Origin of the sequence: Cupriavidus sp. KB_39, assembly GCF_052114485.1 — a bacterium.
Classification (GTDB): Bacteria; Pseudomonadota; Gammaproteobacteria; order Burkholderiales; family Burkholderiaceae; genus Cupriavidus.
Genome location: NZ_JBFREV010000029.1, coordinates 57672 through 103095 on the forward strand (window position 1 = coordinate 57672; position 45424 = coordinate 103095).

General features: G+C 68.1%; 41 protein-coding genes and 1 pseudogene (1 of these 42 running past the window's edge). 15 read left to right on the plus strand and 27 right to left on the minus strand.

The genetic code is table 11. The features are described 5' to 3' along the window. Positions 1–815, minus strand: the 5' portion of a protein-coding gene (locus tag AB4Z27_RS20450; protein ID WP_441592547.1) for a LysR family transcriptional regulator. The gene continues 70 nt to the left of window position 1, outside the view; only the first 815 of its 885 coding nucleotides appear in the window; it begins with the start codon at positions 813–815; its stop codon lies off the left edge, out of view. A gap of 129 nt (positions 816–944) precedes the next feature. Between AB4Z27_RS20450 and argC the strand changes: the two genes are divergently transcribed. Continuing rightward, positions 945–1868 (plus strand): N-acetyl-gamma-glutamyl-phosphate reductase, encoded by a 924-nt coding sequence (argC, locus tag AB4Z27_RS20455; RefSeq protein WP_441645115.1) that lies wholly within the window; start codon positions 945–947, stop codon positions 1866–1868. A 100-nt stretch (positions 1869–1968) separates the two neighbouring features. On the opposite strand, the gene AB4Z27_RS20460 is transcribed toward argC, so the two are convergent. After that, the gene (locus tag AB4Z27_RS20460) at positions 1969–2901 is read right to left on the minus strand and encodes an MBL fold metallo-hydrolase (RefSeq protein WP_441645116.1); all 933 of its coding nucleotides are present in this window, start codon (positions 2899–2901) and stop codon (positions 1969–1971) included. 236 nt (positions 2902–3137) lie between these two features. Between AB4Z27_RS20460 and AB4Z27_RS20465 the strand changes: the two genes are divergently transcribed. Next, positions 3138–4829 (plus strand): ABC-F family ATP-binding cassette domain-containing protein, encoded by a 1692-nt coding sequence (locus AB4Z27_RS20465; RefSeq protein WP_092301446.1) that lies wholly within the window; start codon positions 3138–3140, stop codon positions 4827–4829. Positions 4830–4917: 88 nt separating this feature from the next. On the opposite strand, the gene AB4Z27_RS20470 is transcribed toward AB4Z27_RS20465, so the two are convergent. From AB4Z27_RS20470 to pcaH, 7 genes are all read right to left on the minus strand, one after another. Beyond that, the gene (locus AB4Z27_RS20470; protein WP_441645117.1) at positions 4918–7605 is read right to left on the minus strand and encodes a tannase/feruloyl esterase family alpha/beta hydrolase; all 2688 of its coding nucleotides are present in this window, start codon (positions 7603–7605) and stop codon (positions 4918–4920) included. A 131-nt stretch (positions 7606–7736) separates the two neighbouring features. After that, complete coding sequence (locus AB4Z27_RS20475) at positions 7737–8291, minus strand: lipocalin family protein (RefSeq protein WP_441645118.1); 555 nt, start codon at positions 8289–8291, stop codon at positions 7737–7739. Between the two features lie 93 nt (positions 8292–8384). Then, positions 8385–9581, minus strand: a complete 1197-nt coding sequence (gene pobA / locus AB4Z27_RS20480) for a 4-hydroxybenzoate 3-monooxygenase (protein WP_441645119.1) — start codon at positions 9579–9581, stop codon at positions 8385–8387. Between the two features lie 47 nt (positions 9582–9628). After that, positions 9629–10798, minus strand: a complete 1170-nt coding sequence (gene pcaDC, locus AB4Z27_RS20485; RefSeq protein WP_441645120.1) for a bifunctional 3-oxoadipate enol-lactonase/4-carboxymuconolactone decarboxylase PcaDC — start codon at positions 10796–10798, stop codon at positions 9629–9631. Positions 10799–10822: 24 nt separating this feature from the next. Continuing rightward, on the minus strand, positions 10823–12199 hold the full coding sequence (locus AB4Z27_RS20490; protein WP_441645121.1) for a 3-carboxy-cis,cis-muconate cycloisomerase: 1377 nt from the start codon (positions 12197–12199) through the stop codon (positions 10823–10825). Between the two features lie 76 nt (positions 12200–12275). After that, on the minus strand, positions 12276–12845 hold the full coding sequence (pcaG, locus tag AB4Z27_RS20495; RefSeq protein ID WP_441645122.1) for a protocatechuate 3,4-dioxygenase subunit alpha: 570 nt from the start codon (positions 12843–12845) through the stop codon (positions 12276–12278). A gap of 4 nt (positions 12846–12849) precedes the next feature. Continuing rightward, positions 12850–13554, minus strand: coding sequence for a protocatechuate 3,4-dioxygenase subunit beta (gene pcaH / locus AB4Z27_RS20500; protein ID WP_092301461.1), 705 nt, complete (start codon positions 13552–13554; stop codon positions 12850–12852). Positions 13555–13655: 101 nt separating this feature from the next. On the opposite strand from pcaH, the gene AB4Z27_RS20505 reads away from it, so the two are divergent. The 5 genes from AB4Z27_RS20505 to AB4Z27_RS20525 all read left to right on the plus strand — a co-directional run bounded on the left by AB4Z27_RS20505 (position 13656) and on the right by AB4Z27_RS20525 (position 18404). Further along, entirely contained in the window at positions 13656–14597 is a 942-nt protein-coding gene (locus AB4Z27_RS20505; RefSeq protein WP_092301464.1) for a LysR substrate-binding domain-containing protein, read from the plus strand. A gap of 83 nt (positions 14598–14680) precedes the next feature. Continuing rightward, the gene (locus AB4Z27_RS20510; protein ID WP_255370996.1) at positions 14681–14986 is read left to right on the plus strand and encodes a HigA family addiction module antitoxin; all 306 of its coding nucleotides are present in this window, start codon (positions 14681–14683) and stop codon (positions 14984–14986) included. 56 nt (positions 14987–15042) lie between these two features. After that, positions 15043–16890, plus strand: a complete 1848-nt coding sequence (gene treF, locus AB4Z27_RS20515) for an alpha,alpha-trehalase TreF (protein WP_441645123.1) — start codon at positions 15043–15045, stop codon at positions 16888–16890. Between the two features lie 486 nt (positions 16891–17376). After that, entirely contained in the window at positions 17377–17769 is a 393-nt protein-coding gene (locus tag AB4Z27_RS20520) for a cupin domain-containing protein (RefSeq protein WP_255370997.1), read from the plus strand. Positions 17770–17792: 23 nt separating this feature from the next. After that, positions 17793–18404 carry an MliC family protein gene (locus AB4Z27_RS20525; RefSeq protein WP_441645124.1) on the plus strand — a complete coding sequence of 204 codons (612 nt, stop codon included), beginning with the start codon at positions 17793–17795 and terminating at the stop codon, positions 18402–18404. Here AB4Z27_RS20525 and AB4Z27_RS20530 read toward each other — a convergent pair. Further along, positions 18385–18672, minus strand: a pseudogene (locus tag AB4Z27_RS20530) (hypothetical protein); the annotation flags it as partial. The gene AB4Z27_RS20525 and the pseudogene AB4Z27_RS20530 sit on opposite strands and share 20 nt — an antisense overlap. Positions 18673–18964: 292 nt before the next feature. On the opposite strand from AB4Z27_RS20530, the gene AB4Z27_RS20535 reads away from it, so the two are divergent. Further along, on the plus strand, positions 18965–19303 hold the full coding sequence (locus AB4Z27_RS20535) for a 2TM domain-containing protein (protein ID WP_092301475.1): 339 nt from the start codon (positions 18965–18967) through the stop codon (positions 19301–19303). A 15-nt stretch (positions 19304–19318) separates the two neighbouring features. Here AB4Z27_RS20535 and AB4Z27_RS20540 read toward each other — a convergent pair whose 3' ends face one another. The 4 genes from AB4Z27_RS20540 to AB4Z27_RS20555 all read right to left on the minus strand — a co-directional run bounded on the left by AB4Z27_RS20540 (position 19319) and on the right by AB4Z27_RS20555 (position 23629). Then, a complete protein-coding gene (locus AB4Z27_RS20540; protein ID WP_092301572.1) occupies positions 19319–20092 on the minus strand; it encodes a LytR/AlgR family response regulator transcription factor in 774 nt (257 codons plus the stop codon). A 5-nt stretch (positions 20093–20097) separates the two neighbouring features. Continuing rightward, positions 20098–21009: a sensor histidine kinase gene (locus tag AB4Z27_RS20545; RefSeq protein WP_092301478.1), complete on the minus strand. Its 912-nt coding sequence runs from the start codon at positions 21007–21009 to the stop codon at positions 20098–20100. A 298-nt stretch (positions 21010–21307) separates the two neighbouring features. Further along, complete coding sequence (locus tag AB4Z27_RS20550) at positions 21308–22579, minus strand: NAD(P)/FAD-dependent oxidoreductase (RefSeq protein ID WP_441645125.1); 1272 nt, start codon at positions 22577–22579, stop codon at positions 21308–21310. A gap of 123 nt (positions 22580–22702) precedes the next feature. Then, positions 22703–23629 (minus strand): LysR substrate-binding domain-containing protein, encoded by a 927-nt coding sequence (locus AB4Z27_RS20555; RefSeq protein ID WP_092301484.1) that lies wholly within the window; start codon positions 23627–23629, stop codon positions 22703–22705. Positions 23630–23863: 234 nt separating this feature from the next. Here AB4Z27_RS20555 and AB4Z27_RS20560 point away from each other — a divergent pair, with 234 nt between their 5' ends. Further along, on the plus strand, positions 23864–24823 hold the full coding sequence (locus AB4Z27_RS20560; RefSeq protein ID WP_092301487.1) for a Bug family tripartite tricarboxylate transporter substrate binding protein: 960 nt from the start codon (positions 23864–23866) through the stop codon (positions 24821–24823). Positions 24824–24854: 31 nt separating this feature from the next. Further along, positions 24855–26378 carry an amidase gene (locus AB4Z27_RS20565; protein WP_092301490.1) on the plus strand — a complete coding sequence of 508 codons (1524 nt, stop codon included), beginning with the start codon at positions 24855–24857 and terminating at the stop codon, positions 26376–26378. Here AB4Z27_RS20565 and AB4Z27_RS20570 read toward each other — a convergent pair. Continuing rightward, the gene (locus tag AB4Z27_RS20570) at positions 26320–27330 is read right to left on the minus strand and encodes a LysR substrate-binding domain-containing protein (RefSeq protein WP_441592534.1); all 1011 of its coding nucleotides are present in this window, start codon (positions 27328–27330) and stop codon (positions 26320–26322) included. The genes AB4Z27_RS20565 and AB4Z27_RS20570 overlap by 59 nt on opposite strands. A gap of 142 nt (positions 27331–27472) precedes the next feature. Here AB4Z27_RS20570 and AB4Z27_RS20575 point away from each other — a divergent pair, with 142 nt between their 5' ends. The 5 genes from AB4Z27_RS20575 to AB4Z27_RS20595 are packed head-to-tail and all read left to right on the plus strand — an operon-like array spanning position 27473 to position 33927. Continuing rightward, positions 27473–28534, plus strand: a complete 1062-nt coding sequence (locus tag AB4Z27_RS20575; protein WP_441592533.1) for a tripartite tricarboxylate transporter substrate binding protein — start codon at positions 27473–27475, stop codon at positions 28532–28534. A 42-nt stretch (positions 28535–28576) separates the two neighbouring features. Then, on the plus strand, positions 28577–30100 hold the full coding sequence (locus tag AB4Z27_RS20580) for a UxaA family hydrolase (protein ID WP_441592532.1): 1524 nt from the start codon (positions 28577–28579) through the stop codon (positions 30098–30100). Between the two features lie 25 nt (positions 30101–30125). After that, entirely contained in the window at positions 30126–31601 is a 1476-nt protein-coding gene (locus AB4Z27_RS20585) for an NAD-dependent succinate-semialdehyde dehydrogenase (RefSeq protein ID WP_441645126.1), read from the plus strand. Positions 31602–31638: 37 nt separating this feature from the next. Continuing rightward, a complete protein-coding gene (gene hpaI, locus AB4Z27_RS20590; protein ID WP_441645127.1) occupies positions 31639–32445 on the plus strand; it encodes a 4-hydroxy-2-oxoheptanedioate aldolase in 807 nt (268 codons plus the stop codon). A gap of 33 nt (positions 32446–32478) precedes the next feature. Then, positions 32479–33927 (plus strand): FAD-binding oxidoreductase, encoded by a 1449-nt coding sequence (locus AB4Z27_RS20595; protein WP_441645128.1) that lies wholly within the window; start codon positions 32479–32481, stop codon positions 33925–33927. 92 nt (positions 33928–34019) lie between these two features. On the opposite strand, the gene AB4Z27_RS20600 is transcribed toward AB4Z27_RS20595, so the two are convergent. The 12 genes from AB4Z27_RS20600 to AB4Z27_RS20655 all read right to left on the minus strand — a co-directional run. Continuing rightward, positions 34020–34205, minus strand: coding sequence for a CsbD family protein (locus tag AB4Z27_RS20600; protein ID WP_092301512.1), 186 nt, complete (start codon positions 34203–34205; stop codon positions 34020–34022). 144 nt (positions 34206–34349) lie between these two features. Then, positions 34350–35168, minus strand: a complete 819-nt coding sequence (locus AB4Z27_RS20605) for a GntR family transcriptional regulator (RefSeq protein ID WP_441645129.1) — start codon at positions 35166–35168, stop codon at positions 34350–34352. 86 nt (positions 35169–35254) lie between these two features. Continuing rightward, entirely contained in the window at positions 35255–36109 is an 855-nt protein-coding gene (locus tag AB4Z27_RS20610; protein WP_441645130.1) for an isocitrate lyase/PEP mutase family protein, read from the minus strand. Further along, positions 36106–36645 (minus strand): LeuD/DmdB family oxidoreductase small subunit, encoded by a 540-nt coding sequence (locus tag AB4Z27_RS20615; protein WP_441645131.1) that lies wholly within the window; start codon positions 36643–36645, stop codon positions 36106–36108. Before AB4Z27_RS20615 ends, AB4Z27_RS20610 begins: the two co-directional genes overlap by 4 nt. Continuing rightward, positions 36642–37940, minus strand: a complete 1299-nt coding sequence (locus tag AB4Z27_RS20620; protein ID WP_441645132.1) for a 3-isopropylmalate dehydratase large subunit — start codon at positions 37938–37940, stop codon at positions 36642–36644. Before AB4Z27_RS20620 ends, AB4Z27_RS20615 begins: the two co-directional genes overlap by 4 nt. 6 nt (positions 37941–37946) lie before the next feature. Next, positions 37947–38861, minus strand: a complete 915-nt coding sequence (locus AB4Z27_RS20625) for a tripartite tricarboxylate transporter substrate binding protein (RefSeq protein WP_092301578.1) — start codon at positions 38859–38861, stop codon at positions 37947–37949. A 432-nt stretch (positions 38862–39293) separates the two neighbouring features. Beyond that, positions 39294–40049, minus strand: coding sequence for a PIG-L deacetylase family protein (locus AB4Z27_RS20630; RefSeq protein WP_441645133.1), 756 nt, complete (start codon positions 40047–40049; stop codon positions 39294–39296). Between the two features lie 10 nt (positions 40050–40059). Next, positions 40060–41025, minus strand: coding sequence for a lysylphosphatidylglycerol synthase domain-containing protein (locus AB4Z27_RS20635; protein WP_441645134.1), 966 nt, complete (start codon positions 41023–41025; stop codon positions 40060–40062). Next, positions 41022–42272 (minus strand): cardiolipin synthase ClsB, encoded by a 1251-nt coding sequence (clsB, locus tag AB4Z27_RS20640; protein ID WP_441645135.1) that lies wholly within the window; start codon positions 42270–42272, stop codon positions 41022–41024. Before clsB ends, AB4Z27_RS20635 begins: the two co-directional genes overlap by 4 nt. A gap of 177 nt (positions 42273–42449) precedes the next feature. After that, positions 42450–43517, minus strand: coding sequence for a T6SS immunity protein Tli4 family protein (locus tag AB4Z27_RS20645; RefSeq protein WP_441645136.1), 1068 nt, complete (start codon positions 43515–43517; stop codon positions 42450–42452). A 13-nt stretch (positions 43518–43530) separates the two neighbouring features. Next, positions 43531–44625, minus strand: a complete 1095-nt coding sequence (locus AB4Z27_RS20650) for a T6SS immunity protein Tli4 family protein (protein ID WP_441645137.1) — start codon at positions 44623–44625, stop codon at positions 43531–43533. After that, positions 44615–45424: T6SS immunity protein Tli4 family protein (locus AB4Z27_RS20655; RefSeq protein WP_441645138.1), on the minus strand; the 810-nt coding region annotated here is incomplete at its 5' end. The genes AB4Z27_RS20655 and AB4Z27_RS20650, both read right to left, overlap by 11 nt.

A 45424-nucleotide genomic window follows, 5' to 3' on the forward strand; every position in this document is an offset into this window, starting at 1 on the left:
TGTGCAATGCCGAGCCGACGCCACAGCGCCGGGCGCAACGGACGCATGACAATGCGCGTGTCGGGCAATGGCGACGTCGCCTCATGAGGCAACAGCGCGGCGCCGTAACCTGCCGCTACCAGACTCTTGATCGCGTCGTTGTAGTTGAGCTGAATGCGAGGCGCAGGATGACACCCCCCGGCCGCGAACCACTCCGCAGTCAGACGTGAAAGACGCGTGGTCGCGTCATTGAGAATGAGAGGTTGGGCAGCGAGCCAATCAGGCGTGACGCGGGCCGGACACTGCCAATGCGCCGGCACAAAGGCCATCACGGGGTCGCGCCGCCAAGGCTTGATCACGAGTCCAGCCACCGGGGGCTGAGGGAGTGCGACCAGCCCAACGTCCAGCGTCCCATCCGCCAGTCGGGACAAGGTTTCATGTGAAGTCAGCACCGCAACCTGAATGTCGATGGCGGGATGGTGCTGGCGCAGCACTTCAAGCGCTTGCGGCAACAGATGCGCGATCGCGCCAGTCGACGCACCGAGCCGCACGCGCCCTTCGAGCCCTTGCACCTGGCGTTGAATATCATCCAACGCCTGCTCCGCATCGGCCAGCAGTCGACGCGCGCGCTCCACCAGCACCTCCCCTATCGCCGACGGCCTGACATGTCCGCGCTTCCGCGACAGGAGTGGCGCCCCAATGCGGTCTTCCAGTTCAGCGATATGAAGGCTGACCGTTGGCGGCGCCAGGTGCAATGCACGCGCCGCTTCGGCAAATGAGCCGCGGTCTGCAATGGCGACCAGCGTGCGCAGGCGGTCCAGGCTGATCTCTCGCATGTCGGCGTCCAGGTTCAGGAAAACTGAATGTTCAGGTTATGAAATTCAACTTTCTCTATTGTAGTGGTCSACGCAATATGAGGCTTCTCTCTATTTCTTACAACCCAAAGTCAGCGGAGTCTTTCACGTATGAGCTCTCCCGTTGTTTTCATCGATGGCGACCAGGGCACAACCGGCTTGCTCATCCACGAACGGCTCCGTAACCGGACCGACATCAGGCTGATTACGCTTGCTGCTGCGGAGCGCAAGGATTTGCGGCGTCGCGCAGAAGCCATCAACGCCTGCGACATCGCCATCCTCTGTTTGCCGGATGCCGCCGCGCGCGAGGCAGTGGCCACCATCGTCAATCCTGCGGTTCGCGTCATCGACGCAAGCTCCGCCCACCGTACACAGCCGGACTGGACTTACGGATTTCCGGAGATGGCGCCGGGGCAGGCCGAGCGCATTGCCAACGCACGTCGGGTCACCAACCCTGGGTGCTATCCGACCGGTGCGATTGGCCTGCTGCGTCCGTTGGTGCAAGCGGGGCTGATACCGGGCGATTACCCCAYCAGCATTCATGCGGTATCGGGCTACTCCGGACGCGGACGCGCCGGCGTGGAGGAATATGAGGGGCCGGGAGCCGCTAACGCGCCTTCATATCAGGTCTATGGCCTGGAACTCGCGCACAAGCACACGCCGGAGATCCAGCAGCACGCCGGGCTCGCGCAGCCGCCCATTTTCGTCCCTGCATACGGAGCGTTCCGCCAGGGCATCGTGCTGACGGTGCCGCTAACGTTGCGGCTGCTGGCACCCGGCGCAAATGGCGCCACGTTGCACGCCTGCCTCGCGCGCCACTATGCCAAGACGGACCACGTACATGTCTTGCCGCTGCAAGAATCGAGCGCCGTAAAGCAGCTGGATCCGCAAATGCTGAACGGCACAAACGACATGCGCTTGAGCGTATTTCCCGGCATGGCGCACGGGCACGTYCTCCTGTCTGCGGTCTTCGATAATCTCGGCAAGGGCGCATCCGGCGCCGCAATTCAAAACCTGGACCTGATGCTCGCGTAGAAGACGCGTCGCGCATTCGTCCAGCATGCGATGAAAAAAAACCGCCGCGAGTCTTGTGAACTCGCGGCGGCTTCTTTGACAGTCGTCAGTGCAACCGATATCAGTAATCCCACTGCACCGGCACGAAGCGGTAGACATCACCGTTCTTCGCAATATGACCGATGGACGGGAACGCGATGTGCGCGGCGGCCAGCATGGAGCCGGTTTCGGCGGCTTCATCGAGCAGCGCGATGCGGACTTCCGTCGCCACTTCAGGCTCGTGCTCGAAGCCGTTTTGCCATGCGGGATGCTCGAAGCCGACCTCGAAGATCGCGTCGCCGACGAACGTCAGCTTCTCGCCCTTCGATGCGACGTCCACCACGCAGTGTCCCGGCGTGTGGCCACCGGTCACGCGCGCCGACACGCCCGCCGCCACTTGCACGGTCTGGCCGAACTGCACGATGTTCTTGCTGTAGAGTTCCACGAACGTTGCGGCGGCCTTGCGGAGCGCGGGCGGCACCGCTTCCGGCATCACGGTCTTGCTAAAGTCCGGGTTCTTCCAGAACTCCACTTCCGCGGCCGCCACGTGAATGCGCACGTCCGGGCGCAGCTTGGCCTTGACGCCATCCACATTCAGCCCGCCGACGTGGTCCATATGCATATGGGTAATCACGATGTCGGTGATGGCTGCGAGGTCGATGCCAGCCGTTTCCAGGCGCAGCACCGAGCGACCGGCGCGCGAGAAGTATTCGAAACCGTCGCCCACACCGGAGTCGACCAGGATCAGACGGTCGCCGCTGCGCACGAGGGCGATATTCAGCGCCCAGTCGAACATGTCGCGCTGCAGGAAGCGATCGTCGAACCATTCGTTGCGGTCGGCTTCCTTCACGTTGGTGGACATGGTGGAGGTCGGCAGCGGCAGAACCCCATCGCTGATCAGCAGGACGTCGACGTCACCCACGCGCACGGCGTAGCGGGAAGACACGAGTTCGCCAAAACCTTCTTTGCCAACGTTGGCGATAACCGGCTGCACATTGTGGATTGTTTCGCTCATTTTCAGTAGTCCTGTTGGTTTGCGTGGGGTGAGCCGCGTGAGGCGGCGCGGTGGACGAGAACGACCGCGAAATTCGCGCGCTTCGTTGTGCTCGCGATTCGACCTACCGTGTGACGCAGTGTAGTCAGGCGGAGCCGGCGCCAGTAGTATCGTGAAGGCCCTCAGCATGTTGTCCTGGCGGCAACAATCGCCGGCCTTCGTGAGACACTCGGCTGTATCAACATTTGAATTCGACTATGGCGGATATCGAACGCGAAGCCCTTGGGGTATTAACGCTTGCGCCTCCCGTTGCTTCCGATGGCCTCCCACCGGACGCCACGGGTTTCTCCATCTCCGTGCGGCATGTCACGGTGACGTTGCCGGACGGCAGGACGCTCCTACACGATCTGAATGACACCTTCCAGCGCGAGCGTACCGGCTTGCTCGGCCGGAATGGCGCGGGCAAGAGTGTGCTGGCGAGGGTGTTGGTCGGTTTGTTCCAGCCGGAGACCGGGCAGGTCACGCGCCATGGCACGGTCGCCTACGTGCCGCAGGAAATCGTCCCCGCAAAAGGCGCGACGGTTGCCGATGTCGCCGGATTGACACCAATWCTCGATGCGCTGGCGCGAATGGAAGGCGGTACGCCGCATCCCACCGACTTCGATTTACTCGATGGACGGTGGCATATCCGCGCCAGTCTGGAGCAGGCGCTGACGGACAGCGGACTGCCGCACCTGCACCCAAAAGGGCTGGCGGGATCGCTGAGCGGTGGCGAACTCACCCGCGTGGCGTTGATAGGGGCCTTCCTTTCCGACGCCGAGGGCCTGGTCCTCGACGAACCCACGAACCACCTGGATCACACCGCGCGCGAATGGCTGCGTGACAAGTTGCAGCGATGGACCGGCGGCCTGATTCTCGTCAGTCACGACCGGGAATTGCTGGACCTGATGGACCGCATCGTCGAACTGACACCGGGCGGGATGCGCAGTTACGGCGGCAATTACACGCTCTATCAGGCTCAGCGCAGCACCGAAGCGGCGGCGGCGCAGGCTTCGCTCAACCGCGCAAGGACGGATCGCGACGCCGCCGAGCGTGCGGCGCAGCGTCAACATGACGCCCAACAGCGCCGCACCGCACGTCAGACGAAAGGCGCAAAGGACGCGAATCTTCCGGGGATCGCCATGGGCCGCCGCAAGGATGGCGCAGAGGTATTTGCAGGCCGGCAGCGACTTCGCCAGCAGGACGTGCAGTTCAAGCTCGACGAGGCGGTTCAATTGGCAGCACGTCGAATCGAGCCCGACAAAGCTGTCGCACTTATCCTGCCAGCAACTGCCATTGCGGCTGGCAAACGCGTGATCCATCTGGAAGACGCCGTCGCGCCGTTTCCGGAAGACAGTGCGCCCCTTACGCTGACGCTGGCGGGACCCGTGCGCGTCGCCGTGACCGGTCCGAATGGCAGCGGCAAGACAACGTTGCTGAAGATGTTGGCGGGCACCATTGCCCCGGTCTCTGGCATTTGCCAGACCGGCGTGCGCAGCGCATGGCTCGATCAGCGAGCGACCAGCGTGTTGCCACCCCACCTGTCGGTTCTCGAACGCCTGCATGAACTGGAAACGCCGCTGCCGGACGGGGTATTGCGCAGCCATCTTTCGCTGCTGGGCTTGAACGCCGACCTTGTGAACCTGCCGTCCGGTGCGTTGAGCGGCGGTGAGCGACTCAAGGGTGCGCTGGCGTGCGTGCTGTGGAGCACCGAGCCCGCGCAACTGCTATTGCTGGACGAGCCGACCAATCACGTCGATCTGGAATCCATCCAGGCGGTAGAGCAGGCATTGGACGATTATCCCGGCGCCCTGGTCGTGGCCTCTCACGACACACGTTTCCTGCAGTCGCTTCGATTGACGCACCGGCTGGAGTCAGACGGAAGACATTGGAAGTTGATAGCGGAATGAATCGCGGGCGGGGGCCGGCGCTACCGCCCAAAAAGGAGCGCTAAAAGCGGGCCATCAAGGCCCGCCTTTTCGTCATCACCGCATCACATCAATTCAGTAACCCCAGCTCGAACCGTCCCGCCGACGTACCGATCAGCAGGCCACCGTTCGACAGGTACGACGCCACCACCCCGCCCGAGGCGTCGAGCACGCCCGCCACCGGCTGGTTGTAGGTCAGCACGCCCGAGGCGCCGTCGCGCACGATGGCCGTAGCGTTGAGGTCGGCGCTGACCTGGCTGCCATCGGTGCCCATCAAGCGATACCGGCCATCGGCCGCGCCCGCCGTCAGCGGTGCCGTGGGCTGCGAGGCGTACACGTTCATCCCGTAGGCCGTGGCCGAGCGCGTGAGGACCAGCGGCACCGGCTTGCCGTTGACGATGCCGCTGATCAGCGACCCGCTCAGCACGCCGTCGCCGGCGGCGATGGTGCCGCCCACGAAGTAGTCGAACGCGTTGCGCGCCGGGTTCCAGACAATGTAGCCCTTGCTGGTGTTGGCGCAGGCCGCGTCATAGACCATGAAACCGCCCGCCGCCGTTGCCGAGCAGGTCTGCCACGTGGCTGCCGACGAGCGCAGCCGTGCCGAGCCGGTACGCAGTGTCACCGCGCCACCCGCCACCGCCGTCTGCACGCCATTGACGTTGTAGATGTCGGCCACCGCCTTGAAGTCCGACGACACGGTCTGGAAGGCCACCAGCGGCAGGAAGCCAGCGCCCGAGAGCGGCCTCACCCCGCCCGCCAGCACCCCGCCGCCGGTGAAGGTGAAGTTGGCGCCGTTCTCGTCGCTGGCATAAGTGCACCCGCCCTGCGAGACAAGCTGGCCGGTGCGCGTCACGCCGGCGGTCCGTTGCAGGCTGGCATCGATCGTCACGGTGTACTGGAGGGTGGCCGGGTCCACACGCACCGACAGTTCCTCGCCGTTGGTATTGCCGCCCTTCCACGTGGTGGCCACGGCCGGCAGGTTCAGGCAGGACTGCACGATGCCCGACGCGCCCTCGCAGGTGAAGTTGATGGACGCGTCCTGGCTGCCCGAGCCCTTGTACTTCGGCCACGCCGGGTACTGGCACAGCGGCCGCGTGCGGCCATAGGTGCCGGCGTTGGTGTCCATCACCGTMCGCTGGCCCGGCGCCACGCCCATCTCCACCCAGTTCTCGAGTGCGGTCAGGGAGTTCCACGCCGGCAGGAAGCTGCCCGTGCCATGGCCCATGCCCGGCACCGTGTAGAACGTGATGCCCTGGTCCACCGCCGCCTGCCCCACCCGCGCGATCACGGCCTTGTACCAGGCGATGGTCGAGTTGGGGCTGATGACCTCGTCGGCCAGCCCGTGCAGCAGKATCAGCCGGCCGCCCTTCGCCAGGAACGCGGACAGGTCCGGGTTGGTGGCATCGGTCAGCGCCGAGACGGTCTGCACGCGCGAGGTCCAGCTACCCGGGCTGGCGGGGTCGAAGGTCAGCGCGTCGAACGTGGCGGCGCGGGTGACGAAGTACTTCACCCACTGGTCGCCGGTCAGGTACATGTTCGAATCCGCCGTGGTGGCCGGATTGCCGGGCACCGGCCGCGTGCCGAGGTCACGTGTGGTGAACGGCCCCGCCACCAGCGCGCCTTCCAGGATGTTGTAGCCGCCGGCCACGGTCACGCCGTTGGCCAGCGGGTAGGTCAGCTGGAGCGGCTGCTCGATGGTCTTGACGGTGGCAATCTGCGCATCCGAGAGACAGGTGTCGCCCGTGTCCGTACCGCCGGGGCAGCGCAAATTGGCCAGCACCTGCATCGCGCCCAGACGGCAGCCCTCGACATTGCTGACCACCTTGTCGGCCACGCCGTCCAGCGTGTCGCAGGCGGCCATGGCAGCGGCCTGCACCATCAGCGTCTTGTTGATGTTGAGCCAGCCGGCGCCGCCGTTCAGGTAGAGCGCGCGGCCCACGGCCACGTTGGAGAGGCGCGTGCCGGTGTAGTTGAGCGCCGGCTCGTTGGCGATGACGCCGTCGTAGTCGGCCGGCCAGCGCTGGATGTAGCTCAGCGCATCCCGCCCGCCCGTGGAGGTGCCGAGGAAGTACGCCCGCGTGGGCGCACGGCCATAGCGCTGGCGGATCATCGCCAGGGCCACGTCATGGGTTTTCTTGAGCGTGTCGCCACCATAGTTGGCGAGTTGCTCGTCGTTGGTGGCGAAGCGGCCATCGGTGATGCTGGTGCTCTGGTGGCCGGAATCATCGCCCCAGGTGGCGTAGCCGCGCGCCAGCGGCGCCGGGTCGTCCGGCAGCGCGAAGCGTACGGTCTCGGTGCCGTCGATCAGCGTGCCGTCGAACCCGCCGCCGCCGAACTGGATGCCCTTGCCGTTCCACTGCGTGGGCAGGTTCACCGCGAAGTTGATGTTGGACGCGGCAGCGTCCACGGGAGCGATGGTGCCGCGCACCTGGCAGTACTCGCCGAGCGTGTTGCCGGTGGCATCGGCGRCAACCAGCGTAGCCGCCTTGACCGTGGCGCCGCCCGAGGCCAGCGTCAGCGCCGAGGCCGGCAGGCTGGCGCCGTTCAGCGCGTTGCAGGCCTCCAGCGCGCTTAACGTCGGCTGGGTCGGCTGGGTCGGGATGTCGGGGTTGTCAGTGCCGGGGGCGCCGGTGCTGGGCGCCCCGCCCGACGCCGTCGGGGCGTCGTCGCCACCGCCGCACGCGGCCATCAATGCAGTGGCCGCACAGGCAGCCGCCAGCAGCGCCAGGCGCCGCCGGACGTTCGATCCGGATGTCATGTTGTGGTCTCCTCCAAGCGCATGCGGTGCTTGTGCCGCATGTTGGAGCGAGACGGTATCACCGGCTTGGTGCTACGTAAAATATATGTCGGATGGCGCATCCATACTTCATGAATATGGATGGATGGACGTCAGTCCTGCGGCGTAGCCTGGAGCCGGGTGATGTCGAAGCCCTTCGCCTCCAGCCGGCGCAGCAGCGCCTGATAGGCGCCGGAATCCACGGTGGGCGTGCGGGAAAGAATCCAGAGGTAGTCGCGGCCCGGCTCGCTGACGGCAGCMAGCGTGTAGCCGGGGTCGAGGTCGATCACCCAGTAGTCGCCCCAGACCCACGGCAGGAAGGACAGCCACGCCGGGGCGAATCGCACCTCCAGCTTCGGCGTGCCGGCCTCCCCCACCGGCCGRGCCACGCCGGTGGCGTCATCGCTCGTCCCATCCGCCTTGCGGCAGCGGTTCACCACATCGACGCGTCCATCGGAMCGCGCCGCGTACTGCGCCGTGGTGTGGCCGGCGCACTGGCGCTGGAAGCGGTTCGGGTATTTGGCGATTTCGTACCACGTGCCCATGTAGCGGGCCACGTCGAGCGAGGCGATGGGCGCCAGCGGCGCGGCCGGCTCGGCGCGCGCCGGGACCAGCGCGGCRGTGGTGAGGGCARCGAGGGCAGCAAGCCCGAGCACGACACGCTTCATGGYGGACCTCCGGGGGGGCGATAGCGCCATTGTCGCGTGCCATCGCCGCCCCCTGCTGTCCGCCGGCAGACGACTTGCGCCTCGGCAAGCGTCCTACGCCGGCAGCCCCACGTAGTTCTCGGCCAGCGCCCGGCAGGCAGCCTCGGAGCCGACCAGATAGTCGAGTTCGGCCTGCTGGATGCGATGCGCGAACGCATCGGCATCGGGGAAGCGGTGCAGCAGCGCGGTCATCCACCACGAGAACCGCTCCGCCTTCCACACGCGCCGCAGGCATTTCGCKGAATAGSCGTCGAGTTCGGCCGGATCGCCGTGCTGGTACTGGGCGATCAGCCCGTCGGCGAGGTACAGCACGTCGCTGGCGGCCAGGTTCAGCCCCTTGGCGCCGGTGGGCGGCACGATATGCGCGGCATCGCCCGCCAGGAACAGGCGCCCGAAGCGCATCGGCTCGCAGACGAAGCTGCGCAGCGGTGCGATGCTTTTCTCGATGCTCGGGCCGGTGACCAGCGCCTGCGCGGCGGCGGGGTCGAGCCGGGCGCGCAGTTCGTTCCAGAAGCGCGCATCGGACCAGTTCTCCGCGCGCTCCGTGGCCGGCACCTGCACGTAGTAGCGGCTGCGCGTCTTCGACCGCATGCTGCACAGCGCAAACCCGCGTTCGTGGCTGGCGTAGATCAGTTCGTCCGCCACCGGCGGCGTCTCGGACAGCACGCCGAGCCAGCCGAACGGATAGACCCGCTCGAAGATCCGTGTCGATGCCTCCGGCACGCTGGCCCGGCTCACGCCATGGAAGCCATCGCAGCCGGCCACATAGTCGCAGGCCAGTTCGTGCGCGCTGCCGGCGTGGCGGAAGGTCACGCGGGGCCGGTCCGTATCGAAATCGTGCAGGGAGACCTCGGTGGCCTCGTAGACGATGGGCATGCCAGACGCTGCGCGCGCCGCCATCAGGTCCCGCGTGACCTCGGTCTGGCCATACACGGTGACGTCGCGGCCAATCAGCGCGTGGAAGTCGATGCGGTGGCGCGCGCCCTGGTACGACAGCTCGATGCCATGGTGCCGCAGCCCCTCCGCGCGCAGTCGCTGGTCCACGCCGGCGCGCGTGAGCGCATCCACGGTCACCGATTCGAGGATGCCGGCGCGGATGCGCCCCAGCACGTGTTCGGCGCTGCGCTGCTCGATGATGACGTTGTCGATGCCGGCCACGGTAAGCAGTTGCCCGAGCAACAGCCCGGCCGGCCCTGCTCCGATGATCGCCACGCGCGTGGCGCGCGGCATGCCGTTGCCCTGCTGACCCATGGCCTGTCTCCCGATCTGTTTTTTTATGGTGTGCGGCTGACTACCAACTACCGGTCAAGCTCGGCGAAGACCTCCTCCGCCATGTGGAACGCCGAATTCGCCGCCGGCACGCCGCAATAGATCGCGGTCTGCAACAGCACTTCCTTGATCTCGTCGCGCGTGACGCCGTTGTTGGCGGCGGCGCGCAGATGGAGCTTCAACTCCTCCGAGCGATTCAGCGCCACCATCATCGCAATCGTGATCAGGCTGCGCGTATGGCGCGGCAGGCCCTCGCGCGTCCAGATCTCGCCCCAGGCATAGCGGGTAATCAGGTTCTGGAATTCCTCGGTCAGCGGCGAGATCCGTTGCAGCGAGCGGTCCACGTGGGCGCTGCCCAGCACGTCGCGCCGCACCGATAGCCCGGCCTCATAGCGCGCGGCGTCGTCGGTCACCGGGCGGCGGCCGAGGATGAAGTCGAGCAGCGCGGCAGTGAAGCGGCCCGGCTGCTCGCGGTTGGACAGGTGCGCGGCGTGCAGTTCGACATAGATCGCCCCGGGGATGGCGGCGGCGAGTTCGCGGCCCTGCGCCGCCGTGGTCGATGGATCGTCGCTGCCCGCAATCACCAGCACCGGCACGGGGATGGTCTTCACGGCCTCGCGCAGGTCCGCGTCGCGCACGGCGCCGCAGCTACCGGCGTAGCCACGCGGGTCGAGGCCAGCGAGCACCGCGCGCAGGTCATCGAGCGCATGGCCGGCGGTGGCGAGGAAGCCCGGCGTGAACCAGCGTTGCAGCGAGGCATCAGTCAGCGGCGCCATGCCGTCGCGCAGCACCATGTCGATGCGGCTGTTCCAGGCGTCTGCCGTGCCGATCTTGGCCGCCGTGTTGGCCAGCACGATGCGGCTGAAGCGCTCCGGCGCATGCGCGCCCAGCCACATGCCGGTAAGGCCGCCCATCGACAGGCCGCAGAACACGGCCTGCCCGATCTGCAGGGCGTCGAGGATGGCCACCACGTCGCGGCCCAGCWCGTCCACCGTGATGGCGCCCTCGGGCGCKGTGGAGCGGCCGTGGCCGCGCACGTCGTAGCGCACCACGCGGAAGCGGCCCGCCAGCGCGGCGGCCTGCGGCTGCCACATCGTGTGATCGGTGCCCAGCGAGTTGGAAAAGACGATGGCGGGCGCGGTGTCCGGGCCATCGACGGTGTAGAACAGCCGGGCGCCGGCGTGGTCGAGATAGGGCAACGTGGTCTCCTTGTCGGTATAGGGTCAGGCGGCGCGCAGGGCCTGCCAGGCGGCCACGGCGGCATCGGCGAAGGCGGCGGACTGCCCGGCGTAGTGCGCCGGGTCGCTGAGGCGGTCCAGTTCGGCGTCATCCAACAGCGTGGCGTGCGCGGGATTGGCGGCGAGCGTGGCGGCCAGCGCCACGCGCAGCGTCTCGCCCTGCTCCCCCGCGCGGCGCGAGGCCGCTTCCACCACGTGGTGCGCCTCCAGCCGGCCAATGCGGCCGCCGAGGGCCAGCATCGCAGCCTCGCCCAGGATCAGGCCGTGTGTCAGGTCGAGATTGGCGCGCATGCGGGCGGCATCCACTTCCAGGCCCGCCGCCACGTCGCCCAGTTGGCGCAGCGCGCCGGCCGCGAGCGTGACGATTTGCGGCAGCGTGTCCCACTCGGCCTGCCAGCCGCCCAGCGCGCGCTCATGCTCCTGCACCATGCCGGCGAGCATCGTCGCCACCAGCGGCGGCACGCGCACGGCCACGGTCAGCACCGCCGCGCAGCCCACCGGGTTGCGCTTGTGCGGCATCGTGCTGGAGCCGCCCCGGCCCGGGCCCGATGGCTCAGCCACCTCGCCCACTTCGGTTTGCATCATCAGCGACAGATCGCGCGCCATCTTGCCGAGCGTGCCCGTGAGCATGCCCAGCGCCGTGGCCACTGCCACCAGTCGGTCACGATGCGCGTGCCACGGCAGCGCGGGCAGGTCCAGGCSCAGCTCGCGGGCGAACTGCGCGGCCACGGCGGGCGCCTTGTCGCCCAGGCTGGCCAGCGTGCCGGCGGCACCGCCGAATTGCAGCACGCGCGCCTGATCGGCGGACTGGCGCAGGCGGATCACGTCGCGGCGCAGCGCATCGAGCCAGCCGCCAGCCTTCAGGCCGAAGGTGGTGGGCAGCGCGTGCTGGAGCCAGGTGCGCGCCACCATCGGCGTGGTCCGGTGGGCGGTGGCCAGCGTCGCGCAGGCATCGCCCAGGCGCAGCAGRTCGRTRTCGATGGCCTGCAGGGCATCGGCCAGTTGCAGCATGGCGCCGGTGTCGATGATGTCCTGGCTGGTCGCGCCCCAATGGACGTAGCGGCCAGCCTCGGCATCGCGCCGCGCCACGGCGGCGGTCAACTGCTTTACGAACGGGATGGCGAGGTTGCCGGCGGCGACGGCGGACTGCGCGAGGGCATCAAGGTCGATCACGCCGACATCGGCACAGACYTCGGTGATGACGGCAGCAGCCTGCGCGGGAATCACGCCGCAGTGCGCCTCGGCGCGCGCGAGGGCCGCCTCGGCATCGAGCATGCGCCGCACGGTGCCGGTATCGGAAAAGATCGCGAGCACGGGGGGACTGCCGAACATCGGATCGGTCAGGCGGGAAATTGAGGGCATCGTCGGCGGGGGCGGACCGGTAGGAATGCTCCGATTGTGCGGCAAAACGCCTCGCGGAGGGCGAGGCGTGCCGGGGTCAGATATCGAAGAACACGGTTTCGTCCGCGCCCTGCAGCACCACGTTCCAGCGGTAGSTGCCGGGSGCCGTGGCGTCTGCAACCAGCGTGGCGCGGCGCGCGGGCGGCACCAGGCCGAGCACGCTGTCGGCGGCGTTGGCGGCGGCTTCATCGCCGAAGTACAGCCGCGTGGCCACGTGCTTGACCAGCCCGCGTGTGAACACGGACACCATGATGTGCGGCGCCTGCAGGTCACCGGCGAGATCCGGCACCGGGCCGGGCTTCACCGTGACGAAGCGGAAACCGCCATCCGGGCCGGTCGGCACGCGGCCGAAGCCGGTGAAGCCGGGCACCAGCGGTGCGTCGCCGGTGTCTTCCTCATGCCGATAGCGGCCGGCGGGGTTGGCCTGCCAGATCTCGACCATGCCGTCCGGCACGGGCTCGCCGCGGCCATCGATCACACGGCCCTCGATCACGATGCGCTGCCCGGCCAGGTCGGGGGCATCGGCGGTCAGGTCGGCGCAGTCCAGCGCGGCAAGGCCGATATGGAGGTACGGCCCAACGGTTTGGGAGGCGGTAGCGTAGAGCATGGCCTTACTCCATCGGCGTGGCATCGCGGCCACGCAGCACGATATCGAATTGGTAACCGAGCGCGTATTCGGGCGAGGTGGTCGCCCAGTCGAACGTGGCGATCAGGCGGTCGCGCGCCTTGGCATCGGGCACGCAGTTGAAGATCGGGTCGAACGCGAGCAGCGGGTCGCCGGGGAAATACATCTGCGTGACCAGGCGCGTGGCGTAGGCATTGCCGAACAGCGAAAAGTGAATGTGCTGCGGACGCCACGCGTTGTGATGATTGCGCCAAGGGTAGGCACCCGGCTTGATCGTCTTGAACTGGTAGCGGCCCTGCGCATCGGTCAGGGTGCGGCCATCGCCCGTGAAATTGGGGTCGAGCGGCGCGTCGTGCTGGTCGCGCTTGTGCACATAGCGGCCGGCGGCGTTGGCCTGCCAGATCTCGATCAGCGCGTGCGGCACCGGGCGGCCGTTCTCGTCGAGCACGCGGCCCGTCACGAGAATCCGCTCGCCGATCGGCTCGCCGCCATGGCCGGCGGTCAGGTCGTTGTCACCGTCACGGACGAATTCGGGGCCGAAAGTCGGGCCAGTCAGYTCGGAAATCGATTGCGGCAGCGCGATCAGCGGCTGGGACGGCGCGCGCAGTTGCGTGGACCCATAGGGGTCGAAGCGGTACGGGGGCTGGGTGTCCCAGTACGGGCGACGGTAGGGACCGGGGCGTGGGGGCATCGCGCTGTCTCCGTTTTGGTGTGTGGGGCGAGACTTAGACTGTAAGCACCGCCGGAAGTCATGTAAATTGAGTTTTTGCGTAATTTGGATGACTTTTAGTTATGGATGTATCGGATCCGTCGCCCGATCTGTTCCGCACCCGTATCCGGCTGCGGCACCTGCACTGCTTCGTCACCGTGGCGCAGACCCAGCACCTGGGCCGGGCCGGTGCGCGGCTGGGCCTGACCCAGCCGGCGGTGTCCAAGACGCTGACCGAACTCGAGGAACTGGTCGGCGCCCGGCTGCTGGTGCGCCAGCGCGCCGGCACGGACCTGACGGCGGCGGGCATGCGCTTCCTGCGCCATGCGCTGCGCATCATCGAGGACGTGGACGCGGCGGCGGACAGCCTGGCCGGCGCCGATGCCCCGCGCCACGAACGCATCCGGCTGGGCGCGCTGCCGAGCATCGTGCCGGCGCTGCTGCTCGACGCCGTCGCGCAATTCCGCACCGCGCACCCCGAGGTGGCGCTGGCCGTGCAGACCGGCATGAACCGCACGCTGATCGACCTGCTCAAGGCCGACGTGCTCGACCTCGTCATCGGCCGCATGGACGACCCCGCCGCGATGGAAGGCCTCTGGTTCGAATCGCTCGGCCCGGAGCCGCTGGTGCTGGCCGTGCGCGCGGGCCATCCGCTCGCCGACAACGCGCGCCCGACCATGCGYGAGGTGCTGGCGTGGCCGCTGGTGATTCCCGCCATCGGCTCGATCCCGCGCCACAGCACCGAGAGCCTGCTGGCACGCCACGGCCACACCCTGCCCGAAGGCTGCGTGGAAACCGCCGACGCCTACCTCGGCCGCCTGCTCACGCAGCAGAGCGACACCGTCTGGGCCGCCCCCCTCTCCGCCACCCGCCGCGCCGTCGCCGCCGGCGAAATGGTCCTCCTGCCCGTGGACACCCAAGGCACCGAAGAACCCATCGGCCTCCTCCGCCGCAGCGACCGGACACTGGAACCGGTGGCGGAGGCATTTGTGGCGGGGATTCGGGGGATTGCGGCGGGGCGGTGAGGGGGGCGTTGCAGGCGAGTTTGTCGCCGCTGGACAACGGACTGCATCAGGATTTGCACGCTTCGTAACAGATCCGCGCGCGTTTGGCCAAATGGGCGCGAAGGCGAACTGATTTAATCGAACATCGGGCCATCACTGAAAGACGCGAGACAACGCATGACTCGAATGGCTTCGCCCGCCATATCGGGGTGACGCGCGCCACGCTGTCGCGCATCGTGAATGGCCATGCGGCCATGACGCCTGATATCTCGATCCGGCTGGAAGAGGCACTGGGCGCGAGCCGAGAGATGTGGAGCGGCATGCAGACGACCTATGACCTGTGGCAGGCCGCGCAGAAGCCCCGCAAGCGCATTCCCCGCATTGCGGGTGCCGAGGGCCAGTCGGTTTGAACTTTGCCCAATCCCCCCGACTCTCACCGTGAAACAAACCCCTGGGAGGCATGGCAATGCGACTGCAAGGCAGGACGGCGGGAGACGGCGCCACGCCCGGGCAGGAGGCTCATGCCGAGCCCCACGCCGAGCCCCACGCCGAGCCCCACGCCGTGCCGCACGTGGTGGCCCACACCCGCCCGGCGGCGGCCGATGCTGGCGCGCGGCAAGCCAGTTGCGCCGACACGCCTCGCCCCGCGCATTGCCACGCGCTGGCGCCATCGGTCACCCACCTCCCCTGCCCCGGTCCGCGCACGCTCCATGGCTGCGCGGCGGCCGATGCGGTGTCGCCGGCTGAGCGCTACGCCGAACTGTTCGTCGATGTGCAGGCCAGCGGCCTGTTCGCCGACAGCAAGACCTTTCCCGATTGCGTGCCGCTGGTGGCGCCGGAGGTCATCCTGGAGCGCTATCGCGCGCAACGCGAGTCGGCGGATTTCTCGCTCGCGGCATTCGTGCAGGCGCACTTCGCGCGCGAATCGATTCCGGACGAGCACTACGTCTCCAACCCCGACCATTCCCTGCGCGACCATATCGACGGCCTGTGGCCGGTGCTGACGCGCGAGCCCGCCGAGCATCCGTCGCTCTGCTCGCTGCTGCCGCTGCCGCGCCCCTACGTGGTGCCGGGCGGGCGCTTCCGCGAACTCTATTACTGGGATTCGTATTTCACGATGCTCGGGCTGGCGGCCAGCGGCCGGCATGACCTGCTGCGCGCGATGGCGGACAACTTCGCCTACCTGATCGACACCTACGGGCTGGTGCCCAACGGCACGCGCACGTATTACCTCACCCGCTCGCAGCCGCCCGTGTTCTCCCTGATGACSACGCTGTTCGAGGACCATGCCGTCGAAGCGGCGCACGCCTACCTGCCGCAGTTGAAGCTGGAATATGCGTTCTGGATGGACGGCGCGGCGCATCTGCAGCCCGGCGCGGCCCACCGGCGCGTGGTGCGGCTGCCTGACGGCGCGGTGCTGAACCGCTATTGGGACGACCGCGCCCATCCGCGCGAGGAGGCCTACCTCGAGGACGTGGAGACGGCGCGGCGCAGCGGCCGGCCCCACCATATCGTGTACCGCGACCTGCGTGCGGCGGCCGAGTCAGGCTGGGACTTCAGTTCGCGATGGTGCGATGGCCAGCCCGATGCGAYCACCGGGTTTTCCCAGGCGCCGGCGAGCGACCTCGCCACCATCCGCACCACCTGCATCCTGCCCATCGACCTCAACGCCCTGCTCTGGCATGCCGAAATCCGCCTGGCCGCGCTGTGCAACGCCACCGGCGAACCCGATTCCGCCAGGCAATATGCGGAAGCTGCCGAGCGGCGGCGCCACGCCATCTTCGCCACCATGTGGGACGAGGACGCCGGCGCGTTCTTCGATTTCGACTGGCAGCGCGGCAAGCGGCGCGAACTGTTGACGGCGGCYACGCTGATGCCGCTCTACCTGCGGATGGCCACGCCCGCGCAGGCCGCGCGCGTGGCCGACGTGGTGGGCGCCCGGCTGCTCGAGGCAGGGGGCCTGGCTACGACCGAGCGGGACTCCGGCCAGCAGTGGGACCAGCCCAATGGCTGGGCGCCGTTGCAGTGGATCGCCATCCACGGGCTGCGGCGCTACGGCTGCGAGGCGCTGGCCGACGAGATCGCGCACCGCTGGCTCGCCACGGTGGGCAGCCTCTACACCCACGAGTACAAGCTAGTCGAGAAATATCGGCTGGAGCCGCGCATGGACGGCGCAGAGGGCGGCGGCGGCGGCGAATATCCGCTACAGGACGGCTTCGGCTGGACCAACGGCGTGGTAAGCGCGCTGCTCATGGAATACCCCCACCATCCCGCAACGCACAGCGCGGCCGGCCGGCGCGACGCCAACGGGTAACCGCGCCCATCACCCTAACGAGTGATGCCACGCGTGCAGCGGGGCTGGCGGCGCCTTTCGGTGCGCATCATGGAATTTCGTTCTTTTGTTCAGAATCTCGCAGTGCAGCAGCCCAATTTGCGAGCTTTGTCCTCGTTTCCCGCAATAACTCAGCTGAGTTATTGGCGGGCGTAGCAGCGCAGGTCACACTTGCCCCAGGGTCACTCGACACGACCCCAAACGACTTGGCAACTCTTACTACCCCGACGATCCCGCGCGTCGGGGTATTTCTTTGTGGGRCCGCTTTTTTGTGCGCGCAGGTTTTGCCACGCGCCCCCCCCCCCGCACGCCGACCTTTCTTGCGCTACATCAGCATCACGGCCCGACCAAGCSGTGATGCCCCAAGCGCACATCCGTGACGGTGCGGTKRCCCACCCCGCGAAGCSGAYCGGGCGGGCTACACTGGCGGCTGCCATTTGTTGAGCATTCATTCCGTCCAGTACAGCCGTGTCCAAACCCCTTTCTACCCTTCCTACCCTACCCGCCCTGACCGATTTCCGCGCCGACCCCGCGCCCACGCACGACCGGCCTAGGCCGGATCGCCTTGTCGAGGGCAACCCGGATCGCACCACGTGGACACACTACAGCGCCGCGGCGGGCGATTTCGATTGCGGGATCTGGGCGTGCGAGCCCGGTGCATGGCGCATTGCGTTTCCGGCTGGCAAGGAGGAGTTTTTCCACGTCATCAGCGGCCGGCTGCGGATCACCGACCATGCCGGCGTGACGCGCGAGTTCGGGCCCGGGGATGCCTGCGTGATCCCGGCTGGTTTCGAAGGGGTATTTGAAGTGATCGAGCCCGTGCGCAAGCACTTCGTCGTCCTGGAACGCAACGCGGGCTGACCACGCCCGGAGGAGGTCTGGCCATGCTTCCACGCCGTATCCTGCTGGGTGCCGTGCTCGGCGTGCTGACAGGCGCGGGGCACGCCGCCAGCCCCAGCTTCGACTGCAAGCGGGCCGAAGGCCAGATCGAGCAGATGATCTGCAAGGACGATACGCTGGCGAAGCTCGACAAGGAAACGACGCGCCTGTACGGGCTGGCGCTCGACGCGCGCTCCATGAGCACGAGCCGCAAGAAGACGTTGCTGGCCGAGCAGCGCGGCTGGATCAAGGGCCGCAACGACTGCTGGAAGGCGAGCGACGCACGCGCGTGCACCACCGCCGAATACATCGATCGGATTCACTTGCTGCGGCAGAACTTCGCCGGCCCGCGCACGCAGGACGCCAAGGGCATCACCCGGGGGCCGTTCTCGGTGCGCTGCCCGGGGGCCGACGCGCTGATCCTGGCCACCTTCGTGCAGACCGAACCCGGCTACGCCTACCTGACGTGGCTGGACAAGAAGCTGCTGTTGTCGCAGACGCGCGCGGCGTCGGGTGCCCGCTATGCGGCCACGACCGACGCCGGCGAGGCGATGTTCTGGGACAAGGGCCCCGAGGCGCAGCTTGAGCTACCGGGCAAGCCTCGGTCGGGTCCTTGAAGACGAGGTAGTGCGCTTCCTGATCCACCAGYTCCGCCACSCGRTGCAGGCCGTGGCCGTGCAGCGCGTTGACCAGRTGGCCGAGGCTGCGGTGCGTGCGCGCATCGGTGCGCGGATAGAGCATGTGCAGCACCGCCACTTGCTGCGAAGCCATCAGCGCGGAGAACGCGACAACGATGTCCTGRTGTTGAATGGCAGTGACCGAGTCCCCCACGGCCGCGCCGGTTTCRCGTTGGGCGGGCAGAATGGCTTCGAGCGTCAGGTTCATGGCGGTACCTCCTTGTTGTAACCGAAAGAACTGTCCCACGAAGATTAGGTGGTGATTGCTGCAATGCAATGGACGGGATGGGCAACAGACTGTTCCAGCTAATGTGTCTAATCGCTGCGATAGTCGCGCGTTAACCCGCCATAAGCTTTCAATTCCCTTGCAACGCGCCCGGTCGTTGACGCCCCGTTCCGGTCATTCGCGAAGCGGATCCGTCGATTCGGCGCCTCGCCCTGGCATCCCACCCGCCGGCGGCGTAATTTGTCCTCATCAACCCTTTCCGATGAGGTTCCCGATGCGACACGACGCGATGCACCGCCCGACCCACCCCGCCGACGAGAACGCCATGGCGTACTGGCGCGCCCACCGCATGGTCCGGGCGCTGCGCGGCTGGTATCTGCACCTGCTGATCTACCTCGCCGTGAACGGATGGCTCTGGTTCCGCTTCCTGTTCATGCCGTCGCCCAGCTGGGCGCACCGCTCGCTTGAGGCCGGCTGGCCGTGGCCGCTCACCACCACGCTGGCCTGGGGGCTGGGGCTGACGATCCATGGCCTGCTGGTCTGGTGGCGCGTCTCGCAACGTGGGCGCGACTGGGAGTCCCGCAAGATCGACCAGTTCATGAACCGCGACTAAACCTCCCCTCGCCCGCTACATCTGGCGGAAGCGGTGCACGTAGGCGCGCGAGACCGGCAGTTCGGTCTCGCTTTTGGTTTCCCGATTCTGGAGGCGCACGAACAGCCGCCCGCTGTCATCCCGCCGCGTGCCGGCCACGTATTCCATATTGACGATGGTCGAGCGATGCACCTGCCAGAAGGTGTCCGGGTCGAGTCCTTCCATCAGCTCGGCCAGCGGCGTACGGATCAGGTGCTCGCCGTCGCGCGTATGCACCACCACGTATTTGTCGTCGGCCTGGAAGTACAGCACGTCCTGGATCGGCACGTGGCTGGTGGTGTTGCCCCGGCTCGCCCGCACCCAGCGCAGCGGCGCCGCGCCGGCCTCCGGGCGGGCCGGGCCGCGCGTGAGCTGGCTCAGCAACTGCGCCAGCTCCGGCAGCGGCGCCGCCTCCTGGAAGGCCTTGCGCAGCCGCTCCACGGACCGCGCCAAACGTTCGTCCGTCACCGGCTTGACGAGGTAGTCCACAGCCTCGCGCTCGAAGGCGTCCAGCGCGTACTGGTCGAAGGCGGTGACGAAGACCACCCGCGTATCGGTCTCGATGCCCTGCGCCACCTCCAGCCCGGACAGCCCTGGCATCTTGATATCGAGAAAGGCCACCGCCGGCGCCAGTTGTGCGATGGCCTGCGCGGCCTCCACGCCATTGGCCGCCTCCCCCACGATGCGCAACTCGGGCCACAGCCGCTCCAGCTTGCCGCGCAGATGCGTGCGCAGGTGCTCCTCGTCATCGGCAATCAAGGCGGTGGGCATCCGAGTCATGGGGTCTCTCCGTTGCGGAAGGGGGCGGACAGCGGAATGTCGATGTGGACGGCCGTGCCGGGCGAGCGCTCCTCGATGCGCACCTGTGCCTCGCCGTCGTAGAGCACGGCCAGCCGGTCGCGCAGGTTGGACAGCCCCACGCCGGCGCTGGCCGATGGGCGGAAGCCCATGCCGTCATCCTCGATCGAAGCCAGCATGCGCCCGCCGCGCCGCGTCAGCCGCACGGTCAGGTGCCCGCCCTCGATCTTCGGTTCCAGCCCGTGCCGGATCGCGTTCTCCACCACCGGCTGCAGCAGCATCGGCGCCAACGGCACCTCGTTCAGCGCCGGGTCCACGTCGATACGATACTGGAGCCGCTCGCCCATGCGGATCTTGATCAGGGCGAGATAGTCGCGCAGCAGCGTGGCCTCCTGCGCCACCGTGCCCTGCGTAGCCCGGCTCGCGGCCAGCGACGCACGCAGGTAGGCGATGAAGTGTTCGAGCATCAGCGTCGCCTTGCGCGGCGCCGGCTCGATCAGGCTCACCACGTTGGCCAGCGTGTTGAACAGGAAATGCGGCTCGATCTGGGCCTGCAGCAGCCGCATCTGCGCCTCCACCAGCTGCTTCTCGGTGGAGATCGTGCGCACCTGCTCGCGCGCCATGTACTCGGCGATCTTGCGCTCCTCCCAGCGGCGGCCGAGCAGGCCCACGCGGCTCCAGACCAGCACGCCATGGGCGGTCAGCCCCAGGCCCCAGCCCAGCAGCGGCGCGCCGGACCAGGGCCGGTGCGAGGCGCCGAACACGTTCCAGAGCACGAGGATGGTGTTGACCACCACGTAGAGCGTCAGGTGGATATAGAAGCCGCGCAGCGCGCGCACGTTGCGGCGGGCTTCCTCATAGGCGCGTTGGTCGGCGGCGGACCGCCACATCTGCGGATCGGAATGGCGCACGGTGGGGGGCTTTGTGGCGGATCGGGAACGCTGGGAGGTTACCACCGGCGCCACCCGGCGCAACAGCCCCACGCGGCGAACCGACGGCGGCGCGGCGTCAGSCGCAATCTGCCGGCGCCAGTGAAGGGAAGCGCCGGCCCTCTCCCCCGACCCCTCTCCCGCAAGCGGGCGAGGGGAGCAAACCGTCGGCACTTGGAAATCTCGCCGTTTTCGCCCCTCTCCCTCCGGGAGAGGGGCCGGGGGAGAGGGTCGGCGTCTCGGACGAAGTCCGGCCCRCTCAATCTCCAAACCGACGCGGATCGTACGGTGCGGCGTCGACATACGTCGCGTCCCCGTCGAACAGCTCGGCCAGCAGCCGGGCGGTGGCCGGCCCAAGCGTCAGCCCCTGATGGCCATGCCCGAAATGGAACCAGAGGCCGGGATGGCGCGGCGCGCGGCCCACCACGGGCAGCATGTCCGCGAYGCACGGGCGGGCACCCATCCACGGCTGCGCCTCCACGGGGGCGCCCAGCCGCACCATCTGCGCGGCGATCTGCTCGGCCCGGCCGGACTGGACCGGCGTGGGCGGTGCGTCGCGATGGGCGAACTCCGCGCCCGTGGTCACGCGCAGGCCCTGCCGCATCGGCACCAGCAGCACGCCGTTCTCGGCGTCCAGCACCGGCTTGGACGGCATCGCCTCGGTCGCATAGTGGCGGTGATAGCCGCGTTTTACGAATAGCGGCAGCCGATAGCCCAGCCGCGTGGTCAGATCCGCCGCCCACGGCCCCAGCGCGATTACGGCCTGCGCCGCCTCGACCTTGCCGTCCTCCGTAGACACCTGCCAGCCCGAACCGCTGGCGCGCAGCGTGGCGGCGTCGCCATGGCAGAAGGTGCCGCCCTGCCGCTCGAACAGCGCGGCATAGCGGGCGACCAGTTCGCCGGGATCGCTCACGGTCCATGGGTCGCGCCAGTGGATGGCGCCGGCCAGCACGTCGCGCAGGGCCGGCTCGGCCTGCTGCAGCGCCGCGCGGTCCAGCAGGGCGTGATCGAGCGCATGGTCGGCGGCCACGGCCGTGGCGTCGCGGGCGGCGGCGTCGAACTCGGCTTCGCTGCGGTAGGCCTCCAGCCAGCCATCGTGGCGGACGAGGTCCTGCGCCCCGGCGCGGGCAATCCACGGCGCGTGTTCATCGAGGCAATGGCGGATCAGGGCGCTGTAGGCCGCCACCGTGCCGGCATAGCGCGCGGGCGCCGAGGCATGCCAGTAGCGGGCCAGCGCCGGCACCAGTGCCGGCAGCGCGCGCAGGTGGTAGTGCACGTCGTTGCCCTGCCCCGTGGCCACGCGCAGCAGCGCCTGCCAGTCGCGGGGGAAGGCGTAGGGCCGCACCGCCTCGCGCTGGAGGATGCCGCAATTGCCGTAGGAGGTGGCCCGGCCCGGCGCCTGCCGATCGACCAGACAGACCGCGTGGCCGCGCTGCTGCAAGGCCAGCGCGGTGGAGACGCCCACGATGCCGGCGCCCAGGACGATCACTGCGGTGGAGGAAGGGTTACCGGGCGCGGACGAATCGGTCATATCGAGAGGTATCTATATAGAGGGGGGCGGCGTCAGCCACGATTCTGCCAAGGCAGGCCGGGCGGCGGTGCATCCATGATGTGCAATGAATCGAAGACTTGATTGCCGGTTTGGCAATCCATGTCAATCATGGAGATCCCCCATGCCGGTCAGCGAATCAGTCAATTGCTGGAGGAAGGCCCGGGCGGCCTCGGGCAGGTTGCGCTTGGCCAGCGTCTGGATCTCGATATAGCGCTCGTTCATCTCGCGGTCGCGCAGTGGCACGGCGGCGATCAGCCCGGCGGCCAGCCGGCTGCGCACGGACACCTCGCCATAGAACGTGATCGCGCCCCCGCCTGCCGCCGCGAACGACACCAGTGAATCAAGGTAATTGCTGGAAAAGATGGTTTCGTAGTTCAGGCCCTGYCGGCTGCAACTGGTGTCCAGCAACTGGCGCAGCGAGCTGTCCGCGGGCGCCAGCGCCAGCGGGTAGGCCACCACCTGCGAGAGCGAGATCTGGCGCTGGCTGGCCAGCGGATGGTCGGGCGCCATGATGGCCAGCACCGGCGCCGGATGGCGCAGCTCCACCTCGATGCTCGGCTCGGGCAGCCCGCTCAGGGTCACGCCGATATCGGCCTCACCGTCGCGAATGCGGCGCGCCACGTCAGCCTGCGGGCAGACCTCGAGATCGAAGCGGATGCCGGTGTGCTGGGCGCGGAACGCCGCCGCGAGCGAGGGCAGGAACTCGTGCGCCAGCCCGGCCACGCTGGCCAGCCGCACCCGGCCGGCGCGCAGGCCGCGCAGGGCCTGGATGTCGCCGGTCACCCGCTCGATGTCCTGTTGCGTGCGCTTGGCGTAGGCGGCCAGCAATTCGCCCGCCGCATTGGGCACCAGCCCGCGTGCGCGGCGGTCGAACAACAGGGTGTCCAGTTCGGCCTCCAGCCGCGCCACCTGCCGGCTCACGGCGGAGGGCGCCACGTTCAGCTTCAGCGCGGCGTCCTTGACCGACCCCGTCCGSACCACTTCCAGGAAGTAGCGGACGGCGGTTTCCTGCAGGGTGCGATACGACATGGAATCTCCGGGATGACACGTGACATCAACGTCGCCAGTCTAGCGAAGATTGCCGATATGGCAATCGAATATTCGAAAGATTGCGCACACTGCAAGCATGGACCGGCTTACGATGAGATCCAACGAAGCCTGTGACGTGTCCTTTCTCTCTACTGCCGGAGCCTGTTCATGCTTTTCCCCGCCCCCCGTCTTTCGAATCGATTTTCGCGTGGCCGTCGCCTGACGCTGGCCCCCATGGCCGGCGCCCTCGCGCTCGGCCTGGCCAGCGTGGCCGGCACCGCCGCCGCGCAGGGCGGATATCCGACCAAGCCGATCCAACTCGTGATTCCGTTCCCGCCGGGCGGATCCACTGACGTGATCGGCCGCATCGTCGGCCAGAAGCTCGGTGAACGGCTCGGCCAGACCGTGGTGGTGGACAACCGACCCGGCGCAGGCACCATCGTTGGCGCCAGTTTCGTGGCGAAGGCGGCACCTGACGGCTACACGCTGCTGGTTACCTCCGGCACCACCTTCACGGTCAACCCGGCCATCCACGCCAAGCTGCCGTACGACCCGATCAAGAGCTTCGACCCCGTGGCCCAGGTGGGCGTGACCGGGCTGATCCTGCTRGCCAACCGCGACACGCCGGCCAACAACCTCAAGGAATACGTGGCGATGGTCAAACCCTCGCCGGGCAAGTATTCCTATGGCTCGTTCGGCGCCGGCACCACGGCGCACTTCGCGGGCGAGGCGCTGCAAACCCTCACCGGCACCAAGATGCTCCACGTGCCATACAAGGGCAGCGCGCCGGCCATGACCGACCTGATCGGCGGCCAGATCCCGTTCAGCATGGACACCGTCACCGCCGCCATCCCGCAGGTGAAGGCCGGCAAGGTCAAGGCGATTGCCGTGACCACGGCCAAGCGCTCGGCCCTGCTGCCGGACGTGCCCACGGTGGCCGAGAGCGGCTACCCCGGCATGGACGCCGCCACGTGGCTCGTCATCGTCGCCCCGGCCGGCGTGCCCGCCGAGGTGAAGGCCAAGCTGGAGAAGACCCTCGGCGAAGTGGTGGCGGACCCCGCCACGCGCCAGAAGCTGATCGACAACGGCTTCGAGCCGACCTACGCCACCGGCGCGCAGGTGGCCGCGAAGATCGTCAAGGAAACGCCCCAGATGCGCGCCATCGCGCGCGCCGCCAATATCCAGGCCGAGTAACCCAACCCTGACGCCTGGCTCCGGAGACAGCATGCCCCTGCAAGACAGCCTGCCGACCTTGTCGGCAGTGGAACTGCGCCGCCTGATCGGCAACAAGGAAATCTCGCCCGTCGCACTGCTCGATGCCTGCATCGCGCGGATCGAGGCCTACAACCCGAAGATCAACGCGATTACGGCCACGGACTTCGAGCGCGCCCGCGAGCAGGCGCGCGAAGCCGAACGCGCCGTGATGCGCGGCGAGCCGCTCGGCCTGCTGCACGGCCTGCCGCTCGGCGTGAAGGATCTGGAGGCCACCGCTGGCCTGCTGACCACCTTCGGCTCGCCGCTGTATCGCGGCAATGTGCCGGCGCAGGACAACGTGCTGGTGGCCCGCCTGCGCGCCGCCGGCGCCATCGTCACGGCGAAGACCAACGTGCCCGAGATGGGCGCCGGCGCCAATTCGCGCAACGTGGTCTGGGGCGCCACCGGCAATCCGTTCAATCCGAATCTCAATGCCGGCGGGTCCTCGGGCGGCTCGGCCGCCGCGCTGGCGGCGGACTTCCTGCCGGTCTGCACCGGCTCGGACACGGGCGGCTCGCTGCGCATTCCGGCCGCCAAGTGCGGCGTGGTGGGCTTCCGGCCTTCGCCGGGGCTGGTGCCGAGTTCGCGCAAGCTGCTGGGCTGGACGCCGATCTCGGTGGTCGGCCCGATGGGCCGCACGGTGGCCGATGCCTGCCTGCAGTTGGCCGCCTCGGCCGGAATGTCGGTGACGGACCCGCTGAGTTACGAGAGCGATCCGCTTGGTTTTCTGGTGCCGGCCAACGTCGACCTGGGCTCGCTGCGCGTGGGCTACACCGAGGACTTCGGCTGCTGCGATGTGGATGACGACATCCGCCAGACCTTCCGCGCCAAGATCGCCGCGATGAAGCACCTGTTCCGCACCTGCGAGCCGGTGGCGTTCGATCTGGGCGATGTACACCGTTGCTTCGACGTGCTGCGCGCCGAGAGCTTCGTGGCCGGCATGCACGACGCCTACACGCGCGATCCGTCGAGCCTGGGGCCGAATACCCGTGCGAATTACGAGATGGGCGCGCGCATGTCGCTGGTGGACAGCGCGTGGGCACAGGCCGAGCAGACGCGCATTTTGCAGCGCTTCCAGGCCGCGTATCGGGACTATGACGTGATCCTGTCGCCGACCACGCCGGTCTCCCCGTTCCCGTGGACGCGCCTCTACGCCGACACCGTGGGCGGCCAGCCGCAGGCCAACTACTACCGCTGGCTGGCGCTGACCTATGTGGTCACGCTGACCACGCATCCGTCGATCGCGCTGCCCTGCGGCACCGACCTCGCCGGCATGCCGTTCGGGCTTCAGGTGACGGGTGGCTTCCGCGCGGACCGGCAGACGCTGGGCGTGGCGCAGGCGATGGAAACCGCCTTCGCCACCTCGCCCGCCCTGCGCCGCCCGGTGCCGGACCTGGCCGCGCTGGCCGCGCCCGAACCGGCGCTGCGCTCCATCGTTACCGATCCGCCGTTGTCCGGCGCGACGGAGCCGGCGCGGGACGTTTCGGCGGTTTGATCGACGATTGACCAGACGATTGGATCGACGCTGCCTCCGCCCGGAGGCAGTCGATCAACTGCTCCGCGCTCGGGGCCTGCCGGCGCTCGCGCAGCCGGATCAGGCCCACGGGCGGCAACGCCACCTCCACGTCCAGCGGCAGCACATGGAAGCGCCCTTCCGCCTCCAGCTGCTGCCCCACCGACCTCGCCACGAACCCTGCCGCGCCGCGCTGGGCGACGAAGGTCGTCACGGCCAGATAGGATGACGATTCCATCACATCGGCAGGCGGCTGCTGGCCGTGCCGGAAAAAGGTCTGTTCGATCTTCACGCGCAGCGACGCCCACGGCGGCGGCAGCACGCAGGGCATGGCCGCGAGGTCGGCCCAGTCCGGCCGGGCCTTGCCGGCGAGCGGATGACCGGCGCCGACGATAGCCACCATCGGCTCGTCATAGAGCGGCTCGGTCACCAGATCCGGCGCCGCGTAGGCGGGCTCCAGCCGCCCCACGATCACATCCAGTTCGCTCAGGCGCAGGCGCGGCAGCAGGTGCGTCAGGTCGCCCTCCTCCACCAGCACCGTGGCGCGCGGGGACTGCGTCTTGAGCCGCGTGACGGCGCGCGCCAGCAGCACCGGCAGCGCAGCGCCCATCGACCCCACCCGCACCCGGCCGGCGGCGCCGCTGGCCACGGACTCGATCTCGTCGCGCGTGACCTCGTACTGCGCCAGCACCGAACGCGCGAAGCGCACCAGCGATTCCCCCGCCGGCGTGGGCTCCGTGCCGCGCGTGGAGCGCGTGAAGAGCGTCATGCCCAGCATCTTCTCCACCTCGGCCAGCACCTTGGACACCGCCGGCTGGCTCACGGCCAGGAACTCGGCGGTACGGCCCAGATGGCGGAATTCGTCCAGCGCCACCAGCAGTTGCAGGTGGCGCAGCTTGATATTGGAGCGCAGCGCGCGGTCGATATGGGCCATCCGGGCAGTCTATCTAACCTTAAGGTTATGAAGCAATGCCATTTCTTGATTGGATTGTTATGACTGACATGCCCACAATGAGGGCATGGCGATGGCAAAGCACCATCGCCCAGAACGCAAACACAAAAGAGACGGAGACAACATGCCACACGGTATCCCCACCGCTTCCCTCATCGCTTCCCCTTCAGAACTGCCGACCAGTCTCGCCCGCCGCCGGCTGTTGCTGGGCGGTGCGGCCAGCGCCGTGGCGGCTGCCACCGGCACCGCCGGGCTGATCCTGCCGAGCGGCGCCCGCGCCGCGGCGGCCTACCCCGAGCGCCCGATCAAGTTCATCTGCCCGTGGCCCGTGGGCGGCACGGCGGACCAGTCGATGCGCGCGCTGTGCCAGGTGGCAGCCGGCCTGCTCGGCCAGTCGGTGGTGGTGGAAAACCAGGCCGGCGCGTCCGGCATGATCGGCACCAAGGCGCTGGCGCGCGCCAACCCGGACGGCTACACCATCGGCCAGATCCCGATCTCCGTCACGCGCTTCTCCCAGCTTGGCATGCTTCAACTGGACCCGCGCACCGAGCTGACCTATCTGGCGCGCACCTCCGGCCAGACCTTCGGCATCGCCGTGCCGGCCAATTCCCGCTTCCACACGCTGCAGGACGTGATTGCCGCCGCCAAGGCGGACCCGGGCAAGCTGACCTATGCGCACGCCGGCATCGGCGGCGCCACGCACGTGGGCATGGAGCAGTTTGCGATGGCGGCCGGCGTCAAGTTCAACGCCATCGCCTACAAGGGCGGCTCGCAGGCGCTGCAGGACGTGCTGGCCGGTCAGGTGGACCTGCTGGCGGACTCCAGCTCGTGGGCACCGCATGTGGAGGCCGGCAAGCTGCGCCTGCTGGCCACCTGGGGCGAGCAGCGCACGCCGCGCTTCGCCAGCACGCCCACGCTCAAGGAGCTGGGCTACAACGTGGTGGTGGAGGCCCCCAACGGCATCGGCGCGCCCAAGGGCCTGCCGCCGGCCATCGAGAAGAAGCTGCGCGAGGCCTTCCGCGCCGCCGTGGCCAGCAACGAGTTCAAGGCCGTGGCCGCCCGCATCGACGCGCCCGTGATGTACCTCGACGGACCGGACTACAAGAAGTACGTGTCCACGGTCTACGACCAGGAAACCCAGTTGATCCAGCGCCTGAAACTGAAGGAAATGCTTCAGCAGAGCTGACCTGAGCTGATCCCAACGCATTTTTGAACGGCAACGTCCATCGTGAATCCGAACCCCGTCATCCGGCTCCATGCCAACGACAACGTGCTGATCGCGCGCAGCGACCTCACGCTGGGCCAGCCCCTGCCCGACCTGGGCGTGCGCGCCCGCGCGCAGGTGCCGGCCGGCCACAAGATTGCCGCGCGCGCCATTGCCCAGGGCGAGGCCGTGCGCAAGTACGACACCGTGATCGGCGTGGCTGACCGCGACATCGCCGCCGGGGAGCACGTGCACAGCCACAACCTGCGGCTGGTGGACTTCTACCGCGACCCCGAGTTCTGCCGCGACGTGCGCCCGGTGCAGTACGTGCCCGAGGCCGAGCGCGCCACCTTCATGGGCTACGTCCGCCCGGATGGCCGGGTYGGCACGCGCAACTTCATCGGCATCCTGTCCTCGGTGAACTGTTCGGCCACGGTGATCAAGCACATTGCCGCGCACTTCACGCCGGAGCGGCTGGCGGCGTATCCGAATGTCGATGGGGTGGCCGCCTTCGCCCAGAGCAGCGGCTGCGGCATGTCCTCCCCCAGCGAGCATTTCGATGTGCTGCGCCGCACGCTGGCCGGCTACGCGCGCCATCCGAACCTGGCTGGCGTGCTGATCGTCGGGCTCGGGTGCGAGCGCAACCAGGTGGCCTCGCTGGTCGACTCGCAGGGGCTGGTGCCGGGCGAGAACCTCCACACGCTGGTGATGCAGGACACCGGCGGCACGCGCGARACCATCGCCGCCGGCATCCGGGCGATCGARGCCATGCTGCCCGCCGCCAATGCCGCCACGCGGCAGCCGGTGCCGGCCAGCCATCTCAAGATCGGGCTGGAATGCGGCGGATCGGACGGCTTCTCGGGCATCACCGCCAACCCGGCGCTCGGCGCGGCCATGGACATCCTGGTGCGCCACGGCGGCACGGCCATCCTCTCCGAGACGCCCGAGATCCACGGCGTGGAATACATGCTCACGCGCCGCGCCGTGACGCCCGAAGTCGGCCAGAAGCTGCTTGACCGCCTCGCCTGGTGGGCGCGCTACACCGCCGGCCACAACGCCCAGTTCAACGGCGTGGTGGGCCACGGCAACCAGCAGGGCGGCCTCGCCAACATCTTYGAGAARTCGCTCGGCTCGGCCATGAAGGGCGGCACCACGCCACTGCAGGCCGTGTACGAGTACGCCGAGCCGATCGATCAGGCCGGCTTCGTCTTCATGGACTCGCCCGGCTACGACCCGGTGGCCGCCACGGGCCAGATCGCCAGCGGCGCCAACCTGATCTGCTTCACCACCGGGCGGGGGTCGATGTTCGGCTCCAAGCCGGCGCCGACGATCAAGCTGGCCTCCAACTCGCCGATGTTCCACCGGCTGGAAGAGGACATGGACATCAACTGCGGCCTCGTGCTCGACGGCGAACTGAGCGTGGCGCAGATGGGCGAGCAGATCTTCGCCCATATCCTGCGCGCCGCCTCCGGCGAAGCCACCAAGAGCGAGCTGCTGGGCCTGGGCGACCATGAATTCGTGCCCTGGCATCTCGGCATCGTCAGCTAACCCTTCATCCACCGTCCCCGCACCCATGCTTGATTCCCTCGCTCAGGCGGACCTGTTGCGTTCGCAGAACCTCGTCGGCCAGGAATGGTCCGATGCCCGCGCCGGCCAGCGGCTGGCCGTGACCAACCCGGCCACCGGCGAGGTCATCGCCAGCGTGCCGGACAGCCACGCCACCGATGCCGCGCTGGCCGCCGACGCCGCCGCGGCCGCTTTCCCCGCCTGGAGCCGCCGCACCGCCCGGGAGCGCGCGCAGATCATCAAGCGCTGGCACGCGCTGATCCTCGCGCATGAGGCAGATCTGGCCCGCATCATCTCCGCCGAGCAGGGCAAGCCGCTGCACGAGAGCACGGGCGAGGTGCGCTACGGGGCGTCTTACGTCGAATGGTTCGCGGAGGAAGCCACGCGCATCTGCGGCGACGTGATTGCCGAGGCCGTGCCGGGCCGCAAGATGCTGGTGATCAAGGAGCCGGTGGGCGTGGTGGCCGCCATCACGCCGTGGAATTTCCCGCTGGCGATGATCGCGCGCAAGATCGCCCCGGCGCTGGCGGCCGGCTGCACCGTGGTGGCCAAGCCGGCCGAGGACACCCCGCTGACCGCGCTGGCGCTGGTCTGGCTGGCCCAGCAGGCCGGGCTGCCGGCGGGCGTGCTCAATATCGTCACGGCCTCGCGCGAGCACACGCCGGCCGTGGTGGATAGCTGGCTGGCCGATCCGCGCGTGCGCAAGATCACCTTCACYGGCTCCACGCCGGTGGGCAAGCATCTGGCCCGCGAGTCGGCCGGCACGCTCAAGAAGCTGTCGCTGGAACTGGGCGGCAACGCGCCGTTCATCGTCTTCGACGATGCTGACCTGGACGCCGCCGTGGATGGCCTGATGGCCGCCAAGTTCCGCAACGGCGGCCAGACCTGCGTGTGCCCGAACCGCGTCTACGTGCAGGACGCCGTGCATGACGACTTCGTCGCACGGCTGGCCGCCCGCGTGCAGGCGCTGCACGTGGGCCCGGCCACCGAGCCGGCCGCGCAGATCGGCCCGATGATCAACGCCCGCGCCGTGGACAAGATCGACCGCCATGTGCAGGATGCCGTCGCCCATGGCGCGCAGGTGGTCACCGGCGGCACGCGCGTGCGCACCGCCGACGGCCCCCACTACTACGCGCCCACCGTGCTCGTGAACGCCACCCCGGCGATGGCGCTGGCCGGCGAGGAAACCTTCGGCCCGGTGGCGCCGGTGTTCCGCTTCCACGACGAGGAYGAGGTRGTCCGCCACGCCAACGACACCCCGTTCGGRCTGGCCGCGTACTTCTATTCGAACGATGTGCGGCGCATCTGGCGCGTGGCGCAGGCGCTGGAAACAGGCATCGTCGGCATCAACGAGGGCGCGCTGGCGTCCGAGGCAGCACCGTTCGGCGGCGTGAAGGAATCCGGCTACGGGCGCGAGGGATCTCGCCACGGCCTGGACGACTACATGCATACTAAGTACCTCTGCCAGGGCCAGCTGCTCTGACGCCCCTGCCCTGAACCCATAAAAGAGGAGATTCCCGATGCCCGCCCACAACCCCTTCAAGGCCGCCCTGGCCGCGCGCCAGGCCCAGATCGGCCTGTGGATGTCCGCCGCCACGCCCTACCTGGCGGAAATCACCGCCACGGCCGGTTTCGACTGGCTGCTGATCGACGGCGAGCACGCGCCCAACGACGTGCGCACCATCCTCCAGACCTTGCAGACGCTGGCGCCCTACCGCTCCCAGCCCGTGGTGCGCGCCGTGGCCGGCGAGACCGCGCTGATCAAGCAGCTGCTGGATGTGGGCGCCCGGACCCTGCTGGTGCCGATGGTCGATACCGCCGAGCAGGCGGCGGCGCTGGTGCGCGCCACGCGCTATCCGCCCTTCGGCGTGCGCGGCGTGGGCAGCGCGGTGGCACGGGTGTCGCAGTGGAGCGCCCGTACGGACTACCTCGACATCGCCGATGACGAAGTCTGCCTGCTGGTGCAGGCCGAGACTGTGGCYGCCATGCAGAATCTGGAGGCGATCTGCGCCGTCGATGGCGTGGACGGCGTGTTTATCGGCCCGGCCGACCTGGCGGCGTCCATGGGCCATCGCGGCAAGCCCGGCCACGCCGAGGTGCAGGCGCAGATCGAAGCCGCCATGCGCACCATCATCGCCAGCGGCAAGGCTGCTGGCACGCTGACGTCCGACCCCGCGCTCGCGCGCCGCTACCTGAAACTGGGCTGCACCTTCGTCGCCACCGGCGTGGACGTGCTGGTCTATGCCAACGCCGCCCGCAAGCTCGCCGCCGAGTTCCTGCCCGACACGGCCACCGCCGCCGCCACGCGCCCCGGCGCCGCCTACTGATTGCCTGATTGCTGATTGCCAGAATTCCAAGCGATGACCGCCCTGCCCTCTCCCGAAACCATCCTCGCCGCGATGCAAGACATCGTCGGCGCCTCCGGCTGCCTGACTGACGCGGCCGACACCGAGTCGTACGTCACCGACTATCGCCGCCTGTATCGCGGCAAGTCGCCCGTGGTGGTGCTGCCGTCCACGACCGAGCAGGTCAGCGCGGTCATGGCGTGGTGCTACGCCCACGAGGTGCCCGTGGTGCCGCAGGGCGGCAACACCTCGCTGATGGGCGGCGCCGTGCCGGACGACAGCGGCACCGCCGTGGTCATCAACCTGCGCCGCATGAACCGCGTGCTGGCCATCGACACGATCAACGACACCATGACCGTGCAGGCCGGCGTGACGCTGGCCGGCGCCCGCGCCGCCGCCGAGGACAGCCAGCGGCTGTTCCCGCTGCGCATCGGCTCGGAGGGCTCCTGCCAGATCGGCGGCAACCTCTCCACCAACGCCGGCGGCACGGCCGTGCTGCGCTACGGCAATATGCGCGATCTCGTGCTGGGCATGGAAGTGGTGCTGCCGGACGGGCGCGTGTTCTCGTCGCTGCGCGGGCTGCGCAAGGACAACACCGGCTACGACCTCAAGCACCTGTTCGTCGGCGCCGAGGGCACGCTGGGCATTATCACGGCCGCCGTGCTGAAGCTGATGCCGCAGCCGCGCGCGTCGGCGGTGGCCTTTATCGCCGTGGAAAGCCCGGACGCCGCCGTGAAGCTGCTCGGCGAAGCGCGCCAGATCGCCGGCCCGGCCGTGACCGCGTTCGAACTGATCTCCGCACCGGCGCTGGAGCTGGTGCTCGAGTACCTGGGCGACACCGCCTCGCCGCTGGCGGAGCGGCACGACTGGATGGTGCTGATCGAGCTGACCTCGGGCGCCGACGAGGCCGCGCTGAACGCCACGCTGATGCAGATCCTGGAAAGCGGCCTGGAGCGCGGCTGGGTCAAGGACGCCGCCGTGGCGGCGAGCGGGGCCGACGCGCAGACCTTCTGGCGCATCCGCGAGGAAATCTCGGACGCCCAGACGCGCACCGGCGGCAGCATCAAGTGCGACGTCTCGGTGCCGCTGTCGCGCATCGCCGAATTCATCGGCAACGCCTCCGCCCGCGTGCTGGCGCTGGAACCGGCCACGCGCATGGTCATCTACGGTCACATGGGCGACGGCAACGTCCACTTCAACCCGCTCCGCCCCAAGGACCGCAGCGCCGCCGACTTCCTCGGCCAGTGGTACAAGCCCGTCTCGGACCTCGTGGACGGCCTGGCCCACGCCGAAAACGGCTCGATCTCGGCCGAACATGGCATCGGCGTGGCCAAGCGCGACGACCTGCGGCAATACAAGTCCCAGGTCGAACTCGAACTGATGTGGCAGGTGAAACGGGCGCTGGACCCGAAGAATTTGCTGAATCCGGGGCGGGTGCTGCCGGGGCTGGACAGCCCCAAATAAGGAAGGCGGGGAGCCACCCCGCCTTTTTTGCGTTACCGAAGGGCGCCCAGGCGCCCTTTTTTCCGGCTTGGACCGACCTGGGCCGGCTTGCCTTAGCGCGGCTTCTTCGTGTCCTTCATGTCCTGCTTGGCGTCGCCGTACGCGGCCTGGGTGCGGCCAGCCACTTGCTGCGCCTTGCCCTTCATTTCCGTCGTGGTCTTGCCGGTCATCTTGCCGGCGACTTCCTTGGCCTTGCCCTTGGCCTCTTCCACACGGCCCTTCACTTGATCCTTGTTCATGGTGAGGTCTCCATCGGTCAGGTTGAGACAGTCCGCGCCCGGATTCCGGTATCCCGGGGGCACGGCGCTAATGGACAGTGTAGGAAGGCTGGCGCCCGGCGGGTGTAGGACTTCTTCCCAATGGGCTGTCGGCGCGGAACCCGCCTAGACGTCGTCGCTGGCGGCGGGCTGCGTGGACGGATCCGCGTCGATCCARACCTTGGTAGACGCCCCCACGCGCGTGAGCCGCATCTGGTAGGCGTAGCGCTCCGGGTGATACAGGCCCACCAGGAACTGCACGGCCCGGCCGTTGCGGTCGCTGGCCACGCGGGACACGCGCAGCAGCGGCACGCCCGGCGCGATGCGCAGGATGCGGGCCACGTCCAGSTCCGCCGCCGCCGCGCCCAGCGTCTGCTCGGCGGAGACCACCTCCACGCCGTGTTGCTCCAGCGCCACGAGCATCGGKGTGTCCTGGAGGGTATGGCGATCGATGGCCACGGCGAGGTCGGCGGGCAGGAAGACCTCGGTATAGGCGATGGGATGGGTCTTGAACTTGCGCACCCGCACCACCTTGAGCACCGGCGCGCCGGGCGGCAGGCCCAGCGCCGCGCTGACCCGGGCGGGGGCGGCCATCTGGCGCCATTCGAGCACGGAAACCCGCGTGCGCAGGCTCATGCTGACGATGTTGTCGAGCAGGCCGCCGCCGTGCGACGTGCCCAGCGCGGCGCCGGGCGGGGCCTCGTGGCGCGCGGACGGCACGGTCGGCACCGTGCCCTTGCCGCGCAGCCGGGCCACCAGCCCCTCCTCCTGCAGCCGCGCCAGCGCAGACCGCACCGTCACGCGCGCCACGCCGAATTCCTCGGCCARCWGACGTTCGCCGGGCATGGGCAGCCCGCTCTCGTAGAAGCCGGCGCGGAGGCGGTCACGCAGGATCAGGCGAACCTGCTGGAACCGGGGCAGCGTGATGTCGACATCGGGCAACATGGCAGGTGGCTTAACAATGTGGCGTAACGAACATCTCGCCACGGTACGCGCGCCGCGCCCCCTCCGCAACCTCGGCAACCTCCCCCTTATTCGTAGCGCTTGCCCAKCGCCAGCATCTCGGGCGTGCCGATCACCTCGTTCAGCTCGGCAAACGTCAGCATCCTGGGCAGGTACGGCGTGGTGGTGCCGTGGGCGGCCAGGCTGCCGAGGTAGTCGCGCAGCGCGAAGCTGAGCGCCCGCGCCGTGCCGCCGGGGAAAATCACGATGCGGAAGCCGATTTCCTCGAGTTCCGCCGCCGGCAGGACCGGCGTCTTGCCGCCTTCGACCATATTGGCCAGCAGCGGCGCGCGGTGGCCGAGCCGGGCGATGGCCGTGCCCATGTCCTCGCGGCTGCGCAGGGCCTCCACGAACAGCACGTCGGCGCCGGCATCGGCGAACATCTCCGCCCGGGCCAGCGCGGGCTCCAGGCCCTCTACCGCCACGGCGTCCGTGCGGGCGACGATCAGCGTGTTGGCGTCACGGCGGGCGTCRCAGGCGGCGCGGATCTTGCCGGCCATTTCCTGGGCCGAAATCAGCGTCTTGCCGTCCAGGTGGCCGCAGCGCTTGGGCGCCGCCTGGTCCTCGAACTGGATCGCCGAGGCGCCGGCGCGCTCCAGCACCCGCACGGTCTGCATCACGTTGAGCGCGTTGCCGAAGCCCGTGTCGGCATCGACGATCAGCGGCAGGTCCACCCGTTCGCGGATATTGCGCGTGACCGACGCCACGTCGTCCAGCGACAGGAAGCCGATGTCCGGCCGCCCGAAGCGCGTGTAGGCGATGCTGGCGCCGGACAGGTAGGCGGCCTGGAAGCCGGCCTGCTCCACCAGCAGCGCCGAGAAGGCGTCGTACACGCCCGGTGCGGTGACGATACCCGGCGCCTGCAGCCGTTCCTTGAGATTCATGGTGTTGCCTCCGTGAGGGACTGTCCGATTTGTCGTGCCGCGAGTTTACGCGCGAGATGTGGCACCAGGCCACCATCGCGAATCATGGCGATCAGGTGTGGCGGAATCGATTCGCAGGCGAGCACCGCGCCGGTCTCGGCCACATGCACCCGCGCGGCGTCGATATCGGCATGCACGCGCTGGCCTGGCTGCACCACGCCCGCCKCCGGGCAGATCAGCAGCGGCAGGCCGAGGTTGAAGCCATTGCGATAGAACAGGCCGGCGAACGCGGGCGCCACGACGGCGGCCACGCCCAGGTGGCGCAGCACCTCGACAGCCTGCTCGCGCGAGGATCCGGCACCGAAGTTCCGTCCGCCGATCACCACGTCGCCGGGTTGCACCGCCTGCGCGAAGGTGGGATCGAGCGCTTCCAGGCAGTGTTTGGCGATCTCGCCGATGCCGTATTTCATATAGGCGCCGGGCGCCAGCAGGTCGGTGTTGACGTCATCGCCGAAGACCCAGGCGCGGCCGAAGACGGGTTTCTGGGGGGCGTTCATGCCATGACCTCGCGGGGATCGGTGATGCGGCCGGCGATGGCCGAGGCTGCCACCGTGTAGGGCGAAGCCAGATAGACCTGCGACGAGGCCGCGCCCATCCGCCCCTTGAAATTACGGGCGGTGGTGCTGATGGCCACGGAATCCTCACCGAAACGGTGGGCGCCGTAGCCGGCGCAGGCGCCACAGGCATTGGGCAGCAATTCGGCCCCGGCGGCCTCCAGCGCGCCGAGCGTGCCATCGGCGGCGGCCCGGGCCTGATCGGCCGCGCTGGCCGGCGCCACCAGCAGGCGCACGCCCTTGGCCACRCGCTGGCCGCGCAGCACGTGGGCCGCCATCCGCAAATCYTCGAGCTTGGCGCCGGTGCAGGCGCCGATATAGGCGATATCGACCGAGACATCGGCGAACACGCCGGCGTCATCGGCMCCGGCCGGGCTGTGCGGGCGGGARACCTGCGGGGCCAGCGCGGCGGCGTCGAAACGGTGCTCGGCCAGGCACGRCGCGTCCGCGTCGGACTGCCASGCGGCCAGGTCGATCTGGTCAGCATCGGCCACGCCCACGCGGGCGAGCCAGTCCCGCGTAACGGCATCCGGCGCGATCAGGCCGACCTGCGCGCCCAGTTCGACGGTCATATTGGACAGCGTCATGCGCTCCTGCATCGGCAGCGCGCGYACCGCCTCGCCCGTGTAYTCSACGGCCTGATACTGGCCGCCATCCATGCCGAGCTGCGTGCACATGCGCAGCATCATGTCCTTGGCCGAAACGCCCGGCTGGAGCCGGCCATGCCAATGCAGGCGGATGGTCTCCGGCACGCGCACCCAGATCTCGCCCGTGACCAGCACGCCCAGCATCTCCGTGGCGCCGATGCCRAACATGTACGCGCCGAACGCGCCGGCGGTGCACGAATGGCTGTCGCCGCCCACCGCGAACATGCCGGGGCGCAGGTAGCCCTTCTCGGGCAGCACCACGTGGCAGATGCCTTCCATGTCGTGGAAGCGCGCCACGCCGGCGGACTTCACCCAGTCCCGCGCGAGCTGGACGATGGCCCGGCTGTCCGCGTCATGGGCGGGCACGTAGTGGTCGGTCACCACCACGACCTTGTCCGGGTCCCAGACCTTGGCACCGAGCTTCTCAAGCATCGGCTTCACGCGCCGGGGGCCGCCCGAGTCATGCATCATCGCCAGATCCACGCCACACGTGACGATCTCGCCCGGGGACACATGCTGGCGCCCCGTGGCGCGTGCCAGCAGCTTCTGCGCTAACGTCTGCGGCGCGATCTGCGGCGAATTTTCGGTCATTCCCACTTATTCCACCTTCGTGCCAGACGCCTGAATCACCTTGGCCCAGTGCTGGATATCGTTGCGGACAAACTGTCCAAACTGCTGCGGCGTCATGCTCACCGCCGTGGCCGCCTCGGTCTCCATGCGCTGCCGGTAGGCCGGGTCTTCCACGGCCACGCGCACGGCGCGATAGAGCTGGTCGACCGTGGCCGGCGGCAGCTTGGCCGGGCCGAACAGGCCAAACCACGCGCTCGACTCGAAGCCCTTCACCGTAGCGGCGATGGCCGGCACGCCGGGGAACTGCGGCAGCGGGTCCTTGCTGCTGACGCCGAGGATCTTGATCGCGCCGCTGCGCGCGTGCGGCAGCACGTTCACGGTGCTCGCGAACATCAGGTCCACCGTGCCGCCGAGCAGGTCGGTCAGCGCGGGATTGGTGCCCTTGTAGGGGATGTTGAGGATGTCCGTGCCGGTCTGGAGCTTGAACTGCTCGCTGGCCAGATGCAGCGACGAGCCCTGCGCGCCGATGGCGAAACTCAGCTTGCCGGGGTTGCGCTTGGCATAGTCGATCAGGCCGGCCGTGGTGTCGAACGGCGCGTTCTTGCGCGCCACCAGCACGCTGGGCACCCGCGCCACCATGGTGATGGGTGTGAAGTCACGCACGGCATCGAACGGCAGGTTCTTGTAGAGCGAGGCGTTGATCGTGTGGCCGGTGAAGCTCATCAGCAGCGTGCTGCCGTCCGGCGTGCTGCGCGCCACGTACTGCGCCGCGATATTGCCGCCCGCGCCGGGCCGGTTGTCCACCACCACGGTGCGATGGAGCGAGTCCCCCATCGAGCGGGCGATCAGCCGGGCCAGCGCGTCGGTGGTGCCGCCCGCCGGGCTGCCCACGACGATGGTGATGGGCTTGTCCTGCGCCATGGCCAGCGGGGACGCGGTCATCGCCACGGTGGCCACTGCGGCCACGGCGCAATGGCCGAGGAATCGGSCGAGGAATTGTCGTCGATTGGGGTGCACGTCCTGTCTCCGGTGGGTATCGGTGTTATGGAGACTGACTCTAGGGGAGCGGCCGGGGCGGTTCAATGGGACCAGCTGGTCCTATCGGCAGGACCGGCTGTTCCGCTCGAAGTTCCGGGCGGGGTGGCACGCAATCTGCACATGGCGGAGACCTGGCCCGAATGGGCTCACTCACCTGGGAGATTCCATGCTTCATGGCGACGTGCAGGACAAGCMCCAGAAAATGCACCGTTTGCGCGSCAAGCCGCGYCGGGTCTGGACCCATCCGCTGATCCTCGGCGGCATCGCGCTGATGCTGGCGGCCTACATCGCCACGTACTGGTAGGGCCGGGTAAGCCTTACAACGTTGGGTAACGGCTACCGCTCATTGGGCCGCGCACCGCGGGCATTGGCGAGCGGGTCGAGGGTCCAGTAGCGCTCCGGCACGCTGATATCGGCCAGTTGCTGGGCATTGAACAGCCGCAACTGGCTCTCGTAGGCTTCCACGGCCTGCGACTTGCGGWGCTGCTGCKGGGACACCGGCAGGTGCACGGGCGCGGCAACCAGGCCCTCCTGCCACCATCCCGCCAGGCGGCTCTGCACCGCGCCGGGCATGCAGCGGTGGATCGCGTCTTCATAGAACAACCACKGCTGGGGGGCGGGGATCAGCGTCTCGGCGTCGCCGGCGGCCAGCGCCGACTGGTCTACCGCTACGGCCTCGCGCAGCAGCATGCAGGCGGCGTTCACGAGGACGTGGTCGGGGTGATACACGCCCATCGGCGCGACGATGGTGGCGCGCTGCTGCAAGGACAGCAGGCGGCCAAGGCGCACGGCGATGTCCACCGCGCTGCGCCGCTCGCCGTACTGGCCATCGAGAAAGTCCAGCCAGACCGGCTCGGCACCCAGTCSCCGCAAGGCACGCCCATCCTCCTGCCGCCGCGCTCGCACGGCCTGGGCGCCGCTGGTGAACCCGGCGGCAAGGTCCCATTCCGGCGCATCAAGTGTTGCAGCAGGCTCGCCGGCAAAGACGGTCACGACCAGTGCCGCTGGGCACGCGGCGATCAGGTTGCCGCAACTGAACACGGCATCGTCCAGGTGCGGCGAAATCACGATGATCGAGGCAGGAATGTCCATGGTGTCAGGGCTACGCGCTGTCCGTTCTCGGCTGCGGCGGCCCAGTCCGCATCTCCATCCACGCGTACAGCGCGGAGGCGAAGACCATCGGGATCAGGTAATACAGCGCGCGGTAGACGATCAGCGCCGCCAGCAGCGTGTGCTGGGGCACCTGATTGCCCAGCAGCAGCACGAACACCGTCTCCAGCACGCCGAGGCCGGCGGGAATATGCGCCAGCGCGCCCGCCACGCTGCCAATCAGCAGCACGCTCAGCACTGCCGCCAGGTTGACCTCCTTCGGCAGCAACAGGTTGATGATGGCGGCGAGCGTGATCCAGTTGGTGATCGACAGCGCGCTTTGCAGCAGGGCGAAGCGCAGGCTGGGCAGGCTGAACACGTGCCCGCGAATCTTGATGCGGCGCCGCGTAGCCTTCGCGCAGGCCAGCCAGTACGCCAGCCCGGCGAGGAACATCAGCACGCCCAGGCCACGCAGCGCCAGTTCGCTGATGCCCCAGGCGGGCGGCAGCCCCGGCGGATACAGGCTGAAGACGAYGCCGGCGATCAGCATGTAGCCAGTCCAGTTCGTGACGATGGCGATGGTGTAGACGCCAGCGACCTGCGAGCCGCTGACCTCGGCCTTCGAATAGAGCCGCAGCCGCACCCCGAGACCGCCCACCACGGCGCCGATATTGAGGTTGAAGATGTAGGCGATGAACGCGGTCAGCATCACGCGCACCGTCGACAGGTGGTGACGCGTGTAGTGGCGGCCGAGCAGGTCGAACGAGGCGTGGAGCAGGAAGCTCACGCACGCCAGCCCGGCGGCTGGCAGCAGCGTGCGGGCATCGTAGCCCTTCAGCGACTGCCACACCTTGGTCCAGTCAATGCCGCCCAGCGCGCGGAAGATCAGCACCGCCACCAGCACGACGAAGGCCACGCCGGCCACCCGTTTGACGGCTTTCCAGGGAATGCGCCGGCGCGCCTTGGCGATCATCGTCATGGGCAATCCTGTTCGCGCGGGGGCGTGGGCACGCCGGCTTGCCAGCCGGACGGGGGCGCGTCCAGCGTCGGCGTCAGCAGCTTGGGCGTATGCGCCGGCAGCCACCCCGCCCAGGCCGGGAAGCGCCGCAGCGCGTGAAAGACCAGCGCCGTGGCCAGCCCTTGCCAGCGCGGGCGGATACCGTCCGGCGTGGCCGGCACTTCCTGGCAGCTGCTTTCCATGCGCGTGCGCAGGTTCTGCTTCAGCGCGGCGGCAAAGTCCGCGTCGCGGATGATGAGGTTGGCTTCGAGGTTCAGGAACAGGCTCAGCGGATCGAGATTGCTCGATCCGACCGTCGCCCAGTCGTCATCGACCACGGCGACCTTGCCGTGCAAGGGCCGCTCGCAGTACTCGAAAATGCGCACGCCAGCCTCGCGCAGGTGGGCGTACAGCATGTCCACGGTGCGCTTGACCCACATCATGTCCGGGTTGCCCTGGACGATCAGCTGCACGTCCACGCCGCGCCGGGCGGCATCGCAGATCGCCTGGAGCAAACGGTAACCGGGCAGGAAATAGGCGTTGGCGATGATCAGCTCGCGCTCCGCACCACGGATGGCCAGCAGGTATTGGCGCTCGATGTCGCGGCGGTGSCGGTCGTTGTCACGCGTGACGAGGAGCGCGGYGCCGGGGCCAGCGGGCGCGCCAGCCTYGCTCACCCGGCGTACCGGACGCCGGGGCGGCGCCTTCGGGCCGGGTGAGCTGGCGTGGATGGCGTCCAGCAGGAACTCGTGGATTTCGCGCGCGGCGGGGCCTTGCACCTCGACCGCATAGTCCTGCTTGGCCAGCGGGCCGGAATCGATCAGGTGCTGGACCGAGACGTTGATGCCGCCGACAAAGGCCACGCTGGCATCCACGGCGACCAGCTTGCGGTGCAGGCGCCGGAACAGGTTGGTACGCATGCCAACCAACCTCCGGCGGGGCGAGAACAGATGGACGACCACGCCGGCCTCCACCAGTCCGCCCAGGAATGCGGGCGACAGATCGGCCGAGCCGAAGCCGTCGACCGTCAGCGCCACGCTGATGCCCCGGCGCGCCGCCGCGATCAGCGCGTCGCGCAGCGGCTGGCCGACCTCGTCATCGAACAAGATGAAGGTCTCCAGCAGCACGCTTTGCTGCGCGCCTTCGATGGCCGCCAGTACCCTCGGGAAGTATTCTTCCCCGTTTTCGAGTAGGCGGAACTGATTTCCGGTTGTCCATGTCGGGCCCATCTCAGGCACCAAGCACGAACGGTGCCTGCGGGCGACGGGCCGCGCCGGGCCTTGCGGAACAAGGCGCTGGCACGGGAAAGTGGCAAGAACGTTGCAGCGATTACCGGGTGGGGCTACCTGTGGCTGCAATTGAGCGCTGGAGCGGACGTCACTTTTCGAGATCGACGTGCAGGTAGGCTAGAAGGCGTTCGGGCGCGGGCGGAGGGTTGTCGATACGGCGTCCCAGAGGGCCAGCGCCTGCGCCTCGGTGAAAGCGGCTGGCGTTGACGGATCTTCACGCGAGGCAGGTCCACGATTGCGCATCGTCAGCGCGAAGTAAGGCGTGTCCGGGCTGCCGTCCGTCGCGCCGATCTCCAGCCGGAACAGATGTTCCTGCTCCCCTGCCGTGCCCGYCGGCCTGCCGATCAGCCATTCCTCGCCCAGTTCCATSGGCAGCCTGACGACGCCCTTCCGCAGGGTGCGCCAGCCGTCCGGTGCACCCGTGGCCGCATCGAACCCGTCTCGCTCAAGCAGCGACGGGGCTTCATGCAGGCTGGAATGCGTGAGGATGTGGAACGAGACGCCGGGGTAGGACGGCAGATCGAAGCGCACATCGACATACTCGTACGGCCTGGATTTGCCCAGCAGATAGCCGCCGGGAATGCAGAGCGCGGGCTTCGTCGGAACACTGCCGGCGGGGAGACCTCGAAAGCTGTCCAGCATGTTCAGCACTTCAAAGCGGCGCTGGGGAACGTTGTTCTTGACCGTCACGTTGCCAACGAGCGGGTTGGCGGACTGGTCCGGGTCGGTGAAATCCCAGGCCTCGCGCTGGATCTGGATGCGGACGCCGTTCTCCCAGCGATAGCCTTCCAGCGTCCGCCTGGCCGGATCGGCGTCTACCGCGCCTCGGTGCATGAAGTAGCCTGGCTGCCCGTCTGGCGACGTCGTGTTCGCGTACAGGAAGGGATCGGCATCGACGCTCTTCACGGCCTTGAGTTCGGCGCCGCGCTTGGCGATCTCTGCCTGAAAGGCGTCGATGGCCATGGCTTGCGTGGAGATCATGATGCCGCGAATCTTCGTCGTGCCGCGCGTCGTCATGCCCGGCGGCATCTCCAGCAGGTAGCGTCCGACGCAATGGGGAATGAGCTTGTGGGTCAGCGCATCCACGGCCTGTTGTTCCGGCATGGACATCGTGGGGGCCTTGCCACAGGCCCCGAGCGCCAGGGTGGCGCAGAGTGTGAGGGCTGCTGCGGCGCGCGCTTTCACATGCACTCCACCGTCAGAAGGCATTCGGTCGGGGCCGCAGGGTTCGGGAGATGGCGTCCCAGACCGCGAGGGCCTCGGCGTCGGTCAGCGATGCACGTTCGAGCGGACGATCGTCCGGGAGCGGGTTCGCCGTCTCCATATCGAGCCGTACGAAAGGTGCCAACACATCGTCCGCGAGGGCGTTCCCTTCCAGGGTGAAGAGATGCCCATGCACTTCCGTGGTGGGTCTTGGGCCTGCCAACAGCCATTCCTCGGCGTCAACGCCGGTCAAAGCGACCTTCCCTTTACGCACCGTTCGTCCGCCCTTGATCTGCGACAACGCCTCCTCAATCTGCCGATGCCGCTGCAATAGCGAACCTACTGCAGCGAGACCTGAATCCGTCACAAGTGTGAAGTCGACATCCTCGTGGCTTGCAAGAGTGAAAATCCCAGTCACGCGCTCACCTTCTCGCGCCTTGCCCAGAATCAGGCCGTACGGCAGGCACAATCCCGGCTCCGTTGGAATCTCGTTCTCGGCGCGGCCGCGAAAGTTCGTAAGCAGTTCAAAGACATGGTTGGCCTTTCGCGGCACACTGTTCTTGATTTCCATACGCTGCACGATTGGGTTATCCGCCAGATCGGGACTGGTGAAATCGGACGCGTCCAGCGTGACCTTGACGCGAACCCCATTCTCCCAACGATAGCCTTCCAGAATCCGGTTGGCGATGTGGCTGCTTTCCGAACCGCGGTGCATGAAGTAGCGGGAATGCTCGTCCCACGCGGGCACATTGAGATAGAGAAATGGGTGAGCGTCAATGCTCTTCACCGCCTTGAGTTCCGCTTCCCGCGCGGAGATTTCCTTGTTGAATGCATCTAGGGACATGATCTTCGTCTCGAGCCGCGCGTCTTCCACGGTGGCGGAGCCTGTGACGATCGTGTCTGCGGGCAAATCGATAAGATGGCGTCCCACACAACGCGGGATTAGGTTGGTAGTCAGGGCATTCACCGTCTGTTGTTCCTGAGGCGTCAATGGAGGGGTCTTCCCACAAGCCGGTAGCGCAAGCGATGCGCCCAGGATCGCGCTGATCACCACATATCGTTTCATCATCGCGGCGCGCTCAGAAGGCATTCGGCCGGGGCCGCAGGGTTCGGGAGATGGCGTCCCAGACCGCGAGGGCCTCGGCGTCGGTCAGCGATGCGCGTCCGAGCGGACGATCGTCCGGGAGCGGGTTCGCTGTCTCCATGTCGAGCCGTATGAAAGGCCCCTGTGCATCAGCCGTGAGCGCATTCGCTTCCAGCGCAAAGAGATGTCCGTCCACTTCCGTGGTGGGTCTTGGGCCTGCCAACAGCCATTCCTCGGCGTCGACGCCGGTCAATGCGACCTTTCCTTTACGAACCGTTCGCCCGCCCTCGACCTGCGACAACGCCTGCTCGATCTGACGATGCCTCTGCAGAAGCGAGTCCCTTTCAACGACACTTGAGTCCGTCAGAATGGTGAAACCGAGATCCTCATGGCTTGCAAGACGGAACCTCGACTTTGTGCGTTCCTCCTCGCGCGCCTTGCCGCGGATGTATCCGCGAGGGAGACATAATCCAGGCTCCGTTGGAATCTCGTCATCGGCCCGGCCGCGAAAATTCGTGAGCAGTTCAAAGACATGGTTGGCCTTTGGCCGGACGTCGTTCTTGACTTCCATACGCTGCACGATCGGGTCATCCGCCTGATCGGGGCTGGTAAAATCGGACGCCTCCAGCAGCACCTTGACACGAACCCCATTCTCCCAACGATAGCCCTCCAGAATCCGGTTTGCGATGTGGCTGCGTTCCGAACCCCGGTGCATAAAATAGCGGGAGTGCTCATCCCACGCGGGCAGATTGAGATAGAGAAATGGATGCGCATCCATGCTCTTCACCGCCTTGAGTTCCGCTTC

Excerpts from the sequence above, each read along its gene's own strand:
- AB4Z27_RS20460 (WP_441645116.1), bottom strand. The coding sequence starts at position 2,901 with ATGAGCGAAACAATCCACAATGTGCAGCCGGTTATCGCCAACGTTGGC.
- AB4Z27_RS20525 (WP_441645124.1), top strand. The coding sequence starts at position 17,793 with ATGCTTCCACGCCGTATCCTGCTGGGTGCCGTGCTCGGCGTGCTGACA.
- AB4Z27_RS20535 (WP_092301475.1), top strand. The coding sequence starts at position 18,965 with ATGCGACACGACGCGATGCACCGCCCGACCCACCCCGCCGACGAGAAC.
- AB4Z27_RS20540 (WP_092301572.1), bottom strand. The coding sequence starts at position 20,092 with ATGCCCACCGCCTTGATTGCCGATGACGAGGAGCACCTGCGCACGCAT.
- AB4Z27_RS20545 (WP_092301478.1), bottom strand. The coding sequence starts at position 21,009 with ATGTGGCGGTCCGCCGCCGACCAACGCGCCTATGAGGAAGCCCGCCGC.
- AB4Z27_RS20565 (WP_092301490.1), top strand. The coding sequence starts at position 24,855 with ATGCCCCTGCAAGACAGCCTGCCGACCTTGTCGGCAGTGGAACTGCGC.
- AB4Z27_RS20570 (WP_441592534.1), bottom strand. The coding sequence starts at position 27,330 with ATGGCCCATATCGACCGCGCGCTGCGCTCCAATATCAAGCTGCGCCAC.
- AB4Z27_RS20575 (WP_441592533.1), top strand. The coding sequence starts at position 27,473 with ATGCCACACGGTATCCCCACCGCTTCCCTCATCGCTTCCCCTTCAGAA.
- AB4Z27_RS20595 (WP_441645128.1), top strand. The coding sequence starts at position 32,479 with ATGACCGCCCTGCCCTCTCCCGAAACCATCCTCGCCGCGATGCAAGAC.
- AB4Z27_RS20600 (WP_092301512.1), bottom strand. The coding sequence starts at position 34,205 with ATGAACAAGGATCAAGTGAAGGGCCGTGTGGAAGAGGCCAAGGGCAAG.
- AB4Z27_RS20625 (WP_092301578.1), bottom strand. The coding sequence starts at position 38,861 with ATGACCGCGTCCCCGCTGGCCATGGCGCAGGACAAGCCCATCACCATC.
- AB4Z27_RS20650 (WP_441645137.1), bottom strand. The coding sequence starts at position 44,625 with ATGCCTTCTGAGCGCGCCGCGATGATGAAACGATATGTGGTGATCAGC.